The sequence below is a fragment of the Corynebacterium sp. HMSC062E11 genome, assembly GCF_001811845.1.
GTDB classification, from domain to species: domain Bacteria; phylum Actinomycetota; class Actinomycetes; order Mycobacteriales; family Mycobacteriaceae; genus Corynebacterium; species Corynebacterium hesseae.
The window spans coordinates 328,952-385,834 of sequence record NZ_KV806774.1 but is presented as its reverse complement, the minus strand read 5'-3'; the positions used below and the strand labels follow the sequence as shown (position 1 = coordinate 385,834).

Genomic DNA, 56,883 nt, shown 5'->3' with positions numbered 1-56,883 from the left:
TTTCAGTTCGGCCAATACAACCCGACAATGGGTGATGGCCGTGCCCTCCTCTTGGGTGAAGTCACCGGCCCCACCGCTGCGCACAACCCCACGGGCCTCTGGGATCTGCATGCCAAAGGGACAGGACTAACCCCCTATTCGCGCTATGGCTCTGATGGGCGCGGCACGCTGCGCTCGATGCTGCGTGAATATCTCTTCTCCGAGTCGATGCACGCCCTCGGTGTACCCACCACAAGGTCGCTGGCGGTCATCGGGACCGGCCGTCCCATTCAGCGCCAGATGGTGGAGGAAGCAGGCGTTCTCGTGCGCGTTGCCGCGAGCCACATCCGTGTTGGTTCCTTCCACTTCGCCGCGCACTCGCAGGTACCCGGGTTGCTCCAGCGGCTCGCCGATTACACCATTGAACGCCACTACCCTGGCGCCGACTACCGGGAGCTGTTTACCCGCGTCATGGACGCACAGGCAGCGACGGTTGCCGGGTGGATGCAGGTGGGTTTCATCCACGGCGTGATGAACACCGATAACACCACGCTATCGGGTGAGACGATTGACTACGGGCCGTGCGCGTTCATGGAAAACTATGACCTCAATACCTGGTTTAGCTCCATCGATACGCAGGGCCGCTACCGCTTTGGGCGCCAGCCCGACATGCTGGGCTGGAACCTTGCGCGGTTGGCGGAATCACTGCTGCCGCTTTTCGACGTCTCCCCCGACGCTTCCCTTACCTGGGCCCAGGAGGCCATCAATTCCTTTGGCGAGCGCTATGAAAAGGCGCGCCGCCGCGAAGCCGCGAGCCGTTTGCAGATTCCCGACGAGCTCTTCCAGGACTATAGTGCGGCCCTTGCACAGTCCGCTCCGGATCTCACGCAGGCCCACCGCAGTCTCGTCAGCGCAGCGGCGGGTGAACCGGCAGACGCCTATGAGATGTTTGGTGACGCTCGATTTGTTGATGCCTACTGTGCTAGTGGCCCCAACGTCGAGTCTCTCAAGCAAACCGTGCCCCGCGTGATTCCCCGCCCGCGTCTGGTCGAGGCCGCACTGAGTGATGCTGAAGAATTCCCCCGCTTGCTTCACGCCACCACGCGTCCCTTTACTGCCGCGCCAGAATACGAGCAACCGGGTGGCACGGAAGGCTACCTCACCTACTGCGGAACGTAAGAGAAGAAAAGGAAAACACACCGCCGCCCCGAGGTCTCCGTAGGAAAGGAAACGGAGTCTCGGGGCGGCGGTGCGTCTCTATCTTTCACTGCCACGCTCCCGGTCGGTTTCTCAGGCCGACCGCCCCGCGTGGCTGGGGTTCTCTCTATCTCTCTCGCATGCGCTCTCTCAAACGCACACCATCATTATGGGGCGCTGTCCTTGGTGAAGCGTTCCGGTGCACTGAACGCTCCCTGCCAATTACTGAGAATTACCTGCGAGGCAAGCACCTACGAGCCGAAAGGAGAAATTACTTGGACTCAAGCTGCAGGGTCTTCTGCGTGTACTCCCACATCTCGTTGTAGAGCTTCTTGTCCTTGGAGAGCTTGGTGCCGTAGGAAGGAATCATTTCCTGAATCTTATCGCCCCACTGGATCATGTGCTCACCGAAGCAGCGCTCCAGCAGCTCCACCATGATGGCCGGGGTGATGGACGCTCCCGGGGAAGCGCCGAGCAGGCCGGCAATGTTGCCCTCAGGGTTATTGATGAGGGTGGTACCGAACTCCAAGGAGCCGAACTGCGGTGCACCCGCCGGCTTAATCACCTGGACGCGCTGGCCGGCGATGACGGTCTCCCAATCAGCCGGATCCGCGCTCGGGACGTATTCCTTCAGGGTTTCAACGCGCTTATCGAAGTCCTTGAGAACCTCAGTGACCAGGTACTTGGTCAGACCAAACTCCTGTGCTGCCACGCCCAGGTAAGAGGTGATGTTGTCCGGACGGATGGACTTGAACAGGTCCAGGTAGGAGCCCTTCTTCAGGAACTTCGGGGACCAGCCGCCGTAGGGGCCAAACAGCAGGCCTTCTTCACCGTCGATGACACGGGTGTCCAGGTGCGGCACGGACATCGGCGGAGCACCCACAGCAGCCTTGCCATAAACCTTGGCGTGGTGCTGCTTGACCAGCTCCGGGTTCTTGGAGCGCAGCCACAGGCCCGAGACCGGGAAACCGGCGAAACCGGAAACCTCACGGACACCAGCCTTGCGCAACAGGTCGAGTGCGTAACCGCCGGCACCAACGAAAACAAACTTGGCGTGGACAGCCTGGTAGTCACCGGTGTGGAGGTTCTTTGCCACCACGCGCCACTTGGAACCATCACGCTTAATATCAACGACCTCGTGGCCATAACGGATCTCGGTGCCGGCAGCCTTAGCGGCAGTGAAGAACTGCTTAGCCAGGGCGCCAAAGTTGACGTCGGTGCCCGCATCGGTCCACGAGATGGCAACCTTCTGGGAGTTGAAGTCACGGCCCTGGGACATCAGGGGCAGCTTCTCCTGGAAGGTGGCGTCATCGTCGCTGAACTGCATGTTCGGGAACATGTGGTTATCCTTCAGCGCGTCGAAACGGCGCTTCAGGTAATCCACCTGGATGGAGCCCTGTGCAAAGGACACATGCGGAACCGGGTTGATGAAGGCCTTCGGGTCCGTCAGGATGCCGTTGTTGAGTTGGTGGGACCAGAACTGGCGAGAAACCTGGAACTTCTCATTGATGTTCATAGCCTTGGAAACATCAATGCGGCCGTTCTTTTCTGGGGTGTAGTTCAGCTCGCACAGCGCGGAGTGGCCGGTACCGGCATTGTTCCACGGGGAAGAGGACTCAAGCGCAGGGCCGTCCAAACGCTCGAAGACCATCTGCGTCCAGCTGGGCTCGAGCTCACGCAGCATGGCGCCGAGGGTGGCGCTCATAATACCTGCACCAATGAGTGCGACCTCAACCTCGTCTACTACTTGTGCTGTCTTCTTATCGGAGGACACTGTACTTATTACCTCTTTGAGTCGATGTATTCGTTGTGGTCAAGTGCCCTGCGCATGTGGGTACACAGGGCGCGGTGAGAAAGCGCTCGACGATGCTAGGAAGCAAACCGGCATACAGACCTCCCCTACGAGAGGTCCGTCAAGCATTAATTCCACTTTACGCCCCTAAATGAGAAATAGGCATTCCTGGGAAAATAAATGCCCGAATATGAAACCACTACCCCTTTTGTGGTGCAGGACAACTGTGGCTAGCGCTCCGCCCCGACGGACGCACCTGGCTGTACGGCCTATCATGAGCTCCATGACATATGACGAACTCGAATGGTCAACAGATCTCCTCGGGCCCGATTTCCAAGCCGCCACCCTTGAACTCGGCGCCGACCCTGATGGCGAGGGCGATGTGTGCGCGACGCTCGTGCGCTACTGTCCCGACACGGATGCCCACGATGACCGCCCCGCCTTGGTGTGGGTCCATGGCATGACGGATTACTTCTTCCACGATCACGTAGCGCGCTATTTCTATGAGCTCGGCTATGCCTTTTATGCTCTCGACTTGCGCAAGTGCGGGCGCTCCCGGAGGGACGGCCAAACCTGGCATTACATCAGCGATATGAAGTATTACGATGCCGACCTCAACGCGGCTCTCGATGCACTTCCGAACGAGCGTGTCGTCATCATGGGCCACTCCACCGCCGGCACCATCATCGCACTCTGGCTTGATCGCCTTCGCCGCCAGGACCGCGAACGCTTCACCCGCATCTCCGGTGTCGTCTTCAACAGCCCCTGGTTGGCCATGATGGGAATGGCGGATAAGACTTATGAGGTGCTCAAGCACGTCATCTATGCCGGCGCTGCCATCGCCCCAAAATTCCCGATTCCCGGAGGCGATCTCACTGCCTACGGGGAATCTATCCATTCCGAAGAGCAGGGCGACTGGGAATTCGACCGTCGCCTCAAGCCACTGGGCGGGCACCCGAAATACCTGGGCTGGGTAGCAGCGGTCTTCCATGGCTTCGACGCGATCCATTCCGGCCGCATCAACATGGGACTCCCGCTGCTGACCATGACTTCAGGACGCTCCGAACTCAATCAGCCTTATAGCGAATCCTCTAACACCGCCGATGTTGTGGTCGACGTACGCCAAAGCCAGCGCTGGGCCAAGGAGCTCAGCGCTCGCTACACGCTCCACGTTGTAAATAATGGGCGCCACGATCTCTTTCTTTCCCGCCCCGAGCCGCTGCAGGAAGCATTCTCCACCGCCGCGGAATGGTTGCGCGCCGTGGCCCCTCTTGAGACGGATTAGACTCGCCCACCTCGCGCTTTTCGGCCTGCACGGGTTGCGGCTAGGCAGCCTCTAGAATGGTCGGCATGACTTCCGCACAGCACTTTGACCTCGTCATCATCGGCACTGGGTCGGGAAATTCAATCCCCTCCCCTGAGTTCGACGATAAATCCATCGCCATCATCGAAAAGGGAACCTTCGGCGGAACCTGTCTCAACGTGGGCTGCATCCCAACGAAGATGTACGTCTACGCTGCCGACTTGGCACTCGCCGCACGCGAGGCAACCCGTCTTGGGCTCAGCGCCCACGTGGATGCTGTGGATTGGGACGGCATTGTCGAGCGCGTATTCCACAACCGCATCGATCAGATCGCCCGCGGCGGCGAAGAGTACCGCCGTGGCGAGGAAACGCCCAATATTACAGTCTTTGATCAACATGCTCGGTTCATCGGGCCTAAAACCCTGCAAGCGGGCGATGACATCATCACCGGTGACAATATTGTTATTGCTACCGGCTCACGCCCTGTACTGCCCGAACCCTATGCCAGCTCTTCCGTGCCGGTCCACACCAACGAGGACATCATGCGGCTTGAGAAGCAGCCGCGCAGCCTCATCGTTGTCGGCGGCGGCTATATCGCCATGGAGTTTGCCCACGTCTTCGACGGCCTGGGTACGGAAGTGACCGTGGTCAACCGTTCGGAAAAGTTCCTCCGTTTCCTTGACGAAGACTTAAGCTCCCGGTTCAACGACATCGCACGCGAACGTTTCGACGTACGCATTGGCGCCGCCACAGCACTAGAGGAAACCGCAGACGGTGTACGCCTCACCTTGGATAACGGTGATGTCGTGGAGGCGGAAGCCATCCTCGTGGCCACCGGCCGCCAGCCCAACGGCGATCAGATGGATCTTTCTACCAGCGGTATTGAAATGCACGAGGACGGGCGCATCAAGGTCGACGAGTTTGGTCGCACGACCTGCGAGGGCGTGTGGGCGCTCGGCGATGTCTCCTCTCCTTACATGCTCAAGCACGTAGCCAATGCGGAGCAACGAGCGGTACAGCACAATCTGTTGCATCCTGAAGACCTCCGTCCCATGCCGCACGAGCACATCCCCGCTGCCATTTTCACCCACCCGCAAATTGCGACGGTGGGACTTACTGAGGCACAAGCCCGCGAAGAGGGCTATGACGTCACGGTGAAGGTGCAGAACTTTGGCGACGTTGCCTATGGATGGGCTATGGAAGACTCAACAGGCATCTGCAAGCTCGTGGCCGATCGTGCCACCGGCAAGCTCCTCGGCGCCCACATCATGGGCCCACAAGCGTCCACTCTTATACAGCAGTTGATCACTGCCATGGTCTACGACCTTGATATACGCGAGTTCGCTCGCTCGCAATACTGGATCCACCCGGCACTGCCAGAAGTAGTGGAAAACGCAGTTTTGGGACTAGAGTGGCAGGAGTGAAAGTTACATCGAATTGAGTGATCTTTTTCACATTGCGATTAAACTAATTTCACCAAAAGCCCTGAACCGCACTACAAGCAATTTTTTACACCAACAACATCTGTCAGCACCCTTTCAGAATTTCACCCATTTTGGGGGTGATAGCCGTGAGGGCTTAAAAGAAGACTCAAACTGACGTGCATTTTGCCTGACCGTTGGCTAGGTTAATTACAGACACCGGAACGAGCCGATACTATCTACCGGCTCAGTGTGTTTTGGGGATACCAAAATAATCCCTATCCCTGTAAATCAAAGCCTCCTACTCTGGAGGCTTTGCACGTACGACTCTAAGGACTTTTGATATGCGTATCCGCAATGCAGCCATCGCCGGCGCTACTGCTCTCGCTGTTGCTTTCGGCGGCTCCACCGTCGCTTTCGCTGAGGACGCCAACGGCTCCGCTCAGGAGAACACCAACTCCTCCGCTTCCACCGACAACGGCTCCTCCGCCGCTGGCGAGGACACCAACTCCGAGGCTTCCCTGTCCTCCAAGATTGGTGACTGGTTCTACGTTGATGAGAACGACAACAAGGGCACTGCGGCTGACGGCCGCGCCATCTTCGGCTCCTCCAAGCACGAGAACTGCGATGCTGACGAGACCGAAGACTGCACCACCCTCGGAGGTCAGCCGACCTGGGCCAAAGCTTTCTACGGTCTGGGCATCGCTAGCGCCATCGCTTCCGTAGCTGGCTTCATCGGCGTTGTGTACAACTTCTTCGTCCACGGCCCGTCCTTCTAAGACGTCTCCCTTACACACTTTTCCGAAAGGTTTAAATTTCATGCGTAACTTCCGCACCGCTGCCGTTGCTGCTGCAACCGCCGCTTCCGTTGCTTTCGCTGGCACCTCCGTTGCCTTCGCTGCAGAGGCCGACACCGAGACCGAGAACACCTCCTCTTCCAACCTGTCCTCCGCATACGACAAGGTCAAGGAAGATGACTCCGACGAGACCCTGTCCTCCAAGTGGGGCACCGCTACCGAGAAGAAGAGGAAGGTCACCGGCGAGGACCTCTTCGGCAAGAAGCGCGCCGAGGATAACCCGCAGTGGGCTGAGATCTGGCGTGGCGGCACCTACGCTGCCCTCGGCACCGCAATTGCAGGCGCCCTGTTCGCTGCCTACAACTTCGCTGTGTACAACAACATCGTTCCGGCACACCTGCTGGATCCGATCTTCCGCCGCTAATTAAGTTGCGGGTACGCTGACTAGCTCAGCGCACTTCCTTAGCGCCCATCCTCGTGTCGTGAGGATGGGCGCTTTTGCATGCCTTGGCTATTTATTGGTGAGCTGCCGGAATCTTTTCATTCTCTTAAGCCTTGCTGAGCAACTTGCTGCAGATGTGTGCCCCGCAGCGGGAGTTGGTGTGCTCAAGTAGAAATCTCTTAAGAGAAATCCTGTTCCAATGAATCCTGTCAATGTTTACGCTAGAATCGCTCAGGTGACTTGGGGCACCCTATAGTTACTCCAGTTCCTACGAGGTTTAAAAGGATTCACACTATGCGCATTCGCAAGGCCACCATTGCCGGTGTTACCGCTCTCGCTGTTGCATTCGGCGGCACCACCGTTGCTTCCGCTGCAGAGGGTAGCAGCAACGATTCCGCTACCAACTCTTCCGCAACCGCTGGTGAGCAGCAGGGCACCCAGAAGGCTGGCGGCTCCTCCGCACTGGGCAAGGCGCTCGAGGCTGACAAGGAAGCCAACGGTCAGAACATCTTCGGCCAGAACTCTTCTATCTCCACCGAGCCGAAGTGGGCACAGGCTCTTGCTGGCATCGGCATCGTCGCCACCATCATCACCATCGCTGGTGGTCTGGTTGGCCCGGCACTGAACTACCTCAAGTTCGGCATGTAGTTCTCCCCTTCCCCTTCTAACCCACTTTTTGAAAGGCTTTTCTCAAGATGCGTAAATTCCGCACCGCCGCCGTTGCTGCTGTAACCGCCGTCACCGTCGCCTTCGCTGGCACCACCGTTGCTTCCGCCGCTGAGGCCGTTGAGGGCTCCGGCGTGACTGACGCGCAGGTTCAGGAGGAGCTGCAGAAGGATGCTACTTCCTCCGAGATGTCTTCCGCACTCTCTTCTGAGGGCGGCGGCTCCCTTTCCTCCAAGCTGGGCGGCGTGACCGACGGCAACATCACCGGTAATGGTGCTGACGCCTTCGGCTCCACCAAGAACCCGTCCCAGGTTCCGCAGTGGCTGGACCTCTGGCGTGGTGGCACCATCGCTATGGTTGCCGCTGCTGCTGTTTCCACCGCTGTTGCTGCCTACAACTACGCTGTGCACTCCGGCGTTATCCCGGACTACGTTGGCCAGGCCATCAAGAACGTCTCTTTCTAGTTCACGCTTTTACTGGCAGTACAAAGCCCTCCGCCCCACCGTGTACCGCACGGGAGGTGGAGGGCTTTGTTTCTTTTTGGCAATGTTTAGGCGCCTAGCGCTTAAACGCCTGCGCTTAAACGCTAGGCCTCATCCGGCAGGGTGAGGATCTCGTTGCCGTCATCGGTGATCACGATGGTGTGCTCGAACTGAGCGGTGAACTTTCCATCCGTGTTCTGGACGGTCCAGCCGTTATCCCAAATCTCATAATCCAGCGAGCCCAGGTTAATCATCGGCTCGATGGTCAAGGTCATTCCAGGCTCGAGGATGTCTCGGTAGGTCATGGAATCGTAGTGCAGCACAACCAACCCGTTATGGAAGGTAGGGCCTACGCCGTGCCCGGTAAAGTCAGTGACCACGTTGTAGCCAAAGCGGTGAGCATAAGACTCGATGACGCGTCCGATGACATTAATCTCACGGCCCGGCTTAGCGGCCTTAATGCCGCGCATCATCGCTTCCTTGGTGCGCTCTACCAGCAGCTTGTGTTCCTCGGTGACGTTGCCAGCGAGGAAAGTAGCGTTGGTATCGCCGTGGACACCATTCTTGAACGCAGTGACATCGATATTGACAATGTCACCGTCCTCAATCACCGTGGTATCCGGGATGCCGTGGCAGACAATCTCATTGAGGGAAACACAGCAGGATTTCGGGAAACCCAGGTATCCCAGCGTCGACGGATATGCGCCGTGGTCACACATGTACTCGTGCGCAACGCGGTCAATCTCATCCGTGGTCACACCGGGAACCACAGCCTTTCCCGCCTCCTGAAGGGCGTTGGCGGCAATCCGGGAGGCTTCACGCATGGCCTCAATAACCTCCGGGGTCTGCACGAATGGCTCGCCCTGAGCTTCCTGGACCGTGTCCTTCCACACGTACTCGGGGCGCTCAATATCCTTCGGTACCTTGCGGATTGGGGTATCTTTTTCTTGTTTCAGCATCGCGCGCTTAGTCATAACTACTCATGGTAGCCCTCTTCCCCAGCACCCGACAAAGAGCACCATTGGCGCGCTTATGAGCGCGCGCTACTGCTCTTGTGCGGGAGCAACCTCGCCGTGGCCTTCCGCGCGGAGGGTGTCCAGACGCTGCAAGAAATTATCAGTGATGTTGACCGAAATCGTCGAGCCACCACCCAAAACGACGAGTGTTGCGAACGCAATGTCATCATCCCGGAATCCGGTGAACCAGGCGTGCGAGCCGCCGTTGATTTCCGCCTCACCGGTCTTGCCGTAGACGGTCCCCTGGGCCTGCATTCCTGCGGCGGTACCGCTCGCCACTACTTGGCGCATCATGTCACGCACGTGAGCCAGGGTTTCCTCGCTGGGCGCGGAGACCTCCTCGGAAACCTTGGTTTCGCGTGACTCGATGAGCGTTGGCGTCGGGGTCTTGCCTGCCGCAACTGTCGAAGAGACAAGGGCCATGCCAAAGGGAGACACAAGGTCCAGGCCCTGACCATAGCCAGCTTCCGTGCGCTCCAGAGGAGTCTCGCCCTCGGGGACGGAGCCGGTGAGCGTCGACAGCCCCGGCACCTCATAGTCGATGCCCAAGCCATATTGCTTGCCCACATCGCGCAGCTCTCCCTTCGGCAGGTCCGTCGAGATCTGCGCGAAGGTGGTGTTACAAGATTGCGCGAAAGCTTGGCGCAGCGGCACAGAGCCGAGCGAGAAGCCATTGTAGTTGGTCACGGTGCGCCCGTACAGGTCCATGGTTCCGGGGCACGGCACGATGGAGTCTGGGGACAGGCCTTGCTTGTCGACGCCCGCCGAAGCCGTAATGATCTTAAACACCGATCCGGGAGGGAACTGTCCTTGGAGGGCAATATCGCCCTTCTTATCCGCTTCTGGAGTTTGGGCCACAGCAAGTATCTCGCCCGTCGAGGGGCGCATGGCCACGATCATGGCCTCGTACTCGGGGCGCAGATTGACCGCTTCCTGAGCGGCACGCTGGACGTCATAGTCCAGCGAAACTTTGACGGAAGGGGCTGCCTCGGGTTCGTGATACTCGACGTCGGAAAGCGCGGCGCCGTGCTCGTTGACTACCGAGACGGACCAACCATTAGTCCCGTCGACTTCCTCAGAAACCATCGCCCGCACGCGGGCGAGGATATCCGGGGCCAATCCAGAATCGCGCGTGATAAGCGCGGGCTCCTCGTTGAAGCGAATCCCCTTCTGGTTCTCCAGGACTGGGCGCAGCCGCGCTGCCTGAGCCTCATTGAGCATGGTGACCGAATAAGCGCCATCGACTTCTTCGAGATTCTTGGCGAGCTCTCCGGAATCAATGTCGGGGAAGGAATCATCCTCCCGGTGCGCCTGGCTCAGCGCGCCGGATACTTTCGCGGCGACGGGGCGGGGATCGTCGACGGCGTCGGTGTCGACGACGAGCCGGTATTGCAAGCCCGGAGACATGAGTTCCACCCCATCGGAGGAGACAACGCCTGCGCGCTTCGGCGCGATCGAACGCAGCTCAAGATGCTGGTGCGCGCCGAGATCGGGATGAATGATGCTGGGCTGCCAGCGCACGGTCCAATCCTTATCCTTGCGCGTCAAGGCCATGGACGTGTCATAGCGCAAGGAACGATTGCGCGGCAGGGCCCACGTCACTGAATAGTGCGCAGTCGCCTTGGCTTCCTCCTGTTCAACGTCGGTCAATTCAACGTCGAGGCCCTCTGCTTGCAGGCCCGCGAAGGTTGCGTCGAGAGTGTTCGTGGCGGTGGTGCTGTCATCAACGAGCTGCGCCAAGTCCTCATTGTTGCGGGTTTCCATGTCTTCTAGGAATTGCTCAGCAACTGGGCGTGCGGACACCGGCTTGGGGGTACATCCCACCAAGGACGACGCCGCGATGCTTGCCGCACCGAGCAGCGCCACGAACTTCTTCATGATTGGGCAGCGTAGCAGCCAAGGGCGGCCTGACGGCCGCCCCACACCGCAGGTGGACTACTTGGTAACGCGAACCTCAGCCTTGGCGCCTTCCACGGCTTCCAAGCCCTGCTCTTCTGCCAGACGCATTGCCTCTTCGATGAGCGTTTCCACAATCTTGGATTCAGGAACGGTCTTGATGACCTCACCCTTAACGAAGATCTGGCCTTTGCCGTTACCGGAAGCTACACCGAGGTCAGCGTCGCGGGCCTCGCCCGGACCGTTCACCACGCAGCCCATGACGGCCACGCGCAGCGGGAACTCCATACCGTCGAGGCCCTCGGTGACCTCGTTAGCCAGCTTGTAGACGTCCACCTGTGCGCGACCACAGGACGGGCAGGAGACAATCTCCAGCTTACGCGGGCGCAAGTTGAGGGACTGCAGAATCTGGTCGCCAACCTTGATCTCCTCGACCGGATCCGCCGACAAGGACACGCGGATGGTGTCACCGATGCCTTCGGCAAGAAGAGCGCCGAAAGCGACCGAAGACTTGATGGTGCCCTGGAATGCGGGGCCGGCCTCAGTAACACCGAGGTGCAGTGGGTAGTCACACTGAGCGGCGAGCTGGCGGTAGGCCTCCACCATGACGACCGGGTCATTGTGCTTCACAGAAATGGCGATATCGCCATAGCCGTGCTCCTCGAAGAGACCAGCCTCCCACAGTGCAGACTCAACGAGAGCCTCCGGGGTAGCCTTGCCGTACTTTTCCATGATGCGCTTGTCCAAAGAACCGGCGTTGACACCAATGCGAATCGGAATGCCAGCATCGCCGGCGGCCTTCGCAACCTCCTTGACGCGGCCATCGAATTCCTTGATGTTGCCCGGGTTGACGCGTACCGCAGCACAGCCGGCATCGATGGCGGCAAAGATGTACTTGGGCTGGAAGTGGATATCTGCAATCACCGGGATCGGGGACTTCTGCGCAATCGCTGGCAAAGCCTCCGCATCAACCGTCTTTGGGCAGGCAACGCGAACGATATCGCAGCCGCTGGCGGTCAGCTGTGCAATCTGCTGAAGGGTAGCGTTGACGTCGTGCGTCTTCGTTGTGGTCATCGACTGCACGGAGATGGGGTGGTCAGAGCCCACGCCAACCTGGCCAACCATGAGCTGACGCGTCTTGCGGCGCGGCGCCAAGGTGGGAGGTGGGCCGTCGGGAATACCAAGACCAATAGGGGTCGACATGTGTGCTCCTTGCTAATTGGGTTTTAACGCCCCTACTCTAGCACCGCGCACGACAGCGGGAGCAGGCAGCTAGATCACTAGCCAAACAGCCGAATTGGGTTGACCACGTCCGCAATCATGATGAGCGCACCCACCGCCATCAGAACAAAAGCCAGCGCATAGGTCACCGGCATGAGCTTGGTGTAATCCGCCGGCCCCTTCGGTTCCTTGCCCATAAGACGGCGCAGGGCATCACGAATCTTCTCGTAGAAAATGACGGCGATGTGACCGCCGTCAAAAGGCGGAAGCGGAATGAGGTTGAACAGCGCGAGGAAGAAATTGAGGGTGGCCAGCATCATAAAGAAGGAGGACCACAGACTGCGCTCCACCAGCTCGCCGCCCACGCGGGAGGCACCCACCACAGACATGGGCCCGTTGACATCACGCTCCTGCCCGAAGATAGAAGCCACCACACCCGGAATCTTTGCCGGGAATTGGGCGATGCCCTGGACGGTGGCGTTCAAGGCATCTCCCGAATAACGAGCGGTGGCCGGGATAGCGTCGACAAAGGAGTAGGTCTCCCTGATATCGATAATCTGGTTGGTCATGCCGATGGCGCCGACCTTCACCAGCTGCCCCTCCGCGTTGAGCCGGGTCACTGTTGCAAGCGTGATATCGAAATCACGCGGTGCACCATCCCGCTCGACCGTAAGGGTGACGGTGTCACCGGGGTAGTTCATGACGGTATCGCGAAGCTGCGCGAAGGAGTCCATCGTTTCGTCGTTGAGCGCGACAACGATATCCCCTGGTTCCACACCCGCTTCGCCGGCTGGGCCCAGCCCCTGGCAGGGTTCTAATTCGCCCTCGGCATTCTGATTCGCGGCACAGGACACCTCCCCTACGCGCGGGCGAACATCCGCGTCTGGGCTGGGTAAGCCCGTGGTCATTGCGATCATCAACAGGATAATGAATCCCAACAGCAGGTTGACTGTGATACCACCGGCCAGCACGATGATGCGCTGCCACGCCGGCTTCTTGTACATGGCATAGGGCGCTTCTTCCTCCGTGAGGAATTCATCCTGCGCCGTCATGCCCGCGATATCGCAAAAGCCACCTACCGGAAAAGCTGCAAGGCCATACTCGGTGTGGCCACGCCTAAAAGATGCGACGCGCGGCCCAAAGCCAATAAAGTAGCGTCGCACCCGCATACCGAAAGCGCGGGCAGTAAGCATGTGGCCTGCCTCGTGCAAGGCAACGGTGATGCCGATCCCCAAGGCGAAGAGGACTATACCGAGGACATGTGCCATAAACTAGGGGGCTTTCTAACGAGCGAGCGAATCCACCATCGCATTAGCGCGACGGCGGGCCTCACCTTCCACGGCGAGGACATCATCGACGCTAGAGGGTACACCAGCAAACTCTGAGGCCTGCCCCACGACGTGGCTAACCACGTCCACAATTTCCGGGAAGTGAATACGGCCCGCCAGGAAAGCAGCTGCTGCCTCCTCGTTCGCGGCGTTATATACGGCAGCGTGGGTGCCTCCGGCAGCGGCCACCTCACGGGCAAGGCGGACGGCCGGGAAGGCTTCGTCATCGAGCGGCTCGAAGCGCCACTCATGCGCGGTGGAAAAGTCCAGCGCCGGCTGCGCGCCTGGCACGCGGTGCGGCCAGTCCAGTGCCAAGGAGATCGGGAGCTTCATCGACGGCGGGGAGCATTGTGCAATCGTGCAGCCATCGGTGAAGGTGGCCATGGAATGCACGATGGATTGGGGGTGAACGGTGACGTCGATAAGGTCCGGGTGGACGTCGAAAAGCAGCGTCGCCTCAATGAGCTCTAGACCCTTGTTGATTAGCGTGGCGGAGTTCAGAGTGTTCATTTGTCCCATCGACCACGTCGGGTGCTGTGCTGCCTGCTGCGGCGTGACATCCCACATCTCCTCGCGGGTCCACCCGCGGAAAGGACCACCGGAGGCGGTGAGTACGAGGCGCTCAAGCTCCACGCCGCTGCCTGCGCGCAGGCACTGCGCCATGGCGGAATGCTCGGAATCCACCGGGATGAGCTGGCCCTCCCCCGCCAAGCGGGTCACGATGGAACCACCGGCAACGAGGGATTCTTTGTTCGCCAACGCCAATAGTTCGCCCTTCTCCAAAGTGGAGATGGTGGCGGCCAAGCCCATGGAGCCCACAAGCGCGTTGAGGACCTTATCGGCGTCCACCGCCTTAACCAGCTCCTCGGCAGAGTCTGGGCCCGAGAGCACGGTGCCTCCGAGGGCCTCGGAAACGGTGCGTGCCGCATCGGGCTTGGCGACGGCCACGTGGTCAAACGAAAGGTTGAGGGCACGAGCCTGCTCAATGACGAGCTGCGGGTTGGAACCGCCGGCGGCGATACCCACGACTGTGAACTTATCCGGGTTATCCGCGATAACGTCCAGAGCCTGGGTGCCAATCGAGCCTGTAGAGCCGAGAATAAGAATGCGTTGGGTATTCACCCTGTCAACCCTAGCCGGTCAACCCAAGCAAGAGTCGTGAGCGCTGCACTAGCGATAGTCGGGGGTGTTTAATCGCGGTTATCGGCAGAATCATTTAAACTACTACACAGAATAACTGGCATTTTTCGTGCGCTCGCTCGAATCAATGAGTTCTAAGCAGGGTGAGCTGCATGTACACGCAAAGGAGAGCAAGTGTCTTCCCACAAGCCGGCATCGCAGGTTTTCGACGGCGTATCCACCGATGACGTCCCGTCCGCAGGTTTCGGTTGGTCCCGCATCAGCCGCTCGGGCGTACAGATCGCTGGTTGGACGTCCGTCGTGTTCCTGCTTGCTTATAACTTTGGTAACCACAAGGGCCACGTGGAGACGATCTGGCTCTTCGCCCTGGCAATCCTGATTGCCCTTGGTTTGGTCATTTACGCTCTGCAGCCAAAGCTCTCCCAGGTACGCACCCTGACCGCCCGTAACAAGCCGGTAGGCCACGAGGAGCCGGACTGGGCATATGAGCAGAAGACTGTTCACAACGTCTACGCTTCCCTGACCGATGATGAGCTGCGCGCCCTCAACATTGAGCCTTCCCGCGTTGCTCACCTCCGCGGTGTTTCCGAAGGCCGCCACGCTGCCAAGCCGGTGACCAACTAAAGCTTCTTCGCTTTAAACGAAGCTCCCTCTCTACTGCGGTAGAGAGGGAGCTTTGCTTTTGCATGGCTAGGTCACGTAACGGTTGACCACGGCGTAGATTTCCGGCGTCCGCTCTTGTGCCCTGTTTCCGGCGAACCGCCAGACACCGGCGTAGACAAGAGCCGGAACCAGCAGCGAAACTATCATTGCGACAAACAACAGCGACCCACCTCGCTCGTAAGCGAGGACAGAGATCACAATGCCGGGAAGCGCGGGCACCCACACCAACAGCATGCCGACAAACGCAGTGAGAAAAGCACCAGCAGAATAGCCAGACTTATCGTTCCACCGGTTCTGCCCAGGAGCGGACAAGGGATAAGGGTTCAGCACGGTCAGGCCCAAGCCCACCGCCGCCGTAGAGATAAACACGCCTACGGCCACAGCTGTGCACAACAAGCCCAAGGTGAAGTTCTCACTAAAGACAAGAACCACTACGGCAAGCAGAACGAACCCAAGAAAAGGAATAGTCACGTGTGCGAGGTGGCGCGCATGAAGGATGGTGCGTGGGGCAACCGGCGCCACCATGTGGACCCAATTCGATGGCCCATCGAAACCATAATCATTAGCCAAGAGCGAAGAGAGCACGATTGCGCTAAAGCACAGCATGAAATAGGCGGTGAAATCATCGCCTCTCCACAACTGATAAAGCGTCAGCACACCAAACAGAGGCATCATGTACAGCATGCCTGTTTGCCGTTTATCACGGGTGAGATAACGCAACGCGCGGGTATATTCCATCGCCGCAGGGCTGGAATAAGACCACGCGCCCAACTCCAACTTGGATACCCCCTTTTCTGTCACCTCGCTGGCTACGTCACCACCCGCTCCCGGATTGCGCATGAGGCTGGATATCTGGCGCGACCACACCCAGCCCAGCAGGCCAAGACTGGCCGCCGCGATCAGTAGTTGGGCTAGGGCGGTGAGGAAGTGGCCGTCGGCAAGCGCGAGCGCCCACCCCACCCCAGCACCAAACGGTGTCCAGGCGCTGATCGCGCCCACGGTGTGAAGCGGCGGCAAGGACTCCAGAACGCTCTGCGCCTGCAGCATGCCAAAGACCAGGAGGCCCATAACCACCATTGCCGCAATTTGGGTGCGGGATTTCTGGGAATCTGCGATGGCGGAGGCCACTTGACCAAGGCATTCGCCGAAGATGATGGTCGTCGCGCACGATAAAACCATGCCGACGACGAAGGGCACTGCAGCCCACCCTGGCCCCGTCAGAATTAGAAAAACACTTCCGATGATCGCATACACCAGGGAAAAGACGACCGACATGATGGCGCGGGTGGTCAGCAGACTAGAGAAGAGGAGGCCTGGAAGGACCTCGCGGGGCGACAGCGGGAGCGTTCCCAGAGTTGTCGGGCTCAGCTGGTTCTCCCCCGCCGGCATAAAGAGAGCGAGGAGTACGTAGATGAGCATGCCGCCAGCCACCCCAACAGTCAGCGCTTGGTAACCGTTGCCCGGGGCGGTGATATCGGAATACACCATGAATGCGAGCGAAAAGAGGCCGATTGCACCGTAAACCAGCATCATAAGCCCCATGATGAGCGTCGACGGGTTGGAGGCAACACTGCGCCACCACAGGGTGCGGTGAAGCCTGAACAGAGTGGATGTCATTCGCTATCACCCGCCGCTTGCGAGCGCAGCCACCCAAACTTCGAGGCATCCAGGTCCCGTCCCCCAACGGCTGCGATGAATAGATCGCTGAGAGTTTGGCCCTGTCGAACATCATTCACGTGGCCTGCGGTGATAACTTGGCCGCCGTTGATGATGGCCACGTGGTCACACAGCCCCTCGACGAGCTCCATGACGTGTGAAGACAAAATGACTGTTCCGCCACGCGAGGCATAGGCGCGCAGCATCTGCTGGATGAGGCGCCCGGAAACCGGATCCACTGCTTCCAGCGGCTCATCCAAGATGAGCACCTCTGGGTTGTGCAGGACGGCTCCTGCTAAGAGGATCTTCTTGGTCATGCCGGCGGAATAATCCGCGATGCGCTTATCGGCGGCATCGGAGAGGGAGAGGGCGTCGAGAAGCTCCTGCGCACGGCGCAGCGACTCGGTGCGCTCCAGTTTGTGCAAAGCACCGAGGTAGTGCAAATACTCCGCGCCCGTGAGGCGATCAAAGACCGGTGCCCCATCCATGAGCAATCCCATGGCCTGCTTGGCGGGAATTGGCTCCTCCCACACATTGTGACCGGCAATGAAGCTCTGGCCCGAATCAGGGCGCTGGAGACCACAGGCCATGGTCAACATCGTGGTTTTACCCGCGCCATTCGGCCCCACTATCCCGTAAATGGAACCGCGCGGGACGTCCAGGTTGAGGTGGTTAACGGCGATCTGAGAACCAAAGGACTTACGCAAATCGCGCACAGCCAGAGCCTGGGTGCGCGGATCAGCGGCTAAGTCCTCACGATAAGGATGAGTCATAAGCATTAACGGTATCAAGAACCATTAATGCTTTGTTCTCCGGCAAAACGATTGTTAGGAAACTGTAAGCAGGGCCCTTACGCGGTCTCGCGCTCATCAGCGGCGAGCTGGCCACAAGCAGCAGCGATTTCATCACCCTTGGTATCACGCACGGTGCAGGGCACGCCCTGCGCGATGACGCGGCGAACGAACTCGTCCTGGCGCGCCTTCGGGGCAGCGTCCCACTCCGAGCCCGGCGTGGGGTTGAGCGGAATAACGTTGACGTGGACCTTAGAGCCCAGTGCCGCATGGAGCTTCCTGCCCAACATGTCGGCGCGGAAATCCTGATCATTCTTATCGCGGATCAGCGCGTACTCGATGGACACGCGGCGGCCCGACTTATCGGCGTAGTACTTAGCGGCATCGAGCACTTCTTCAACCGGCCAGCGGTTGTTAACCGGCACGAGGGTATCGCGCAGTTCATCGTCCGGGGTGTGCAGGGAGACTGCGAGGGTGCAAGACAAATCTTCATCTGCGAGTTTGCGGATGGCCGGTGCCAAGCCGACCGTGGACACCGTGACATTGCGCTGGGACAGGCCGAAACCGCTAAGGTCGGAACCGGTGATCTGCCGCACTGCATGGACCACGCGCTTGTAGTTGGCCAGCGGCTCGCCCATACCCATGAAGACAACGTTGCTTAGGCGCCCGCCTTCCTCTTCCATGAGGCGAGCAGCATGCCTAAATTGCTCCACGATTTCTGCGGTAGACAGGTTGCGGTCCAGCCCGCCCTGGCCGGTGGCGCAGAATGGGCAGGCCATGCCGCAGCCAGCCTGGGAGGAGATACACAGGGTGGCGCGACCTGGGTAGCGCATGAGCACGGACTCCAACAGGGTGCCATCGTGCAAACGCCACAGGGACTTGGTGGTTTCCCCATCGTCGGTGGAGGTCTGCCGAATGGGCTCCATGAGCGTGGGGAACAAACGCTCTTGGACTGCTTCGCGGGCGGCGGCCGGGATATCCGTCATCTCGGAAACATCGGCGGTGTGGTGGACGTAGTAGTGCTTGGCCAGCTGCTTTGCCCGGAACTTGGGCAGGCCAAGTTCCGCGAGCGCCTCAATGCGCTCGGCCTCGGTCAGGTCCGCGAAGTGCTTCGGGGGTAGCCCGCGGCGCGGAGCGGAGAAATTCAGTTTCAGTGGTTCAGCCATGGTAGAGCCCATTTTCCACGTTTTCGGCCACATTAGCCAATCTAAGCTCTGCTGGAGTGGCGAAAGTGACATCTCACCCTATTTAATAGATGCATGACGAATCCAGAAAACGCCCCTGAGGAATTCCGTACCACCACCCCGACTGAGGAGTCGCTGACTGATTACACCGCGGAAGCCCCCGCCACCGAGGGCTCCGTAGAGCCGGTTCCGACCACGACGGCTTATGAGAATAAGAGTGATGGCAAGGTGAAGGGCTCCTTCGCTGCCAGCACGTGGATTGCCCTGATCGTGGGCTTCCTGCTGCTCATCGTCCTCATCATCTTCATCCTGCAGAACCAACACCAGGTACCGCTGAACTTCCTTAACTGGTCCGTCCAGTTCCCGGCGGGCGTCACCTACCTCATCTGCGCCATCGCCGGTGCGCTTATCATGGCCCTCGTTGGCGGCTGGCGCATGTTCGAGCTGCGCCGCCAGGTGCGTAAGCAGGCTCGCCGCTAAACCTAAGGTGCAAGGGTGGTGAGGAAGCTCATCGCCACCCACGTCACCATCGCGGAGGGCAGCATACCGTCCAAACGGTCCATGATACCGCCGTGCCCCGGCAGCAAGGCGGACATATCTTTGATTCCCAGTTCGCGCTTGAACTGGGATTCCACTAAGTCACCGAGAGTGGCACAGAACACCAGCCCCAAGCCCATCAGCGCGCCTACCCACGGCTTGTGGTGAAGAAGGAATGCGAAAGAAAGCGCACCGGTCAGGGTGCCGAAGACTACGGAGCCGGCAAAGCCTTCCCACGATTTTTTAGGGCTCACCGCAGGAGCCATGGGGTGCGAGCCAAACATCACGCCGGCGATGAAACCACCGGTGTCTGAGGCGACCACGCAGAGCATAAACACGACAATCGACGCCGTCCCCGAGGCAAACGGCGTTTCCACCCGTGAGAGCATCGCGGCAAACGTGCCGAACAAGGGGATCCACGTCAGCACGAAGATGCCCATCGACATATCGCGAAGATAGTTAATTGGCGGGCGGTGCCTGCCGTTATGGAAGAGGCGCCCAAACATGAGGGCTAGGACCGCGACCACATACACCGCAACAAGGCCCGGGGCATTAAGAAACCACGAGACCCAGAGCATTGCCTGGCCCAGAACAATCAGCAGGGTGCGAGGGACATAATAGGAGTGCTCCCGCAGCCGAGTCAGCACTTCCCACATTCCCAATCCCACCGCGGCGGCGACGACAAGGTACCACACAAGAGGCCCAGCCCACACCGCGAAGACGACGAGCGCACCTAGGCCGACGCCGACGGCAATTGCCGCGGGCATGTCTCGCCCCGCAGAATTCTTGGGTTTGGGCATCCGACTCGAGTGTTCAGTGCTCACGCATGCTCCTCATCTCATCGTGGGTGGTCTGGCTCTACACAGAAAAGACCGCCGTGCTGGCCGGTGCCTGGCGCGGCGGCAAATCAAAGCTCTAAAAGTGCGGAGGCTAGACCTCCATGAGCTCCTCTTCCTTATTGGCGACGAGCTTGTCCACCTGCTCGATGTAGCCGGAGGTAATCTTTTCCATCTCCTTCTCGGCAGCGATAACCTCGTCCTCGCCGGCGTCACCATCCTTCTGCAGCTTCTTGAGCTGCTCCATCGCACGGCGACGGATATTACGGATAGCAATCTTGCCGTCCTCGCCCTTGCTCTTGGCCATCTTGACCATGTCGCGGCGGCGTTCCTCAGTGAGCTGCGGGATGGTCACGCGCAGCACCTGTCCGTCATTGGTCGGGTTCACGCCCAGATCCGAGTTACGGATTGCGTTCTCAATCTCGTTCATCACGGACTGCTCATAAGGCTTGATAAGCAGCATGCGCGGCTCTGGTACCGAGATGGTGGCCATCTGGGTAATCGGGGTCGGCACACCGTAGTACTCAGCAACCAGGCCGTTAAACATAGCCGGGTTGGCACGGCCAGTGCGGATGGTGAGCAGCTGCTCGCGGGTGTGCTCAACCGAAGCGGTCATGTGCTCTTCAGCTTCGAGCTGGATCTCGTCGATCATGAGGGTTACAACTCCCTTGAAATAGTCAAAAGTACTGGGAAAGAATTTAGCAGGTCGCGGCCTATTTGTACTAGGACTGGACCAGCGTGCCGATCTGCTCGCCGTTGACAGCGCGCTTGATATTGCCTTCCGTAAGCAGGTTGAAGACCAAAATCGGCATATTGTTGTCCATGCACAGGCTAAATGCCGTGGCATCAGCCACCTTGAGGTTCTTCTCAATGACTTCGCGCGGGGTGATTTCGGAGTACAGCTCCGCGTCCGGGTTGGTGCGCGGGTCGGCGGAGTAGACGCCGTCGACAGCCTTGGCCAGGAAGAGGACCTCCGCACCGATCTCCAGGGCGCGCTGCGCGGCGGTGGTGTCGGTGGAGAAATACGGCATGCCCATACCGGCACCGAAGATAACTACGCGGCCCTTCTCCAGGTGGCGGTCGGCGCGCAGCGGCAGGTAAGGCTCCGCAATCTGGGCCATGTTGATGGAAGTCTGCACGCGGCAGTCAATGCCTTGCTGCTTGAGGAAGTCCTGCAGCGCCAGGGAGTTCATGACGGTGCCCAGCATGCCCATGTAGTCAGAGCGGGCGCGGTCCATGCCACGCTGCGAAAGCTCGGCACCGCGGAAGAAGTTACCGCCACCGATAACGACGGCGATTTCAGTCCCCTGCTTCGCCACCTCGGCGATTTGGCGGGCAACATTTTCTACAACATCAGGATCGATGCCGACCTTTCCACCGCCGAACATCTCACCGCCCAGTTTGAGCATGACTCGCTTGTATCCGGTTCGCTTCGGTTCAGGGGTAGTCACGGTCTTCATCGTCTCCTTCACGCATGGCGACGCTTCAGTTAAGCGCTTGAATAATTCTGTTCCATCTTAACCATAGGAAGGCGCTGTCATATATTCAGCTGCGTGCGGCCCCCACCCTCAGGGGCGGGGACAAAACGGCGAACTCCCTCCCCCAAGTTTCTTCCACCGAGCACGCAGCCCTGGGGAGAAAGAGGAGGAGGGAGCACTCGCAGTCACGGGGCTCTAAACCCGGACTGCACGAGTCTCAGGAAGGCTTAGGCGCCAACCTCGTAGCGGACGAAACCGGTGATGGTGGTGCCGGCCTCGTCTGCGACCTGCTTAACGGTCTTCTTGGAGTCAGACAGAGAAGCCTGCTCAAGCAGAACCACGGACTTGTAGAAGCCGTTGAGGCGGCCTTCCACGATCTTCGGCAGGGCTGCCTCTGGCTTGCCCTCCTCGCGGGTGGTGGCCTCAGCGATCTCGCGCTCCTTCTCCACGATCTCAGCCGGAACGTCCTCGCGGGTGAGGTACTCAGCGTTCATTGCTGCAATCTGCAGTGCGACTGCGTGAGCGCCCTCTGCGTTGCCCTCGTAGGACACCAGGACACCCACTGCCGGCGGCAGGTCAGCGGAACGCTGGTGCAGGTACACAGCTACGTTGTCACCCTCGATGGTGACAGCGCGACGAGCCTGCAGCTTCTCGCCGGTCTTTGCGGACTCTTCGTCAACGACCTCGGAAACCTTCTTGCCGTCGATCTCCAGGTTGTTGAGCTCCTCACCGGAGTTGACCTTGGCCTCACCGGCAGCCTCAGCGATCTTGGTAGCGAAGGACTTGAAAGCCTCGTTCTTGGCCACGAAGTCGGTCTCGCAGTTGATTTCCACCATCGTGTTGCCGGACACGGCGATCAGGCCCTCGGTAGCCTCACGCTCAGCGCGCTTGGACACGTTCTTTGCGCCCTTGATGCGCAGGTACTCAACGGCCTTGTCGTAGTCACCCTGGGACTCGTCGAGAGCCTTCTTGCAATCGAGCATGCCGGCGCCGGTGGCCTCACGCAATGCCTTTACGTCTGCAGCAGTGTAGTTCGCCATAGTTGGAGCGATCCTCCTTGGAATTAAACGGTATTCGTTGAAACAGCGTAGCCGAATCACTACCACCACGTCGCGTTGAGGGGGTGGTAGTTTTTCGCCCACTCCCCCAGCGGAGGGAAACCTCTGCGTGGTGTTTCAACCCTCTAGTGTGTCACGTGCCTTAACGAGCTAAGAAAAACACGTGAGAAAAAGCCCCCATCGCCGCGGACACTGTGGGCCGTGCGGTACGGGGGCTTAAGGTATGCAGATTACTCTGCGGACTTCTCGGCGTCCTCAGACTTCTCTGCGGAAGCCGGGTCAGACGCAGCGGCAGCCTCAGCAGCGTCGCGGGCGTCCTTCTCAGCGGTGTCGCCGGCAGCTTCCTTGGCCTGAGCAAGCTGGCGCTCCTCGCGGGCCTTCTTGCCCTCGTCCACAGCGGTGGCGATGATGCCGGAGAGCAGCTTGGTGGCGCGGATAGCGTCATCGTTGCCCGGAATCGGGAAGTCAACCTCATCCGGATCACAGTTGGTGTCCAGGATGGCAACGACCGGGATGTTAAGCTTCTGAGCTTCCTTGACCGCGATGTGCTCCTTGTTGGTGTCAACAATCCACAGTGCGGACGGAGCCTTGGTCATATCGGAGATACCGCCCAGGACGCGCTCCAGCTTGGTGCGCTCACGGGTCAGCATCAGAACTTCCTTCTTGGTGCGGCCCTTGTAGCCGTCCTCAGCTGCATCCATAGCCTGCAGCTCCTTCATGCGCTTCAGGCGCTTGGAGACAGTCTGGAAGTTGGTGAGCATACCGCCGAGCCAGCGGTGGTTCACGTACGGCATACCAACGCGGGAAGCCTCTTCAGCAACGGCTTCCTGAGCCTGCTTCTTAGTACCAACGAAGAGGATGGTGCCGCCGCGTGCGACGGTTTCCTTGACGAACTCGAAGGCCTCATCGATGTAGGTCAGCGTCTGCTGCAGGTCGATGATGTAGATGCCGTTACGGTCGGTGAAGATGAAGCGCTTCATCTTCGGGTTCCAGCGACGGGTCTGGTGACCGAAGTGGACGCCAGCGTCGAGGAGCTCGCGCATGGTTACGACTGCCATGTTTCGCTCGCTTTCTATATATTGTTTCGGTTTTGCAAGATTGTGCGGTGTTTTATTCCGCACCCTAGCAACGAAGGCCCTGGCTAACACCCCATTATCCTGGGGACCACGTCAACCACGGACTGTCCCTTCCTTAACCCAGGAAGCGACTACTTCGCCGCGCGTAGTCAATCCATGCGGAACCCTTCCGGGCATTAAACACAGACTGCTGTGGGCTAGCTTAGTACTGCACACGCGCTGATTCCAAACGGCGCGACTGTTTAATCGCCGCCGATTTGTTGACAGCCACACGAAACTTTCCCCTGGCGCACCATGGGTTACTTCTTTAACGCATTATCCACAGGTCGACCGCACGCTCTTCCCTCGGGCCGCGCTCACGCGCAGGCTTGAGGTCATGCGTCACCGTCTACTTTGTTTATCTGCCCTGCTATGCCTCTGGGCTGCGCTTGGCGACGTCCCCCTTGCCGCCGCCTTCGTCGACCCCACCACTGGGGAACCGGTTGCTTCGCGTGTCTTGCGCGGCTTCGAACCTCCTGAGAAGCGGTGGATGGCCGGGCATCGCGGTGTGGATCTGGACCTACCCGTCGGCGGTAAGGTGCGTGCCGCTGGCGACGGCGTTGTGTATTTCGCCGGCGCCATAGCGGGCAAACCGGCCCTTTCGATTGCTCATGGCAACGGTCTGCGCACCACCTATCAACCGGTGTTTGCGCGGGTTAAGAAAGGTGACCAGGTGCAGGAAGGAGACATCATCGGAACGCTCGCGCCGTCCGTGGATGGCTATCCGGGGCTGCACTGGGGAGCGATTGAGGGCCGCGAGGACTACATCGACCCACTGGATCTCCTCGGCGAACCTGTCATTCGCCTCAAGCCCGCGGGTGGGAGCGAGCGTAGACGTCCTTAAGGCGCTGGGCGGAGACGTGAGTGTAGACCTGCGTGGTCTGCAGCGACGAGTGACCAAGCAGCTCTTGCACGATGCGCAGATCCGCTCCACCCTCGAGCAAATGCGTAGCCGCCGAGTGGCGCAAACCGTGCGGGGTTAGCCCCGGTGTCCCCGTCACTTGGGCGGCGCGTTCGACGACGCGGCGGACCTGACGCGCGTCGATGCGCCCGCCGCGCGTGCCCACAAACACCGCTTCCGTATCGCCAGCAAGCTCGGGGCGCCCTGTCTTCAGCCAAGCGCAGAGCGCATCATGAGCTGCATCCCCGAAAGGGACAACGCGCTGTTTATTGCCCTTACCGGTCACGCGGGCAGTGCGGCGGGACAGGTCGATATCGCCGACGTCGAGGCCGACGAGCTCAGCCACACGCACACCGGTGGCGTAGAGAAATTCAAGCATGGCGCTATCGCGTAAGAAGTGGACCTCATCGGTGGAGACGGCATTGCCCATCAACTCCCCCGCTGCGGTGGGTGACATCACGGTGGGCAGGTGCTTGCCCACCTTGGGCGTGGCGAGGCGCTGCGCCACATCCGATTGTAAATAGCCTTCGCGCGCGGCCCACGTGGAAAAAGCGCGCACCGCGGCGGTGCGGCGCGCCAGGGTGGAGCGGGACTTGCCTTCAGCAACGGCGTGGGCCAACCATTCGCGCAGTGAGTTCAGAGTAAATGCTGCGAATTCCGGGACGTCCGTTGCCAACAGGCGCAAGTCAGAGCAATAGCCGCGGACGGTCGCTTCGGAGCGGCCGCGAACGATGCGCTGGTATTCTGCGAAATCCTCGATCGCTTCCTCCAGCTGTCCCCCCACGTGCCGCTCGCTACTGCCACTTTCACCACTCATGTCTCATGAGTGTACTCAGGTGCGCTGCCACATCGCGCCCGAGCGGGTGATCACCCCCATCTTTTGCATAGCTACGAGCAGGTGAATAGTCAACGCCACTCGCATTCCTGCGGCCGCCGCGATATCTTCTGCGCTCGCGCCTTCCTCCGCGCTTTCCGGCGGAGTGGAGTCATATACCCGAAGCTCATTGCGGGACAGACGCTGCACCGCAGTCGGCTGAAACTCCAGTTCATATTGGCCGGCCACGTCCACCTCGCCCGCCTTGCCAACCAAACCCCGTACTTCATCCGCAGAGGCCACCAACTGAGCCCGCCCATCCTGGATACGTTGATGGCAACCCAAGGACCCAGATGTGGTGATGGGTCCTGGCACTGCCATGGCAACCCTGCCCAGTGCTTCCGCCCAGTTCAACGTGTTGAGCGCACCAGAGCGGAATCCAGCTTCGACCACCACGGTACCGCTCGTCATCCCCGCCACAAGGCGGTTGCGGGATAGAAAGCGAAAACGCTGCGGCCGCGTGCCCGGCGCGAACTCTGACACGATGCATCCCTTCTCAGCGATTCTGTCAAAGAGCCTTGCATTGCGCGCTGGGTAAGAAATGTCGATGCCGCAGGCCGCTACTGCTACCGTTAGGCCTCCTGCATCCAGCGCGGCTTCGTGGACTGCTGTATCGACGCCCACCGCCCCGCCGGAAACCACAGTCCATTGGTGGGAGGCAAGGCCGCTAGCCAGAAGTGAGCCGGCTTCCCAGCCATATCGGCTCACCGCACGCGTCCCCACCAGCGCCACCGATTGGGATACCGTTTCGCGCAGGTTCCCTCCACGGACCCACAGGCTGTGAGGAGGAAACGCTTGGTCATCAAATGTTGCTGGGGCTTCCACCATTCCTTGGTGGTAGAAGCCAAAGGCTCGCGATAACTCTTCTCCCGGCCACTCCGCATCCGCGGGTGTGATCAGTCGAGCCCCCACCGCTTCCGCGGCGGCGAGGTCTTCTTCTTGCCGCAGCCAATCGCGCCGCGAAGCCGTCGCCTGCCGCAAGGGGCCGATCCATTCCTCGCCCTTGTAGATTCCCCGGGCGATCTCCTCAGCCGGGTACTGGCTCAGCAGCCCGTGGAGGGTTGGTGAGGGGCCCTCCACAACGCGGTTAAGGTAGGCCCACGTGTGCCGGGTACTCGATAGATTGAGCTCGCTCATGCTGCCAGCCTTTCGATGGTTCCGGCGCCGCGGAGATCCAACGCCCGACTGACATGGTCCAGCTCGGGGCGTGCGGAGCCGTCGAGGTCTGCCAAGGTCCATGCCAGACGCAGTACCCGATCTACTCCGCGTTGGCTCAGCTCACCTTCCGCTAGATAGGCAGCAAGCATAATCATCGCAGACTCCGCCGCCGGGCGGTGGCGCCTCAAATAGGAAGCGGACACGGCACCATTGACCACGCTCCCCAACCCGTCAGCCTCCCAGCGCGCTTTCATCCGTTCCCGGGCGGCAGCCACGCGCTGCGCTATATCCGCTGAGCTTTCCTCCCCTTCGGCATGAAGCACTGCGGATTGCCCCGATAGCGACACGATGATGTCGAGGCGGTCCCGCAGCGGCCCTGAAAGGTTCGACAGATAATTCATTCTGTCTGCCGCACGGCACTCGCAGCGCGCTGGTTCTTCGGCACCACACCGGCAGGGGTTCGCGGCTAGTACCAGTTGGAATTGTGCGGGGAAGATGACTTCTCTGCTCGCTCGCGTCAGGCGCACCTGCCCTTCTTCTAAAGGGGCGCGCAGGCTATCGAGAACCTGCGCTGGCACCTCACTGACTTCATCGAGGAAGAGCACGCCATGGTGCGCTAGGCTCACCGCGCCTGGCCGTGGGCGCCCTGAGCCGCCACCGATCAGCGCGGCCCTTGTTACCGAAGCATGCGGTGCGATGAAGGGAGCGCGAGAAACTGCGGTACCAACGGCCCCGGCCACCGAGTGGATGGCTGTGGCTTCGACCGCCTGCTCCGTGCTCAAGCGCGGCAGAATGCCCGGCAAGCGCGAGGCAATCATCGACTTTCCAGAGCCGGGCGGTCCCACCATCATCACGTGGTGACCGCCGGCGGCAGCGACTTCCGCCGCCCACTTGGCTTCTTTCTGGCCAGCGACTTCACTGAAGTCTGCGACCTGTTCGCGGGCAGGCGCTGCCGCGTGTGCGATGAGATGTGCATCCGGCAGACAATCCCTCCCGCACGCCCAGGCAAAAGCATCCCACAGGGTTTCGGCCACGAGGACTGTCATTCCGGGCACCAATGCCGCCTCGGCCGCATTTCCCACAGGAATGATGAGGGTGTCATAGCCTTGCGAGCGCGCGGCCAGGATCGCCGGGATGATGCCAGAAACTGGGCGCACGTGCCCGTCCAATCCCAGCTCGCCGAGGACGAGCGCCCCGCTGAGCCGACTCTTCTCACTCTGCCCGGCCGCTAAGATTGCCAAGGCCATCGGGAGGTCAAAGTGAGCCCCGGCTTTAGGCAGCGACGCCGGTGACATGGACACCACGACCTTCGTCTTAGGCCATGACAAATGCGAATTGCTCACCGCGGTGCGGATGCGGTCTCGCGACTCGGAGATCGCTGCATCCCCCAGGCCCACAACGTGAACTCCGGGAAGTCCGGGGCCAACGTTGGCCTCCACTGTGACCACCCGGGCCAGGACTCCATCTAGCGCTATCGTGTCGCATCTACCGAGAGCCATGATCAACTCCCTGGAAATATTCCACTTCGAAGGCTTCCCCAGAGTGTGCCCCGGTGGCCACGAGTCCAAGCACGTCAAAACGAACCTTGCTTAATGTCTGGTTTTCACTCCGCGCAGTACTCAGCCACTGCGCGGCTGCTTTGCGCAGGCGCTTTAGCTTGCGTGGGGTTACCGCCTCCGCGACTCCAAAGTTGCGGGTAGCCCGAGTCTTAACTTCGCAAAAGACAATGGTCCCATCGCTCTCGCGCACAACGAGATCGAGCTCGCCCACGCGGTAGTGAACGTTTGCGGCGATAACCTGCGCCCCGCGTGCGCGGTAAAAGTCAGCAGCGAATTTCTCCCCTGCTTTTCCTAGTGCATCCGCGGGGCGAATGGTCTGCCCCACGGTCGGCGAATGCAGAGAGGCTGCTAGATTTCTTGTCACTATGGTGCTCCTTGGAATTGAACGTGTACACAACACGCCGTAAGCACGACACAAGAAAATCCCCGTGCCGCACACCCCTTACGGCACTTCCAGAACACCCCACACAACAGTCCGGTGGCGAGGGCTTCTTCCCTCGCCACCGCAAATCTGTGGATAACTAGTCCGGGGTCACCTCGATAGCGTCTCCCCGCACTCCTTTACCTAGAACTCTATTCAGGGAGAACAAAGTCCGGCTTGTCCAGCTCCTCAATATTGACGTCCTTGTAAGTGATCACACGGACATAGCGCACAAAGCGCGCCGAGCGGTACATGTCCCACACCCAGGCATCCGACATGCGGACCTCGTAGTAGACATCCGGGCCGGAGGTATGCGGGATGAGCTCCACCGCATTGGCCAGGTAAAACCTGCGTTCGGTTTCTACCACATAGGAGAATTGGCTGACCACATCGCGATATTCGCGGTACAGCGACAGCTCGACTTCAGCCTCGTAGTTATCGAGTTCCTCAGCGCTCACGGTGTGCTTCTCCTTCGCTCACAATTACCCGGGATCACGGTGTCACAGATTGAGCACAAGCTTAGTTCGCACTTGCTGCCTAAGCCTTCAGGCGCGCGCGAGGAATCGTGCATGAGCTTCAGCAACATTGCGATAGCTCATACGGTGCTCAAGCGTCGCCCCCAGCTGGGCGATGGCATCCTGATGCACAGCTGTGCCATAGCCCTTATGGGTTTCCAGAGCATAGCCTGGGTAGTGCTTCGCCACATCCACCATGAGACGGTCCCGGGAAACTTTGGCCAAAACACTAGCCGCAGCGATGCAACGTGCGGCGGTATCGCCGGCGATGATCGGCAGCTGCGGGGTGGGCAGGCCGGGGACGAAGAGGGCGTCGCTCAGCACATAGCCCGGGCGGATCCCCAGCTGCGCCACCGCACGGCGCATTCCTGACAGGTTGGCATGCTGAATGCCAAAGGCATCGATATCCTTCGCGCCTATGTGCACCACTGACCAGGCCAGCGCACGGCGTTTGATCACCGGCTCCAACTTTTCCCGGGCCGCCGGCGTGAGCTTCTTCGAATCATCAAGCCGCTCCAAGCCGGGCAGGATACGATCCGGCAAAATACACGCGGCGATAGTTATTGGCCCGCAGCAAGCTCCGCGCCCAGCTTCATCCACCCCGGCAACAGGCCCCAACCCTGCTTTGGAGAGCGCGACCTCATAGGTTCTCTTCTGTTTTAGACGGCGCATAGCGGTTAGAGGGGCATGTCCTCGATAGTGTGCGCACGGCTAATCGGAACCACCACGGCAGCGACCTTCCCGCGCACGTTCTCCACTGGAACGGTGCCCTGGAGCTTATCGCCTAGGTGCGCGCGCGAATCCAAAGAGTTTGTGCGGTTGTCCCCCATCACCCACAGGTGCCCCTCGGGAACGGTGACGGGCCCAAAGTACGCGCCGCCACAGGCCTGCGATCCCACCCGCTCATCGACGGGTATCTCCGGCGGATCGAGGACAAAGTCCTGGTTGGTGGGTTGGCCGTCCACCATGACGGCCGGATCGCCCTCCTGGCACGACACGGTCTGACCCCCGGTGGCAATGACCCGTTTGACCAGAATGTTATCGCCGTTGGGAGCCAGCCCCACAACAGCCGCCATATTTTGGATGCCGCGGAGAAACACATTGTGGGAACGCTTGACCTCAAAAGACGTGTTCCACGATTCCGGACCGGCAAAGACCACAACCTCTCCCGGGCGCGGATCGCTGAAGTAATAGCTCACCTTCTGCACCGCAATGCGGTCATTCGTACACCCCGGGCAGCCATGCAGGGTGGGCTCCATGGAAGAAGACGGGATGAGATACAGCCTTCCCACGAAGGCCTGAATCAACGCCAGCGCCACGAAGGTGACAGCCAGCGCCGAAAGAACATCGCGAACTCTAGGACTGGATGTCCGGGTCATCGACTCCACCAATACGGTTGAAGGGGAAGAAGATGAACATGACCTTGCCGCGAACATTCTCCAGGGGGATTGTTCCTTGGTACTCATCCTGCATGTGATAGCGCGAGTCCGCGGAGGCCGTGCGATTATCTCCCATCACCCAGATATTGCCCTCCGGCACGGTCACGGGGCCAAAGTACGCGCCGCCGCAGGCATAGGAACCGGTGGTTTCATCAACGCGATAGGTCGGTGGATCCTGCACATAATCCTGTTCAATGGGCTTGCCGTCCACCATGACTGCCGGATCCCCTTCTTGGCAGGACACCGTCTGGCCACCGGTGGCAACAACGCGCTTGACCAGAGTGTTCTCATCGGGCGGGGTGAGCGACACATAGCTCAGGGCATCCTGAATGCGGTGGATCACTGGGTTATCGGAACGCGGAGAAACCCAGTTGCTATCCCAGTCCGGGGTGCCCTTGAATACCACGACATCACCGGGTTCCGGGCTCTTATCGCCGTAGTAGGAAACCTTTTCGGTAAAGATCCGGTCGTTATTGCAGCCTTCGCAACCATGCAATGTCGGCTCCATGGAGCCGGAGGGGATCACGTACTGCCGGCCTACAAAGTTCTGGAAAACTCCGACGACGGCGAGCACGGAGACCACTACAAGGGCAGTCTCCAGCAACCAGGGCATCTGCTTCTTTTCTTCAGCTGGGGGCGCCGCGCTTTCCGACGCCTCTCTCCCAACCCCCTGGGAACTTTCAGTAATGTCGTTTTCTTTTTCCACGGGCTAAATCCTAGCAATGTGTCTTGCCCTCACGGGCCTTGTGGCCCCGCGCGGCGCACGCTAAAAGGAGAAGGCAAAAGGAAAGCCCTCCGCCTTTCCTCGCGGTGAGGATAAAGGCGAAGGGCTGTGATGCGCTGTAAATTAGCGGCGCTCCTTGATGCGGGCCTTCTTGCCGCGCAGGTCGCGCAGGTAGTACAGCTTGGCGCGGCGGACACGGCCGCGGCGGACTACCTCGATGGAGGCAATGTTCGGGGAGTGAACCGGGAAGGTACGCTCAACGCCGATGCCGAAGGAGACCTTACGCACGGTGAAGGTCTCGCGGATGCCGTCGCCCTGACGGCGGATGCAGACACCCTTGAAGAGCTGGGTACGCTCGGTGGTGCCCTCGATGACCTTGACGTTGACGTCGAGGGTATCGCCCGGGCGGAAGGACGGGATATCGTCGCGCAGCGAAGCTGCATCAACCTTGTCAATGAGGTTTGCCATTGGTGTTTTCCTTTTCAGTTTAAGACAGAGGACCCTAGCGCCACCTCGCGGCAGCTGACCGGTTCGTGCCTATTACACAGAACATCGTCATCTTTCCACACCCCACCCCGGAAGAACAAATTCCGTCAAACGCCTGACATCTCCTCATTGCGGGCTCTAAGGTGGGTGGCGCACTGACACCCCACGGGTGCCCACGGGAAGTGGGCTGAGAGTGGCGCTGATACCGCGCCTGCACCGTTCGAACCTGTCTGGTTAGCACCAGCGAAGGAAGAGAGGAGCAGCCATGACGGCTACCCATAACCCCATCCAGTCCACCAACTCCGGCGAGATCCACCCCAAGCACTCCTACTCCCCCATCCGGGAGAATGGCCTGGAGGTACCGGAGACCGAGATCCAGCTGGATGATTCCCCTACCGGCCCCAATGAGCCCTTCCGTATCTACCGCACACGTGGCCCGGAGTGTGAGCCCGAAGTCGGTCTGCCGGCACTGCGCGCCGAATGGATTGCGGAGCGCGGGGACGTTGAGGAATATGAGGGCCGCGCACGCAACCTCGCTGACGATGGCCGCTCGGCCGAGCGCCGCGGTGCGGCTTCCCAGGAGTGGAAGGGGGAGCGTCGCCAACCGCTGCGTTCTAAGGAAGGCAAGCGCGTTACCCAGATGCACTATGCGCGCCAGGGCATCATCACCAAGGAGATGGAGTTCGTGGCCCTACGCGAGCACTGCGACCCAGAGTTCGTGCGCTCCGAAATCGCCCGTGGCCGCGCCATCCTGCCTAATAACGTCAACCACCCCGAGTCGGAGCCGATGATCATCGGTCGGAAGTTCCTCACCAAAATCAACGCCAATATTGGCAACTCCGCGGTGACCTCCTCCATCGCCGAGGAGGTATCCAAGCTACGCTGGGCCACCCGCTGGGGCGCGGATACCGTCATGGACCTCTCCACCGGTGACGACATCCACACCACCCGCGAGTGGATCCTGCGCAACTCTCCGGTTCCTATCGGCACCGTGCCCATCTACCAGGCGCTGGAGAAGGTCAATGGTGTCGCGGAAGACCTGACATGGGAGATTTTCCGCGATACCGTCATCGAACAGTGCGAGCAGGGCGTGGACTACATGACCGTGCACGCCGGCGTGCTTTTGCCCTACGTGCCGCTGACCACGAACCGCGTCACCGGCATTGTTTCCCGCGGCGGCTCCATCATGGCAGGCTGGTGCCTGGCGCACCACAAGGAGTCCTTCCTCTACGAGAACTTCGACGAACTCTGTGAGATTTTCGCGCGCTACGACGTCGCTTTCTCCCTCGGCGATGGTCTGCGCCCCGGCTCCTTGGCGGATGCTAACGACACCGCCCAATTCGCTGAACTCAAAACCATCGGTGAGCTCACCCGGCGCGCCTGGGAGTATGACGTCCAGGTCATGGTGGAAGGCCCAGGCCACGTCCCGCTCAACATGATTCAGGAAAACAACGAGCTCGAGCAGGACTGGGCCTCGGATGCTCCCTTCTACACGCTGGGCCCGCTGGTTACGGATATCGCACCGGGCTATGACCACATCACCTCCGCCATTGGTGCGGCACACATCGCCATGGGTGGTACGGCCATGCTGTGCTACGTCACACCGAAGGAACACTTGGGGCTTCCCAACCGCGATGATGTGAAGACCGGCGTGATTACCTACAAGCTTGCGGCCCATGCAGCCGACGTGGCCAAGGGCCACCCAGGTGCGCGCGCTTGGGATGATGCGATGAGTAAGGCCCGCTTCGAATTCCGCTGGCACGACCAGTTCGCGCTCTCCCTCGACCCAGACACCGCGCAGGCCTACCACGATGAGACCCTGCCTGCGGAGCCGGCGAAGACCGCCCACTTCTGTTCCATGTGCGGCCCGAAGTTCTGCTCTATGCGCATCAGCCAGGACATCCGGGATACCTTCTCCGACTCCCTTGGTATGCCAAGTTTTCCGGGTAAGGACGCCGTTGATCCGGAGGTCGTGGCAGCTGCCCGTGCCGGTGAGAAACAGATGTCGGAAGAGTTCAAGGCCCAAGGTTCGCAGCTCTATCAGGAGGAAGAAACCGCGCATGCCTGATCTTCGCTGCTACTTCGTCACGGGCGCGGGCACGCCTGCGGAGATCGTGCGCATCGCTGCGGCAGCAGCGCGAGGCGGTGCCGGGGTCGTGCAGGTGCGCTCCAAGCCAATTTCTGCCCGCGACCTTTTCTATTTAGGCCGCGACGTGGCCCGCGCGGTGGCGAAGGCTAACCCAGAAACACGCGTGCTTATCGACGACCGCGTAGACGTCGCCGCCGCCCTACGCCACGCCGGCGAGCCGGTGCATGGCGTGCATGTCGGCCAAGATGATCTACCCGTCGCCGCTGCCCGCGCGTTGTTGGGTCCGGGCGCGATTATCGGTCTGACCACCGGCACCCGCGAATTGGTCGAGGCCGCCAATGACGTCGCAGATGTCATTGACTACATCGGTTGCGGCCCGTTCCGCGCGACTCCGACGAAGGACTCCGGCCGCACGCCTTTAGGACTTCACGCCTACCCGGAATTGGTGAAGCTCTCCCGCGTGCCACTCGTAGCCATCGGGGATGTCACCGCTGAGGATGCAGCCGATCTTGCGGCAACTGGTGTGGCCGGACTAGCCGTCGTGCGCGGCATCATGAATGCCGAGGACCCAGAAGCTTATTGCCGCGCGCTGCTGTCCGGTTTTGACGAAGGTGCGCGATGAGTACTAGCTCTGATTCTTCAGTCATCGTCGTCGGCGCGGGCGTCATCGGTCTGGCCACCGCCGTGGAGTTGGCCGCGCGGGGCTTTAAGGTCACTATCTTGGACCCGGCACCGGCCTCTGGGGCTTCGCACTATGCCGGGGGCATGCTCGCCCCCGCCGCGGAGGTGGTCTACCAACAGGATCCACTCTTCCCGCTGATGCGTGCCTCCGGCGCGTGGTACCCGAAGCTTATCGATCTCGTGGCTCAGCACACCGAGGTCCCAACTGGCTACCGCGCCGAAGGTACCCTCGTCGTCGCCGCTGACCGTGCGGATGCTCAGCACCTCACCGAGCTGGCTGACTATCAATCCCTCCACGGCATGGAGGTCGAGCGCATCACCGTGCGCGAAGCCCGGCGCGCCGAACCTTTGCTCTCGCCACGTCTGGCTGCTGCGGTGAGTATTCCGGGTGACACGCAGGTTTTCCCCCGCCAGTGGACAGCTGCACTGCTCAGCGCAGCCCAAGCACTCGGTGTGCGTTTCTTCCGCACGGCAGCACAGTCGATCAATGCTGACACGGGCATGGTCACCACGGCCGTCGGCGAGTTCGAAGCTGAACAGGTGGTACTCGCTGCAGGCCTGGGAGCACGCGACATCGAGTGGGCTGCATCAGCCGGGCTCGAAGAATCTCCGCTACACCTGCGCCCGGTATACGGCGATATCCTGCGCCTGCGCGTACCGGACGAGCTCCAGCCTCTGCTCACCCGCGTGGTGCGCGGCTTCGTGGAGGACCGCCCCATTTACCTCATCCCCCGCGGCGACGGCACCTTGGCGGTTGGCGCTACAACCCGCGAGGATCCTCTTGCTACGGCCCAGGCCGGCGGTGTCTACGCGCTGCTTCGCGACGCCATCCGTGTGCTGCCCGCCGTCGAAGAATGCGAATTCCTCGAGGCCAGCGCGGGTGCCCGCCCCGGAACCCCGGATGACCTGCCGTACCTCGGCCGCGTCAGCGACAAGCTCGTCATCTCCACCGGCTATTTCCGCCACGGCATTCTGCTCACGGCCCTGGCCGCGCGCTGTACACGCGAGCTCATCGAAGGCACCGAATCCAGCATCGATCTCACCGCTTGTGATCCTCTACGTCACCTCAAGGAGCAGCCATGATCCTCATCCTTAACGGCCAGCCCACTGACACCTCAGCGACGACCATCACCGAATTGTTGGACGAGCAGAACATCGCAGCCGACGGCACCGCCGTGGCCGTGTCCGAACAAGTCGTTCCTCGCTCGCAGTGGGAGTCCACCTCACTCACCGAAGGCGCGGCCGTGGAAGTCCTCACCGCAGTCCAAGGAGGTTAAATGCTCACCATCGCCGAGACCACCTTTTCTTCCCACCTCATCATGGGCACCGGTGGGGCCACGAGCCACGACGCCCTTGAGCGCGCGCTCGTCGCCTCCGGAACCGAGCTGACTACCGTGGCCATGCGCCGCCACGCTGGTACCCGTGATGGTGAGAGTGTCTTCGATCTGCTGCGCCGGTTGGACATCGCCCCACTCCCCAACACCGCCGGGTGTCGCACCGCGCGCGAGGCCGTGCTCACCGCCCGCATGGCCCGCGAGGCGCTGGGGACCTCCTGGGTCAAGGTCGAGGTCATCGCCGACGAACATACGCTGCTGCCCGATGTCGTGGAAACCCTCGACGCCACCGAGCTGCTGAGCGCCGAGGGCTTCACCGTGCTGGCCTACACCAGCGACGATCCCGTAGCCGCCCAGCGCCTCGAAGACGCCGGAGCGGCAGCCGTCATGCCTCTCGGAGCCCCCATCGGCACTGGTCTAGGAATCCTCAATCCCCACAACCTCGAGCTCATCTGCTCACGTGCCTCGGTGCCCGTGCTTGTCGACGCCGGCATCGGCACCGCCTCCGATGCCACCCTCGCCATGGAGCTCGGCTGTTCCGGAGTGCTTCTGGCCAGCGCGGTCAACCGCTGCCAAGATCCCGAGGCCATGGCCACCGCCATGCGCTACGCCGTCGAAGCCGGCCGCCTAGCCCGACGTGCAGGGCGCATTCCGCAGCGCGAACACGCCCAGGCATCCTCCACCTTCGAGGGCCTAGCCTCCTGGGCCGACCACGTTCTCTAGACCTGTGACATTGATCGCCGCCGCACAAGGGACCTATGCTCAGCAAAGATGAACTCGCCCGCACCGCGCGCCAACGCCTTCTCCCCGGCTTCGGTGACGCGGCCCAAGAGCGTCTCAATGCCGCGCACGTGCTCGTCGTGGGCGCCGGTGGGCTGGGCTGCCCGGCCCTCCAGCAGCTGGCGGCGGCTGGCATCGGGCGAATCACGATTATTGATTCCGATACCGTCGATATCAGCAACCTGCACAGGCAGGTGCTGTTTGGTGTAGGGGACCTCGGCAAGCCCAAGGCCGAGGTAGCCGCCGCGCGCGCCCGCGAGCTTGCCCCCGAGCTCACCATCACCGCGCTTAAAGAACGCCTCGGCTCCTCCACCGTCCTCGACCTGTGTTCCGAGGCCGACCTCGTCCTCGACGGCTCAGATACCTTCGATACGAAGTATCTCGTCGCTGATGCCTGCGAGCTCACCTCTACCCCACTGACTTGGGGAACCGTGCTGCGCTACGGCGGGCAAGCCGCGCTGTGGCACTCCGGGAATGCATGTGCTGACGGGCGCGGGGTGGGCTTTCGCGATCTCTTCCCCGCCCCGCCTAGTGGCGAGGCTCTCGAGTGCTCCACAGCGGGAGTCCTGGGGGCTACGACATCGGTCATCGCGGGGCTCATGGCCACCGCGGCACTGGGCTGGTTGGGGAAGCTTCCGCACTACGAGGAGCTGCGTGGCCGCCTCACCTCCTATGAGGCGCTGCCCGGTAGCTTCCGCACATTGCGGGTGGTCGCCGATCCCGACCGCTCCCTCGTTACTGCCCTACCTGGCCGGCACACCCTGCCGCCGGAGCTTGTCACCGGCCACGCTGCCCTCCTCGATATCTCCGAGGAGCCCAACTTTCCTCATGCCACAGTGACACTGCCCTGGCAAACTGTCACCGATGATGATGCCGTGCGCCGAGCACTATCCGCCTGCGCATCCGAACTGGTCTACGTGGCCTGCCCCTCCGGTGGGCGCAGCGCTGGCTTTGTCCTGCGCTACGCCGATCTCGCCGCGGACATGGGCATCGAGTTGCGCAACCTGCCCGGTGGGCTCGCAGCACACGATTTCTAGGCGCCAGCCACCGCCGGCGTGCGGAAGAGATGCTCGTCGAGGATGCGCGCCGTGCCATGGTGACGGGCCCGGAAAATCACGCAAGAGGCCACCAGTGCCAGAGCGGTCACGATGAACAGCACCGCAATACCCGCCCAGAACGTCCCATCGTGGATGCCGTCGGTAGCGCGGGTAAAGGCGTTTTTCGCATAAGACATCGGGTGGAAAGGATGCAGCATGCTCAGCGGCCGCGGAATAGCCGCTACCGGCCACACGCCGCCGAAGACCATGACGCCTAGGGCAAAAGCACCGACTGCGAAGACGGCACCAATCTTGCGGCCGAAGGTTACGAGGAAGAACTGGTAGGTCGCCGCACCCACGGCCGCGATGGCGGCGATGACTAACAACATCATCGGCCAGCTGGCAGGACTCCAGCCCATCGTGGAGGACATCAAGCCCATGAAGGCCAAGACCAAGAAGTTCAGCCCCGCCACCACGCCGAAGGCCGCGAGGATGCCACGTACCGGGCTCGTAACTGCCTCGCCGCGACGGCCCAGGTAGTACGGCAGCGTCATCGCCAGGAGCAGCATCACAAGGAAGCCGAAGACCAGCACGAAGAGTAGCGAGGCGCCACCCGTGATGTTCTTCTCGGTCGGGTCAACCGGGCCGACCACCGTCTGTACGGGGTGAAGGTTGGAGGAGGTGAAGTTGATGGGCACGGCCATGTTCTGTGCGGACGTATCCGGCTGGCTAATGGAGGGGGCTTTGGCGGCACCGTCGGCAAGCTTGGTAGCCAACTCATTGGAGCCCGCCTTGAGCTGGTCCATGCCATCCTTCAACTCCGTACCACCGGCTGCCAGCTGGCTCGTGCCGTCCTTCAACGTGCCGGTGCCCTCATGCAAGCGGGAAGCACCGTCCTGCAGCTGGGCGGCACCGTCGCCCAGCTCGCCAACACCCGCGCGCAACTGCTGCGAGCCATCGGACAAGCGGTGCGCACCATCATTGAGAGCCATCATGCCGCCGAGGTACTCCGAGTTGGGATCGGACAGGTTGTAGTAGAGCTGACCGGTGCCGTCAGAGAGCTTTTCCAGTTGCGCCACCATGTTTCCACTGACGGCCGGGTCCAGCTTCGAGACCAGGGAATAGAGTTGGTCGGCTTGCTGGTGCATGCCGAGGCCACGGAGGACGTCGACAAGTTGCAGCAGCGCTGGAGCTACGGCCTGCGCCTGCTTGAGCACCGGGATGAGCATGCCCGTCAGTTGGTTGACGCCGCCATCGATCTGGCCCGCGCCATCCGCTAGGCGGCCGGTTCCGGCGAGCAGTTTGTCGGAGCCGTCGGCAAGCTGCGCGGCGCCATCATCGAGCTGCGCGGCACCATCGCTGAGGCGCCCTACTCCGTCATTCAGGCGGTTCGTGCCGTCCAGCAGCTGGCCCGTACCGTTGTTGAGATCGCCCGCGCCGGCGTCCAACTTGGCGATTCCCTCGACCGCGCGCCCGCCGCCTTCCTGCAATTTGCCCGCACCCTCATCGAGACGGCCGGCGCCCTCGGCCGCGGTTCCCAGACCATCGCTGAGTTTATTCAGCCCCTCAATAACCTGGTCGGCGTATTTCTTGGAAATCGCATTCTCCACGCTGGTCTGCACCTGCGGGATGAGGCTGGAAGAAATCACCGAGCCATTCGTGCCGTAGTAGTCATTAGTGGCGAAGTGAATCTCCGGCTTGACCGGTTTATCGCTGATGATGGTGACGGCCTGCTCGGAGAAGTTCTTCGGGATGGTCACCACCATGAGGTATGTGCCCTTGAGCAGCCCCTCATCCCCGTCGCCCTTGCTGACTTCGGCAAAGTTCAGGTACTGCGTCTCCATTAGGCCTTCCACGACCTGGTCACCGTAGTTAGTGTAGGTGCCCTGCTTCTCGACGCCCGCGTCCTCATTCACCACCGCCAAATCAATGTTGCGCATGTACTTAGAGGGGTCCCACATGGCCCACATCATGGTGCCTGCGATGACGATGGGTGCTACGAGAAGGAAAACGATGAGCACGCGCGACAAGGTACTCGTGGGGCGCCAATCGAGGACGCGGTGCCACCCCATCGCCTCACTGTCGTGGCCTGCTGCGCTCCCCTTAGCTGCCTTGCCAGGCGAAGAAGTATTCTTCCGGCTTTCTTCCGTCTCACGGCGCATTCCCGCCTCCTCATGGTTTTAGCTCTGGCCCGCTTATAGCCTTCTGCCCAGGACTTTCAGAGGAAGTACAACGATAAGCGGGACCACTAGTTCATTTGTTTCACCAAACATACCACCTAATATGTTGGCTCTGTGAACTTATAGCCATTCGTGTCATTGCACCCCATGCCGTTACTCCCGCGTGAGCTCCGAATTACGACCTGGTGACTGCGTTTGGCCGTGTGGGTGCTGGTTACTCCCGCGTGAGCTCCGAGTTACAAGGCACATGAACAGGGCGTTTCCCCCTCCGGTTGCGAGGCCTTAAGGCCTGTTTTAGGCTCTGTGCCCATGGGGGATATTGAGACCTACATCCGCCTTCGCAATTCGGGGATTGCGCTGGTGGAAGCAGCAACCAGCACACCCGAAAGCTTGCGCGCGCTGGGCGCCTCACGCGGCGATGCGGCAGAGCTGGCGTCACTTCATGCCATCTATTTCGGCGATACCCGCTTCACCGGCAAGCAGCGCACCGCCCGCCAAGCAGCCCGACGCCAAGGCCACGACCTGGCCACACTAAGCCTCATTGAGTCCTACGCCGCCAAACTGAAGAAGCAACTCGACGTCTGGAATGTGCGCGTAACACTTGCATCCACGCCTTCAGAACGGATTCCTTCAGTGGCGGCGGAACGTTTGAAAGAACTCAAACCGAAACGCGTGCCGTCGCCTGGGGTGCGCCTTACCTACCGCAAGAACGGCCCGCACTCACTCACGGTTACCGACTCCGCGCTGAACATCTCCACCATGCGCAGCACGCTGGAGTCCATTAACCCCACTGACCTCCTGGACGCCACCCGTCAAGTCTTCTTTAAAGAAGGTGTGGGCTCTCGGCCGGCGGTGGGAACGAACGTCGTGATAACACTCGATGAGCTCGACAAAATCGTCCGTCATGACGGCGATGACATCGAACTCGAGCTCACCAACGGCGGGCGCATGAGCGGCGCGGAGTTTCTCACCTACAAGTTCGCCGAAACTGGCTACGCCACACTGGTCCACCCCACTATCGGCCCGGTGTGGCTGCACCGTCTTTCGCGCTTTGCCAGCGTCGAGCAACGCATCATGGCCAGCGCGGAGCACCCCACCTGCGCGATCGAAGACTGCAATAAACCGGCGGACTACTGCCAGGTCCACCACATCATCCCTTGGCAGGCGGGCGGAGAAACCAACCCGCCCAACCTGACCATGTTGTGCGCTTATCACAACGGTATTAACGACGATGACCCCACCAGCCCAACCGGCCGAGGCTATGTCTTTCGGCTGAGAGGACCCGTTGACTATATCCCGCCCTGGGGAACACCGATTACCGGGCAGCCGGCCTACCAAGAAGCCATAAACCGGCAGGCCACGAGCCCGACGCGCACTCCTCCAGGCCAACCACCCGATCCGCCGGACCCACACCCATCACCACCCAGCACTGTGTCACCGCCCGGATAGTCTTCGCGGCAGCTTAGCCGCACACGTCCACACCCCGAACCGGCTCCCCACCAGCACGGAATGTCCTCTTAACACGGCGGACTCAGCCCTGCGCCACGCGGAAACCTCAGCTTTCTTGAGGCCTTCCGAGTCTTTGGCGATCGCTCCATCCCACGGGCGTGTCCAATGCACCGTCCGTGCAGAACAGCCCGCCGAAAAACTCACAAACTCCCAACCGTTTGAACGGTCAGGGGTTTGTGGCGCGTGACTAGATGAGCTTTAAAAGCCGGCTTTCTTGAGGGCATCGGCCATCGAGCCACCGCCGCCGCGGTCCGCGCGGCCACGCCCTCCGTTGCGCCGGTCGGAACGGCCGCCTCGCCCCTCGGAACGCCCGCCGCCGTTGCGGCGCTTGGGGGCGGGCTGGCCGGGTTCGTCGTCAAGCCGCAGCGACAAACCAATGCGCTGGCGCTCCACGTCGACCTCCATGACCTTGACCTTCACCACTTGGCCCGAACGGACCACATCATGCGGGTCAGAGACGAACTTGTGGCTCATCGCGGACACATGCACAAGCCCGTCCTGGTGCACGCCAACGTCGATGAAGGCACCAAAGGCCGCAACGTTGGTCACGGTGCCCTCCAGAATCATGCCCGGTTTCAAGTCCGAGACCTTGTCTACGCCTTCCTTGAAGGTAGCCGTCTTGAATTCTGGGCGCGGGTCGCGGCCAGGTTTGTCCAGCTCCGCAATGATATCCGTCACCGTCGGCACACCGAAGGTATCGTCAGCAAAGTCCGCCGGCGACAGCTTCGTCAACACGCGCGAATTGCCGATGAGCTCCGAAACCCCCAGCCCGGTCTTCTCCGCGATGCGCGCCACCACCGGGTAAGCCTCCGGGTGCACGGCCGAGGCATCGAGCGGGTCCTTACCTCCATTGATGCGCAAGAAGCCAGCCGCCTGTTCGAAGGCCTTCGGCCCCAAGCGCGGCACCTTCTTCAGCTCCTTGCGTGAAGCAAACGTGCCATTCTCATCGCGATAGGCCACGATGTTGGCCGCAATCGTGGAGTTCACTCCGGCCACGCGCTCCAGCAACGGAGCCGAGGCGGTATTAAGGTCCACGCCGACGCCATTCACGGCATCCTCCACCACACCATCGAGGGTGCGGGCGAGCGCGACCTGGTTGACATCGTGCTGATACTGCCCCACGCCGATGGCCTTCGGGTCGATTTTCACCAACTCCGCCAGCGGGTCCTGCAGGCGGCGCGCGATGGACACCGCGCCGCGCAGGGAGACGTCCATGTCGGGGAACTCATCGGCCGCCAGCTGCGAAGCCGAATACACCGATGCACCGGCTTCCGAGACCACGACCGGGTTCGGCCGCTTCCCACCCGCCTGCGCGATGAGGTCCGCGACTTCACCGGCGAGCTTCTCCGTCTCACGCGAAGCGGTGCCATTACCAATCGCCATGAGGTCCACCGAATGAGCCGCGCTTAACGACGCCAACTCCCTCACCGCCTCAGCCCACTTCTGCTGCGGCTGGTGCGGATAGACAATCGTGGTGGCCAGGACCTTGCCCGTCGGGTCAACGACCGCGCACTTGACGCCATTGCGGTATCCCGGGTCTAGGCCCAGCGTCGCGCGCTGGCCGGCCGGGGCGGCCAGAAGAACGTCGCGCAGGTTTGTCGCGAAGACCTTGAGCGCGCCTTCCTCCGCCTTCTCTTTCAGGCGCATGCGCACGTCCAGACCGGAAGAGATGGAAAGCTTGGTGCGCCAGCCCCAGTGGACGGCGTCGGCAAGCCAGCGGGAGGTAGACACGTCCAGGTCGAAGCGGTCTGCGATCATGCCCTCGTACATGGCGTCATCGCCGGCGTCGAGGTTGAGATGCAGAACGCCCTCGCTTTCGCCGCGCAGCAGCGCCAAAATGCGGTGCGAGGGGAGCTTCTCGAAAGGCTCAGAGAACTCGAAGTAGTCCTTGAACTTCGCGCCCTCGGTTTCCTTACCCTCGACCACGCCGGCGTTCATGGAACCGCTGGTGTACATGCGCTCGCGCACCTCGCCCACCAGATCCGCATCCAGTGCGAAGCGGTCCACCAGAATGGCGCGGGCGCCGTCGAGGGCCTTCTTCGTTTCCTCGAAACCTTCGGTGAGATACTCCCCCGCCAGCTCGGTCGGGTCCGCCGAGGGGTCCTCGATGAGCTTGTCCGTCAGCGGCTCCAGTCCTGCCTCGCGCGCGATATCCGCCTTGGTCTTGCGGCGCTTCTTATACGGCAGGTACAGATCCTCCAGGCGCGCCTTGGTCTCGCAGCCCTGGATCAGTGCGCGCAGCTCATCGGTGAGTTTGCCCTGTTCCTCAATCGCGGCGAGCACCGTTTCCTTGCGCTCTTCCAGCTCGCGCAGGTACGTCGAGCGTTCCTCGATGATACGCAGCTGGGAGTCATCCAGCCCGCCGGTGGCTTCCTTGCGGTAACGGGCAATAAACGGGACGGTATTGCCCTCCGCCATGAGTTTCAGGGCGGCGTCAACGTGTGCTTCTTTGACGCCCAGCTCTCCGGCGATGGTGGCTGCGATATTCACAAAACCTCTTTTTGGTCGGGGACTAAAAGACCTTCCTACCCTATACCCCGCCCTGCCACGCGCAGGAAGTACCCAGCCCAAACTCGGTGTGGCCGATTTCGGAGGTGCCGTACCACAGCGTGTGCGGCGGCAAGCAGTCCGCGACGGCCGCGGTGACTTTGGTCAACGGCAGCTCAGAGGAGCCGTTGACGATGACCCTCCACACGTGCTCACCCACCGGCGGCTGGCCATGTTTATCCATGTACTCGTTGACCAGGATATTGTCGGGCTCGCAGGTAAAGGAGATGATCTCTGCGTTGATATCGAGCGGCTCGACGCCGCCTTCGCGCAAACGCTGCGGCATATCTTTGAGAATCTTGCCCCATTCGGCTTCGGTCATAAGTATTGACAAGTCAGTACTGATGTCCATCTCATTCCTCCTTCAAGGATTCCACGTACGCGCGGTCGGCATCGCTCAGGTCCGCCGCGTCCAGCAACTCCGGGCGGCGCTTCCACGTCCGGGCCAGCGACTGCTCGCGGCGCCACCGGTCCACCTTGGCATGATCACCGGAAGTCAGTACATCCGGAACCGCCAAACCGCGCCACTCCCGCGGTTTGGTGTAACTCGGTCCTTCCAGCAAGCCATCGGAGAAAGAGTCCTCCTCGTGCGAGCGCCGGTTTCCCAACACCCCGGGTATAAGGCGTACCACAGCTTCAGCAATGACCAGCACGGCTACCTCGCCGCCGATGAGCACGTAATCGCCGATGGACACCTCGCGCACGCGGTAGCGCTGCGCGGCATCCTCGACGACGCGCTGATCAATGCCCTCGTAGCGCCCACACGCGAACACGATGTGCTCCTCGGTAGACCACGCCCGGGCATCGGCCTGAGTAAAGGGCGTTCCGGCAGGTGTCGGCACGATGAGCAGCGGCTTATCCGAACCCTCGCTTTCACCATAGGAGCGCGCCTCGACGCCATGGATATCGTCGTGGCGCGGCTTGCTCAGGTGCGGCAGCGCGCTTTGGAGGTCCTGGGTGGAGGCGGTGCCGGAGGAGACGTCGTCAAGCGCCGGCCCCCACACCTCAGGCTTCATGACCATTCCTGGGCCGCCCCCGTAGGGTGAGTCATCGACGGATTTGTGCACGTCGGTGGCCCACTGGCGCAGATCATGCACCCCCACCGCGAGCTTTCCCTGCTCGATGGCCTTGCCCAGCAGCGCGTGGCGCAGCGGGTCGAGGTACTCCGGAAAAATGGTGAGAACGTCTATCCTCATAGGTCAAGCAACCCCTCCGGCGGGGTGATGGTGCAGGTCCCGGCCTCCAGATCGACTTCGGGCACGATCTGCTCAACGAAGGGGACCAACGCCTCTTTGCCATCGGTGAGCGTGACTTCCAGAAGGGACTGCGTGGGACCGTGCGTCACGCCGGTCACCTCGCCCACGTCTGAGCCGTCGAGAATGACGCGCAGGCCTTCCAGCTCGTGGTCGTAGAAGCCGTCATCCTCGGGATCATCCAAGGGTTCGGCGAAGAACTGGGTGCCGCGCAGGGAATCCGCGGCCGTGCGGTCTGGGATTTCCTCGAAGGTGATGAGCAGGCGCCCTTTATGAGCGCGCACCGCCGCGATGGTGAGCTCGTGTTCTTTCTTGCCTTGTTTGCCGTGGAGAACCTCGCCGACGGCGAAACGGGTCTCGGGGGAATCGGTGGTCACCTCGACGGAGACCTCGCCTTTAATGCCGTGGGATTTCACCACGCGACCAATGAGTAGTTCCATGACTGCTAGCTTAACGGGCTACGCTGGAGTGGCATGACTGAGCTTCCGATCAATGATGCAGCCACCTTTGGTGCCGCCACCCATGACAGCGCCGCGCTCACAACGCTAAATTTGCTCGATGAGGCCCCTAAGCCGGGCCCATCGCGCCCGAGACCAGCCGTTAAGCGAGTCCTCAGTGCCGACGGAGCGAACCTCATCCTCTTTTCATTCTTGCCCGGGCAGGTCCTGCCCGATCACAAAGCCGCGCACCCCATCACCGTCCAGGTGCTACAGGGCGCGGTGACTTTTAGTTGCGGAGATGAAGATTACGTGCTCGTTCCCGGGCGCATCGTACACCTTCCAGCGTATGTCCCACATGCGGTGTCCTGCAGCGATCAACCTGCGCTAATGCTGCTCACAATGTTGACGCCAAACACTGGCGTGAATGTCTAGACTTTTAGTATTATTCTTGGATTGTGAGTAGTTCTAAGCCTTACCACCATGGAAATTTGCATGAAGAGATCCTCCAGGAGGCCATCAAGCTCGGCCGGGAGGGTGGACCAGAGGCAGTAACGATTCGCGCGGCAACGCGCGCGGTCGGCGTTTCCCCCACCGCCGCGTACCGCCACTTCAAGGATCAGGCCGCGCTTCTCGACGCCGTCGCAGACGTCGCCACCTTCGAACTCATTACCAAGCTGAGTGAGGCCTTCGAGAATACCGAGGGAAGCATTGTCGACAAGATGAAGGCGGCTGGCTTTGCCTACTACCACTATGCCTTGGAGGAGCAAAGCTTCTTTGAGTGCATGATGGCCACGAGCGGCTTTGACATCCCTGGTGCGCTGGCCGCCGCCGCAGAGGGACCGGGAGAGGATCCGCGGGTCCAGGCCACGTTCAACTTCTATGACTACATGGAGCAGTACGCACGCTACATTGGGCAGGAGCCTAACCGGCAATTCATGATGCAAAATTGTCTTGCTGGGTGGTCCACGGTGCACGGCTTTACGGTGTTGTGTTTGAGCGGCCACTTGGCATCAGTATCGGAAGAAGCGATGGAAAGGATTGCGCAGTCGGTCATCGCCTCCGCCATCCGCGGTTTGGATTTCGAGAACCCCTTGGAAGCACGCCCCGCTGCCCCGCAAAACTAGAAAATCCCCGCTGGTGCGGGGATTTTCTGTTAGGCGAGTAGTTTACTCTGCGGACTCCTCAGCGGAGTCAGCCTCGGCAGCCTCTTCCTCTGCCTTTGCAGCCTCAGCGGCAGCGGCTTCCTCTGCAGCCTTCTCAGCGGCAGCCTTTGCCTCAGCCTCTTCCTTGGCCTTGCGCTTCTTCTCGGTGATGGCCTCGATGGTCGGGCCGTTGTTGGCCTCAGCCAGAGCGGCGTTGAAGAGATCCAGCTTGGACGGCTTCGGCTCAGCAACCTTCAGGGTGCCCTCTGCGCCCGGCAGGCCCTTGAACTTCTGCCAGTCACCGGTCACCTTGAGCAGTGCGAGAACCGGCTCGGTCGGCTGCGCGCCGACACCCAGCCAGTACTGAGCGCGCTCGGAATCGATCTGGATCAGGGACGGCTCCTGCTTCGGCTGGTAGATACCGATGTTCTCGATAGCCTTGCCGGAGCGGCGGGTGCGTGCATCAGCAACAATGATGCGGTACTCAGCGTTGCGGATCTTACCCATACGCTGCAGCTTGATCTTAACGGCCATGATTGGCTCCTTTTCTAGTCACCGGGCAGTTCAGACACGCGCCGCTTGGTGGCGCGCCGGTTCAACCCTTGGATTTATCCTGCGTGTGACATGCCGGCCGTCCGTGGGCGGTACCGGCGTTACGCAGAAATGAAGTTTTAGGTGTCCTCCATGCTGCACATGGACAACCCCAATGATTTTAGCGGTACGCACGCAAAATAGGAAATCCCCCCTACCGCTTGCATGGTTAGGCCTTACCCCGCGAAAGGGGTAGCCTGTAATGCGGTTATTTCGCTGCCACACAAACCTCTTTTTATGAATAAACAAGCCCCATCTACATTCCGCTACCGCTACGACCTCGATGGCCTCCGCGGCATCGCGATCGCTTTGGTTGTTTTATACCACGTCTTCGTCGGTCGTGTTTCCGGTGGCGTCGATGTCTTCCTCCTCCTGTCCGGGTACTTCTTCCTGGGCTCGCAGCTGCGCTATGCCGCGCGGCCGAACGCCTCCCTGAACCCGTGGTGGCCCATCTGGCGCACGCTGCGCAGGTTGGCACCTGCCCTCGTGCTCGTCATCGGTGTGAGCTATGTGCTTGTTCGGATATTTACCCCGAAGCTCATGAACACCGAGCTCACCAAGCAGATCACGGCGACAGTCTTTTACTACCAAAACTGGGAGCTAGCACGGCAAAACGCCGACTACGCTGCCGCCTCCGCAACCACGTCGCCGCTGCAGCACATGTGGTCCATGGCGGTCCAGGGGCAGTTCTATCTCATGGGCATCTTTTTTGCCCTGGGCCTGGCCGCTTTTATGCGGTTGCGCCCGAAGAAGTCGGGGCTTAAGGCGCAGCGCTTCCCCTCCGTAAATTCTATCGCCGGCCCGATCCTCCTCGTGATCACCGTCGCCTCTTTTGCCTACGCCTCGCGCGACGGTCTCTACGGGACCCCTGAGAATTACTACTCCACGTGGTCTCGCGCGTGGGAGCTAACCCTGGGCGCGGTTCTCGTCATCTACGGCTCGCGCCTAAAGATGCCGCAGCATTTGTCCAACGTCGCCACCGCCCTCGGCCTAGCCGCCCTGGCTGGCACCGGCATGCTCATCTCCGACAGCTTGGCTTTCCCGGGCCCGCTGTCACTTCTGCCCATCGGCGGCGCGGTGCTCATCATTATTGGTTCCGGTGGTTCCTTCTCGCGGGTACTGACGGTTCGCCCTTCCCGCTGGCTCGGTGATATCGCCTACCCGCTCTACCTGTGGCACTGGCCGCTCCTCATCATCTCCACCGCCGCGCTCGGCTTTGAAACCCCGCCATGGTGGCTCGGTGCCATCATCATCGCGGTGTCGCTGGGCTTGGCGGATGTGACGCACAGATTCGTCGAGAAGCCCCTGCGCCAGCACCGCAAGCGCCCGCTTGCCGACGACCTCCCCGTCCACCGCGGCCTCGCCGACCTCCGCACCCGCACTGGTGCCCTCCGCGGCGTCGGTGGAGTTGTCGTCGCGGCGTGCACCGTTGCGCTCGTGGCCGTTCAGCCGCTGTGGCAGCGCAGCCTCCAGGAGGCAAACCAAGAGATTCTTGATCCGCAGCTCTACCCTGGGGCAACGACCTTCGTGGAGAACATCACCCCGCCTGAGAACGTGGAGATTAAGCCAGATCCGATTCTCGCGCGCGGCATCCAGCCACCGGTTGCCGATAACTGGTGCTTCATTCCAGAGCAGGAGCCGTCGGACTATTTCATCGAGACGCAGAAGGACGGCGTAACGCCGTGTGTCTTCGGCGACGTCAACTCCGACGTTGAGGTCTACTTGGTGGGCGGTTCGCACGCGGAGCAGTATTCCTCAGCCCTGGATCACTTGGGCCGCGAGATGGGATTCAAGCTGGTGCCGCTCACCCGCGTAGGTTGCCCCATCGAGTTGGGCGATGAGCTCAGCGTCAAGCCATCTTGCGCCGAGTGGAGCAAGGAAGTGGTCAAGCGCATCATCGACGCGGACCCAGCCCTCGTGGTGTCGAATTCGACGCGCCCCGGGCAGGCCCTAGGCCACGGCCCGGACGCCGTCCCGCCGGGATATCAGGCCTTCTGGGACGAACTGGCCAAGCACGATATTCCTTTCCTCGGTTTCCGCGATAATCCGTGGGGATTCGACGAGCACGGCAATGGCCGCCAGTTTGATGAGTGCTACGTGGCCACCCAGGATTCCCTCGGGTGCGGTATGCGCTTCGAGGAGGTTTATGCGCCCTACGATCCGGGCGCAGAGGTCCTCTCCCAGTACAAGAACATGCTGGCCGTAGACACCTCGAAGTGGTTCTGCGATGCCAACGGCGATTGCCCGGTCATCATCGGCAATATCATGGTGTATCGCGATATGCACCACTTCACCACGGCATTCGCGGATTCGGCCATCCCGCTCATCCGTGAAGCGATCACCCCGTTCCTCAATGGCGAGACCGTCCAACAGCAGCCCCCGGAAACCGCCACGTCTACCTCCACGACGAAGGCGGGCCCAGCACCGTCCACCCCGGCGGCGCCGACTCCCGCCAACCCGGTCCCCTACCCTGCCTTCCCTGCGGGCGAGGCCATCTAGTAGCCGCCGCTAGCGCAGGGCTTCGGGCACGTAGGCGCAGGTGGGGTCCGACGCGAGCGGGTCGCCCGTCATGGCAAAAGCCGTGGACCGCGAGCCGCCACACACAGAAGCAAACTCACACACGGAGCACTTGCCGCTCCACGCGTTGGGATCCCTAAGCTTCTTAAACACTGGCGAGTTGGCGTAGATGTCCGGCAGTAGGTGACTCTTGACGTTGCCGCAGTGCAGCGGCAGGAAGCCGTTTGGATAGACGTCCCCCACGTGGTCGATGAAGACAAAGCCGGAACCCGCGTTGATGGCCATCGGCGGCCGCGGGCGGCGCGTGTGAGGATCGGGGCCCAAAATCCGCTCGGTCTCCGCGGTAAGGAAGCGGTACAGTTCGCCGCCCTCGTACTTCTCTCCCCGCTGGGCTTGCAGGACGATGCGCCGATATTGCGGCCCCTCCGTGGTCTTAATGGCAATCCGCGTGGACACGCTGTGCAGCCACTGCATCGCGTCCTCGCGCTCCTGCGGGGTCAGCGCCTCCAAGCCCGTACCGCGGCCGGTGGGTACGAGGAAGAACACACTCCAGAGCTTGGCACCCATCTCGATAACCCGCTCCAACAGCTGCGGGGCCTCATGGACGTTGTTCTTCGTGATGGTGGAGTTGATTTGGAGGCGGAAGCCCACGTCGGTGACCACGCTGGCCATCTCAATCGTGCGGTCGAAGATGCCGGAGAAGCCGCGGAAGTAGTCGTGGGTTGCAGCGCTCGCGCCGTCGAGAGACAGCGACAGCGCGGCCCCTCCCGCCGCGCGCAGGCCCTCGAGGCGCTCGCGCGTCAAACGGGGCGTGACCGACGGCGAAAGCGACACGTTGAGTCCCAGGGACGTGCCGTAGGCGGTGAGCTCTTCCAGGTCGCCGCGCTCAAACGGATCCCCTCCCGTGAGCACCACGAGCGGGCGTGGCTTGTCGTAGCTGGCCAGGGAATCCAGCAGCGCCTTGCCTTCGGCGGTAGTGAGCTGGCCCGGTGCGGGGTCGTGCTGGGCGTCGGCCCGGCAGTGCTGGCACACCAGCTGGCAGGCACGGGTGACCTCCCAGATGGCGATGAACGGTTTGGTAGTGATGTCGTGGCGCATCTGGCGCACCACAGGGCTGGCCTTCACAGTGAGGACCTTTCCACGCGAGAACAGTTTTATCCAACTTTAGTCGGACATATTGTCGCGTGGGTAATCGCCTACTTCTTCTTGCCTTGGCCAAAGTCCAGGTTGTTGAGGTCGATATTCTCCATGCCCTTCGGCATCTTGATATCGCCTAGCCCGGGCATGCCGCCGCCGAGCTGCTCCTGCATCTTCTGCAGCTCCTGCATCGACGGCATACCGCCGCCCATGCCTGGCATTCCGCCGCCACCACGACGCTTCGGCGGCTTGCGCTTGCCGTTCTTGCCCTTGCGGCCCTTCGGCTTCTTCTTAGTAGCCGAGCGCCCGCCGCCCATGCCCGGCATGCCGAAGCGGCCGGCCATCTGGGACATCATCTTCTTGGCTTCGATAAAACGCTCAATGAGCTGGTTGACGTCAGAGACAGCTACACCAGAGCCCAGCGCAATACGCTTGCGGCGCGAAGCGTTGAGAATCTTCGGGTTCTCGCGCTCCTCCGGGGTCATACCGCGGATGATGGCCTGGATGCGGTCGAGCTGCTTCTCGTCGACCATGTCGGCGATCTGGTTCATCTTGTTGCCGCCCGGCATCATCTTGAGCAGGTTGCCCATCGGCCCCAGGTTGCGGACCATGAGCATCATGTCCAAGAAGTCATTGAGCGTCATCTCGCCGGAGCCCATCTTCTTGGCGGCTTCCTCCGCCTTGGACTGATCCAGCTTGGACTCCGCCTGCTCAATGAGCGTCAGCAGGTCACCCATGCCCAGGATGCGCGAGGACATACGCTCCGGGTGGAAGACATCGAAATCCTCGAGCTTCTCGCCGGTGGAGGCGAACATGATGGGCTTGCCCGTCACCTCACGGATGGACAGGGCCGCGCCACCGCGGGCGTCGCCGTCCAGCTTGGTCAGAACGACGCCGGTAAAGTCCACGCCGTCGCGGAAGGCCTCGGCGGTCTGCACGGCGTCCTGGCCGATCATTGAGTCGATGACGAAGAGGACTTCGTCCGGGTTGACGGCGTCGCGGATGTTGCGGGCCTGCGTCATCAGGGTTTCATCGATGCCGAGGCGGCCGGCGGTATCGATGATGACGATATCGTGCTGCGTGCGCTTGGCTTCCTCAATTCCGCGCTTGGCGACGTCCACCGGATCCCCGTGCGAGGTACCCATCTCATGCTCGTGGGAGTTCAGGGAGGTGCCAGGATCCGGCGCGTAGACGTCGACCCCGGCGCGCTCGCCGACGATCTGCAGCTGCTGCACCGCACCCGGGCGCTGGAGGTCACAGGCCACCAGCATCGGGGTGTGCCCCTTGGAAGCCAGGTGCTTGGACAGCTTGCCCGCCAAGGTGGTCTTACCAGCACCTTGGAGGCCGGCGAGCATGATGACCGTCGGCGGATTCTTGGCTAGGTTCAGGCGGCGGGTCTCGCCGCCGAGGATCTCGATGAGCTCCTCGTTGACGATCTTGACCACTTGCTGCGCAGGGTTGAGCGCCTCGGAGACCTCGGCGCCTGCCGCGCGCTCCTTGATGCGCTTGATGAAGCCGCGCACGACGTTGAGCGAGACGTCCGCCTCCAGCAACGCAAGGCGGATTTCGCGCGCTGTGGCGTTGATGTCCGCCTCGGTCAGCTTGCCCTTGCCGCGCAGGCCGGACAGGGCTGATTGCAAGCGGTCAGACAAAGACTCAAACACGTTAGAGTGCTCCCTCAACTATCGTGGATAAATTTATAACTTCCCCAGCTTAGCCGTTGACCAGTGCTTGGGTCACATTCCGGACGAGGGTGGCACGGGGGACGTCGCCAAGCGGCACGGCGTGAAGCACCATCGTGGCGCCCGGTGTGGTGGTGGATAGCCACTCGCACTCCGGAAGCAGCGCGAGCACGTGTCCGAGGGTACCCGGGTAGTCATCGATTCTGAGCTCGAAAACGCCTCTGGTCCACATGGCGGTTGCAGGCCCCGATACGAAATCGGGCAGCACGGTATAGGTTCCGGACTTATAAGACTGCACCAAGCGCTCCTCCACCGTCGCGAGATCGATGGCGCCGTGGAGCGCGCGGATGTCGAACTCGCCGGCGTAGCCCTCCTCCGTGCGCACCAAGCGCGAGGACAGAATGTTCCATCCCAAGGCAGCGATAAGCGCTAGTGGACGCACGGCCTCCCGCTGGTAGCTGCCGCGCCACAGGACGGTGAAGCTATCATCCTCCGGGTTGTGGCGCAGGCCGATGTCGCGGTCAACGGCCACCAGCGGCCGCACCGGACTCAGGGCCTCCAGCTGCGCAAAAGCGCGGGCGCTGACCGCCTCGATTCCATTCTCGAGCCTGCGGTTCCACACGCCTGGGCCGGTGGATTCGGCATCGGTGCGGGCGAGCACGACGAGGAGCGCCAGGGTCAGGTAGTCATAACGCACGGCTTCGAGAAGCTCATCGCGGGCTTCGTCGGAGAAAGGATCGGTGCGGGAGACGATGCGCGCCAAAGTCGTGTGCTCTGCCACCACGGTTTGCACGCGGGAGCGATCCGCCAGGTCGAGGCCGAGCTTGGCGGCAGCGCGCGCCACCATCTCCGCTCCCACGAGTTCGTGCGGGCGGCCGTAGCCTTTGCCGATGTCGTGGTAGAGCCCCACCAAGAGCAGCAGATCGGGCCTCGCTACGGACGTGCGGGCTTCAGCGCACCGAGCGACGGTAAGGATGGAGTGATAGTCCACGGTATGAGAGTGCGTGCGCTCCCGAGGCAGCATTCCGCGGATGTGCTCCCACTCCGGAACGACTCGCTCCCACAAGCCATGGGCGTCCATTTCCTGGATAAGGCGCGGGGTATTGAGCGGCGAGGACAACAGGCTGAAGAAGGCATCCGTTGCTCCCGCGGGCCAGCGCTGCGGCAGGTCTGGCAGCTCGCGTAGTTGTTCCCAAACGTGAGCGGGCACGCTCCTGCCCGAACGCGCCGCAGCGGCGGCGACGCGCAGGAGTAGCCACGGCTCGTCTAGGTCTGCGGTGCGGGCGAGCCTGATTTCGCCGCCCACATCCACGACACCGATGTCGAGTGGCTTGCGGGTGCGGTTGTGGCTGCGCTTAGACACCACTCCCCTAGCCGTCGCGAGCGCCCTCTCGACGGCCCTATCCACCGCCGCGGCGGCGGTGACGACGGCCGCTGATAATTCATAGCGGTCGGCAAAGCCCAGTTCGTGTGCGATCTCCGCAGCGAATTCTGGGTCGAGGATGTCGCGGTGGCGGCGGGCGGTGACGTGGAGGAGCGTGCGGACGTCGAGAAGCAGGGCCTGCTCCTCCTCGAGCGCTGGGGCGTCCGCGAGGTTTCCTAGGGCGAGGGCCCGGAGGAATTGGATATCGCGCAGACCACCGCGCCCATTCTTGATATCCGGGTGGGTCATCGTGGCCAAGGTGCCGGAACGGCGCCAGCGCGCAATGGCGAGATCAACGAAGGCATCGAAATTGCTCTGCAACAGGCGGCGCCACGAGGCATAGACCTGGGCGCGGGTGGAATCCACCAGCTGCTTGTCTCCGGCAACGAAGGCCAGATCCAGTTGCGCGAAGCCGGCGGCGGGATCGGAACCGGCGATGGCGCCGAATTCGCGCGGGGTGCGCACTGCATAATCGAGCCGATACTTAGCGTCCCAGATGGGATACCAGACCTCGGAAACGACTTCCTCGGGCAGCTCCGTGTCATCCGGGTGAAGGAGGATGAGGTCGAGATCGGAAAACGGGGTCATCGCGCGGCGCGCAAAGGAACCGGTGGCTGCAAGCGCGCAGCCGGGCGGAAGCTGCAGGGACTGCGTGAGGCGCATCGCCGCAGCATAAGCGTCCTCACGCAGTTGAGCGGCCGTAGACACGTGTTACAGGGCCGCCTCGCCGCGCTCGCCGGTGCGCACGCGGATGACGTCCTCAATAGGAGTGATCCAGATCTTGCCATCACCGATCTTTCCGGTGTAGGCGGCGTCCACGATGGTGGAGAGGATATCCTCAACCTGTTCGTCAGAGGTCACCACCTCGAGCTTGACCTTGGGAACGAAATCGGTGGCGTACTCGGCGCCGCGGTAGACCTCACTGTGGCCGCGCTGCTGGCCAAAGCCTTGGGTCTCGGTCACCGTCAGGCCATGCACGTCGTGCTGTTCGAGGGCCTCGCGAATGTCCGGCAGCGTGAACGGTTTGACGATGGCAGTGATGAGCTTCATCTGTTACTCCTTAGCTCCGGCGGTGTCGACCCGCGGCTGGACGGTTGGTGCAGGACTAATCCTAGCGTCGTGGGCGTGGCGGCGGTGCGACGCCACGGATTCGCGGAAATCATATGCGGTTTCGCGGTGCTCGCCCAGGTCGATACCCTGCGCTTCATCCTCGATTCGCCAGCCCATGGTGGCGCGGATGAGGAGCGCCGCAAGCAAGGTGACGAGCCCCGACACCAGCATCGCCACAACCGCAATCAGCGTTTGAACGACGAGCAGCTTGAGCCCTTCAGTGAAGTGACCGGTGAGGATGCCGTTATCCGTAGCGAAGAAGGCTAGGCCAATCGTGCCCCACAATCCTGCGCACAGTTGCACCCCGACGACGTCCAGGGAATCATCGAAGCCCCAGCGGTACTTCAGGCTGATGCACAAGCAGGCGATAATCCCGCCGAGGAAGCCGAGGGCGATGGAACCGAGCGGAGTCAGCGCTCCTGCCGCCGGGGTGATGGCGACGAGGCCTGCGATAGCTCCGGATGCAGCGCCGAGTGAAGTGGCGGCACGGTCACGAATTCGCTCCACCAACATCCAGCCGAGCATCGCGGCGGCCGCAGCAACGGTGGTATTCAACCACGCCACACCTGCAAGGCCATCCGCAGCGAAGGCAGAACCGCCATTGAAACCGAACCAGCCGAACCACAGCAACGCGGCGCCGAGCATCACCATCGGGAGGTTGTGCGGCCTATCGACGTGCTTCGGAAATCCCGCGCGCGGGCCCACGACAATCGCGAGGACTAGGGCTGCAGCTCCGGCAGAAATGTGCACGACGGTACCGCCGGCGAAGTCGATGGGAGCGATGAGCGCCTCACCTTCCGAGACACCGAAGAGCCACGCCGCGAGGGAGCGCGGGGCGTGGGAGAGAATTCCCCCTCCCCACACCATGTGGGCGAGCGGGAAGTAGGCAAAGGCTACCCAGATACCCGCGAAGGTTAACCAGGCCGAGAACTTCACGCGGCCGGCGATGGCACCGGAGATAATAGCCGTCGAAATAATAGCGAAGGTGGCTTGGAAGCCGATATCGATGACGGCGGGGTAGCCAGAACTACCAAGAAGATACTCGTTGGAAGGACCTGTGATCTGGCCACGCAAGCCCCACGCTTCAAACGGGTTGCCCACGATGCCGGCAAAAGAGCTTCCCGCATAGGACATGGACCAGCCCCACAAGACATAGAGCACAGGCACAAGCGCGAGCGCGCCGAAGGACATCATCATCATGTTAAGGACATGACGATTGCCCGCCATGCCGCCATAAAACAACGCCAATCCGGGGGTCATGAGCAAAACCAATGATGCGCTGACCAGCATCCACGCTGCATCACCGGAAGAGAATGCATCAGGAGTCATACTTCAACTAACCTCTTTTCTATAACT

The 56,883-nt window shown here is 61.3% G+C and carries 54 protein-coding genes and 1 riboswitch (1 of these 55 running past the window's edge); of the genes, 20 read left to right on the top strand and 34 right to left on the bottom strand.

From position 1 onward, the window contains the following. A protein-coding gene (locus HMPREF2822_RS01740) for a protein adenylyltransferase SelO family protein (protein WP_070520086.1) crosses the window boundary here: on the top strand, positions 1–1,158 show its 3' portion. The gene continues 231 nt to the left of window position 1, outside the view; the window shows 1,158 of its 1,389 coding nt (coding positions 232–1,389); its start codon lies beyond the left edge, outside the window; the stop codon is at positions 1,156–1,158. Between the two features lie 289 nt (positions 1,159–1,447). Here HMPREF2822_RS01740 and mqo read toward each other — a convergent pair whose 3' ends face one another. Further along, positions 1,448–2,950, bottom strand: a complete 1,503-nt coding sequence (gene mqo / locus HMPREF2822_RS01735; RefSeq protein ID WP_070520084.1) for a malate dehydrogenase (quinone) — start codon at positions 2,948–2,950, stop codon at positions 1,448–1,450. Positions 2,951–3,251: 301 nt separating this feature from the next. Here mqo and HMPREF2822_RS01730 point away from each other — a divergent pair, with 301 nt between their 5' ends. The 6 genes from HMPREF2822_RS01730 (at position 3,252) to HMPREF2822_RS13605 (ending at position 8,061) form a co-directional block, all read left to right on the top strand. Next, positions 3,252–4,253: an alpha/beta hydrolase gene (locus HMPREF2822_RS01730; protein ID WP_070520082.1), complete on the top strand. Its 1,002-nt coding sequence runs from the start codon at positions 3,252–3,254 to the stop codon at positions 4,251–4,253. A 56-nt stretch (positions 4,254–4,309) separates the two neighbouring features. Beyond that, positions 4,310–5,695 (top strand): mycothione reductase, encoded by a 1,386-nt coding sequence (gene mtr, locus HMPREF2822_RS01725; RefSeq protein ID WP_070520080.1) that lies wholly within the window; start codon positions 4,310–4,312, stop codon positions 5,693–5,695. 341 nt (positions 5,696–6,036) lie between these two features. Then, positions 6,037–6,471, top strand: a complete 435-nt coding sequence (locus HMPREF2822_RS01720) for a hypothetical protein (RefSeq protein WP_070520078.1) — start codon at positions 6,037–6,039, stop codon at positions 6,469–6,471. A 40-nt stretch (positions 6,472–6,511) separates the two neighbouring features. Then, positions 6,512–6,913 (top strand): hypothetical protein, encoded by a 402-nt coding sequence (locus HMPREF2822_RS01715; protein WP_070520076.1) that lies wholly within the window; start codon positions 6,512–6,514, stop codon positions 6,911–6,913. A gap of 312 nt (positions 6,914–7,225) precedes the next feature. After that, positions 7,226–7,579: a hypothetical protein gene (locus HMPREF2822_RS01710; protein ID WP_070520074.1), complete on the top strand. Its 354-nt coding sequence runs from the start codon at positions 7,226–7,228 to the stop codon at positions 7,577–7,579. A 47-nt stretch (positions 7,580–7,626) separates the two neighbouring features. Continuing rightward, entirely contained in the window at positions 7,627–8,061 is a 435-nt protein-coding gene (locus HMPREF2822_RS13605) for a hypothetical protein (protein ID WP_232755533.1), read from the top strand. A gap of 122 nt (positions 8,062–8,183) precedes the next feature. Here the strand turns inward: HMPREF2822_RS13605 and map are convergent, their stop codons facing one another. From map to dxr, 5 genes are all read right to left on the bottom strand, one after another. Then, positions 8,184–9,053, bottom strand: coding sequence for a type I methionyl aminopeptidase (map, locus tag HMPREF2822_RS01700; RefSeq protein ID WP_070520072.1), 870 nt, complete (start codon positions 9,051–9,053; stop codon positions 8,184–8,186). 69 nt (positions 9,054–9,122) lie between these two features. Beyond that, complete coding sequence (locus tag HMPREF2822_RS01695; protein WP_070520069.1) at positions 9,123–10,973, bottom strand: penicillin-binding transpeptidase domain-containing protein; 1,851 nt, start codon at positions 10,971–10,973, stop codon at positions 9,123–9,125. Between the two features lie 57 nt (positions 10,974–11,030). Next, on the bottom strand, positions 11,031–12,194 hold the full coding sequence (gene ispG / locus HMPREF2822_RS01690; protein WP_070445607.1) for a flavodoxin-dependent (E)-4-hydroxy-3-methylbut-2-enyl-diphosphate synthase: 1,164 nt from the start codon (positions 12,192–12,194) through the stop codon (positions 11,031–11,033). A 77-nt stretch (positions 12,195–12,271) separates the two neighbouring features. Then, a complete protein-coding gene (locus HMPREF2822_RS01685) occupies positions 12,272–13,480 on the bottom strand; it encodes a M50 family metallopeptidase (RefSeq protein WP_070520067.1) in 1,209 nt (402 codons plus the stop codon). A 15-nt stretch (positions 13,481–13,495) separates the two neighbouring features. Further along, the gene (gene dxr / locus HMPREF2822_RS01680; protein WP_070520065.1) at positions 13,496–14,662 is read right to left on the bottom strand and encodes a 1-deoxy-D-xylulose-5-phosphate reductoisomerase; all 1,167 of its coding nucleotides are present in this window, start codon (positions 14,660–14,662) and stop codon (positions 13,496–13,498) included. 192 nt (positions 14,663–14,854) lie between these two features. Between dxr and HMPREF2822_RS01675 the strand changes: the two genes are divergently transcribed. Further along, positions 14,855–15,304: a DUF2631 domain-containing protein gene (locus tag HMPREF2822_RS01675; RefSeq protein ID WP_070520063.1), complete on the top strand. Its 450-nt coding sequence runs from the start codon at positions 14,855–14,857 to the stop codon at positions 15,302–15,304. Positions 15,305–15,370: 66 nt separating this feature from the next. On the opposite strand, the gene HMPREF2822_RS01670 is transcribed toward HMPREF2822_RS01675, so the two are convergent. From HMPREF2822_RS01670 to rlmN, 3 genes are all read right to left on the bottom strand, one after another. Beyond that, entirely contained in the window at positions 15,371–16,960 is a 1,590-nt protein-coding gene (locus HMPREF2822_RS01670) for an ABC transporter permease (protein ID WP_070520061.1), read from the bottom strand. Further along, positions 16,957–17,778, bottom strand: a complete 822-nt coding sequence (locus tag HMPREF2822_RS01665; protein ID WP_070520059.1) for an ABC transporter ATP-binding protein — start codon at positions 17,776–17,778, stop codon at positions 16,957–16,959. The genes HMPREF2822_RS01670 and HMPREF2822_RS01665 overlap by 4 nt, the downstream gene beginning before the upstream one ends. 71 nt (positions 17,779–17,849) lie before the next feature. Further along, on the bottom strand, positions 17,850–18,956 hold the full coding sequence (gene rlmN / locus HMPREF2822_RS01660) for a dual-specificity RNA methyltransferase RlmN (protein ID WP_070520173.1): 1,107 nt from the start codon (positions 18,954–18,956) through the stop codon (positions 17,850–17,852). A 93-nt stretch (positions 18,957–19,049) separates the two neighbouring features. On the opposite strand from rlmN, the gene HMPREF2822_RS01655 reads away from it, so the two are divergent. Continuing rightward, on the top strand, positions 19,050–19,454 hold the full coding sequence (locus HMPREF2822_RS01655; protein WP_070520057.1) for a LapA family protein: 405 nt from the start codon (positions 19,050–19,052) through the stop codon (positions 19,452–19,454). Between the two features lie 2 nt (positions 19,455–19,456). Here the strand turns inward: HMPREF2822_RS01655 and HMPREF2822_RS01650 are convergent, their stop codons facing one another. The 5 genes from HMPREF2822_RS01650 to rpsB all read right to left on the bottom strand — a co-directional run bounded on the left by HMPREF2822_RS01650 (position 19,457) and on the right by rpsB (position 23,941). Then, on the bottom strand, positions 19,457–20,311 hold the full coding sequence (locus HMPREF2822_RS01650) for a phosphatidate cytidylyltransferase (RefSeq protein ID WP_198530945.1): 855 nt from the start codon (positions 20,309–20,311) through the stop codon (positions 19,457–19,459). A 130-nt stretch (positions 20,312–20,441) separates the two neighbouring features. Further along, positions 20,442–20,999 carry a ribosome recycling factor gene (frr, locus tag HMPREF2822_RS01645; RefSeq protein ID WP_010190379.1) on the bottom strand — a complete coding sequence of 186 codons (558 nt, stop codon included), beginning with the start codon at positions 20,997–20,999 and terminating at the stop codon, positions 20,442–20,444. Positions 21,000–21,069: 70 nt separating this feature from the next. Further along, positions 21,070–21,807, bottom strand: a complete 738-nt coding sequence (gene pyrH, locus HMPREF2822_RS01640) for a UMP kinase (RefSeq protein WP_010190380.1) — start codon at positions 21,805–21,807, stop codon at positions 21,070–21,072. A gap of 245 nt (positions 21,808–22,052) precedes the next feature. Then, entirely contained in the window at positions 22,053–22,865 is an 813-nt protein-coding gene (gene tsf / locus HMPREF2822_RS01635; protein ID WP_070445567.1) for a translation elongation factor Ts, read from the bottom strand. Between the two features lie 248 nt (positions 22,866–23,113). After that, the gene (gene rpsB / locus HMPREF2822_RS01630; protein ID WP_070520056.1) at positions 23,114–23,941 is read right to left on the bottom strand and encodes a 30S ribosomal protein S2; all 828 of its coding nucleotides are present in this window, start codon (positions 23,939–23,941) and stop codon (positions 23,114–23,116) included. Between the two features lie 394 nt (positions 23,942–24,335). On the opposite strand from rpsB, the gene HMPREF2822_RS01625 reads away from it, so the two are divergent. Next, the gene (locus HMPREF2822_RS01625; protein WP_070520053.1) at positions 24,336–24,842 is read left to right on the top strand and encodes a M23 family metallopeptidase; all 507 of its coding nucleotides are present in this window, start codon (positions 24,336–24,338) and stop codon (positions 24,840–24,842) included. On the opposite strand, the gene HMPREF2822_RS01620 is transcribed toward HMPREF2822_RS01625, so the two are convergent. From HMPREF2822_RS01620 to rplS, 9 genes are all read right to left on the bottom strand, one after another. Beyond that, positions 24,805–25,716 carry a tyrosine recombinase XerC gene (locus HMPREF2822_RS01620; RefSeq protein ID WP_070445561.1) on the bottom strand — a complete coding sequence of 304 codons (912 nt, stop codon included), beginning with the start codon at positions 25,714–25,716 and terminating at the stop codon, positions 24,805–24,807. The genes HMPREF2822_RS01625 and HMPREF2822_RS01620 overlap by 38 nt on opposite strands. Before the next feature lie 15 nt (positions 25,717–25,731). Further along, positions 25,732–26,910 (bottom strand): DNA-processing protein DprA, encoded by a 1,179-nt coding sequence (gene dprA / locus HMPREF2822_RS01615; protein ID WP_070520051.1) that lies wholly within the window; start codon positions 26,908–26,910, stop codon positions 25,732–25,734. Then, positions 26,907–28,430: a YifB family Mg chelatase-like AAA ATPase gene (locus HMPREF2822_RS01610; protein WP_070520049.1), complete on the bottom strand. Its 1,524-nt coding sequence runs from the start codon at positions 28,428–28,430 to the stop codon at positions 26,907–26,909. Before HMPREF2822_RS01610 ends, dprA begins: the two co-directional genes overlap by 4 nt. Then, positions 28,417–28,854, bottom strand: coding sequence for a YraN family protein (locus tag HMPREF2822_RS01605; RefSeq protein ID WP_070520047.1), 438 nt, complete (start codon positions 28,852–28,854; stop codon positions 28,417–28,419). Before HMPREF2822_RS01605 ends, HMPREF2822_RS01610 begins: the two co-directional genes overlap by 14 nt. Positions 28,855–29,063: 209 nt before the next feature. After that, positions 29,064–29,369 (bottom strand): DUF2469 domain-containing protein, encoded by a 306-nt coding sequence (locus HMPREF2822_RS01600; protein ID WP_005528899.1) that lies wholly within the window; start codon positions 29,367–29,369, stop codon positions 29,064–29,066. 87 nt (positions 29,370–29,456) lie between these two features. Next, positions 29,457–30,098, bottom strand: a complete 642-nt coding sequence (locus HMPREF2822_RS01595; RefSeq protein WP_070520045.1) for a ribonuclease HII — start codon at positions 30,096–30,098, stop codon at positions 29,457–29,459. A gap of 5 nt (positions 30,099–30,103) precedes the next feature. Continuing rightward, entirely contained in the window at positions 30,104–30,805 is a 702-nt protein-coding gene (gene lepB, locus HMPREF2822_RS01590) for a signal peptidase I (protein WP_070520044.1), read from the bottom strand. Further along, on the bottom strand, positions 30,783–31,478 hold the full coding sequence (gene lepB, locus HMPREF2822_RS01585) for a signal peptidase I (RefSeq protein WP_369815734.1): 696 nt from the start codon (positions 31,476–31,478) through the stop codon (positions 30,783–30,785). Before lepB (HMPREF2822_RS01585) ends, lepB (HMPREF2822_RS01590) begins: the two co-directional genes overlap by 23 nt. A gap of 234 nt (positions 31,479–31,712) precedes the next feature. Then, positions 31,713–32,057 (bottom strand): 50S ribosomal protein L19, encoded by a 345-nt coding sequence (gene rplS / locus HMPREF2822_RS01580; protein ID WP_010190405.1) that lies wholly within the window; start codon positions 32,055–32,057, stop codon positions 31,713–31,715. 173 nt (positions 32,058–32,230) lie between these two features. Continuing rightward, positions 32,231–32,345: riboswitch (TPP riboswitch) on the top strand. Here rplS and thiC point away from each other — a divergent pair. From thiC to HMPREF2822_RS01550, 6 genes are all read left to right on the top strand, one after another. Continuing rightward, a complete protein-coding gene (thiC, locus tag HMPREF2822_RS01575; protein WP_070445541.1) occupies positions 32,341–34,143 on the top strand; it encodes a phosphomethylpyrimidine synthase ThiC in 1,803 nt (600 codons plus the stop codon). It overlaps the preceding riboswitch by 5 nt. Beyond that, positions 34,136–34,786, top strand: a complete 651-nt coding sequence (locus HMPREF2822_RS01570; protein WP_070520040.1) for a thiamine phosphate synthase — start codon at positions 34,136–34,138, stop codon at positions 34,784–34,786. The genes thiC and HMPREF2822_RS01570 overlap by 8 nt, the downstream gene beginning before the upstream one ends. After that, positions 34,783–35,928: a glycine oxidase ThiO gene (gene thiO / locus HMPREF2822_RS01565; RefSeq protein ID WP_070520038.1), complete on the top strand. Its 1,146-nt coding sequence runs from the start codon at positions 34,783–34,785 to the stop codon at positions 35,926–35,928. Before HMPREF2822_RS01570 ends, thiO begins: the two co-directional genes overlap by 4 nt. Then, positions 35,925–36,122, top strand: a complete 198-nt coding sequence (gene thiS / locus HMPREF2822_RS01560; protein WP_070520036.1) for a sulfur carrier protein ThiS — start codon at positions 35,925–35,927, stop codon at positions 36,120–36,122. Before thiO ends, thiS begins: the two co-directional genes overlap by 4 nt. Continuing rightward, positions 36,123–36,902: a thiazole synthase gene (locus HMPREF2822_RS01555; RefSeq protein ID WP_070520034.1), complete on the top strand. Its 780-nt coding sequence runs from the start codon at positions 36,123–36,125 to the stop codon at positions 36,900–36,902. A gap of 35 nt (positions 36,903–36,937) precedes the next feature. Next, complete coding sequence (locus HMPREF2822_RS01550) at positions 36,938–37,996, top strand: ThiF family adenylyltransferase (protein ID WP_070520032.1); 1,059 nt, start codon at positions 36,938–36,940, stop codon at positions 37,994–37,996. Here the strand turns inward: HMPREF2822_RS01550 and HMPREF2822_RS01545 are convergent. After that, on the bottom strand, positions 37,993–40,158 hold the full coding sequence (locus tag HMPREF2822_RS01545; RefSeq protein ID WP_070520030.1) for a YhgE/Pip domain-containing protein: 2,166 nt from the start codon (positions 40,156–40,158) through the stop codon (positions 37,993–37,995). The genes HMPREF2822_RS01550 and HMPREF2822_RS01545 overlap by 4 nt on opposite strands. Positions 40,159–40,485: 327 nt before the next feature. Here HMPREF2822_RS01545 and HMPREF2822_RS01540 point away from each other — a divergent pair, with 327 nt between their 5' ends. After that, positions 40,486–41,625 (top strand): HNH endonuclease signature motif containing protein, encoded by a 1,140-nt coding sequence (locus HMPREF2822_RS01540; protein ID WP_070520028.1) that lies wholly within the window; start codon positions 40,486–40,488, stop codon positions 41,623–41,625. Between the two features lie 258 nt (positions 41,626–41,883). On the opposite strand, the gene HMPREF2822_RS01535 is transcribed toward HMPREF2822_RS01540, so the two are convergent. Genes HMPREF2822_RS01535 through rimM form a run of 4 tightly spaced genes read right to left on the bottom strand, consistent with a single transcriptional unit; the run spans position 41,884 to position 45,925 of the window. After that, positions 41,884–44,175 carry a Tex family protein gene (locus HMPREF2822_RS01535; protein ID WP_070520025.1) on the bottom strand — a complete coding sequence of 764 codons (2,292 nt, stop codon included), beginning with the start codon at positions 44,173–44,175 and terminating at the stop codon, positions 41,884–41,886. Positions 44,176–44,215: 40 nt separating this feature from the next. Continuing rightward, the gene (locus tag HMPREF2822_RS01530) at positions 44,216–44,584 is read right to left on the bottom strand and encodes a hypothetical protein (protein ID WP_070520023.1); all 369 of its coding nucleotides are present in this window, start codon (positions 44,582–44,584) and stop codon (positions 44,216–44,218) included. 1 nt (position 44,585) lies between these two features. Further along, positions 44,586–45,428: a tRNA (guanosine(37)-N1)-methyltransferase TrmD gene (gene trmD, locus HMPREF2822_RS01525; protein ID WP_070520021.1), complete on the bottom strand. Its 843-nt coding sequence runs from the start codon at positions 45,426–45,428 to the stop codon at positions 44,586–44,588. Then, positions 45,425–45,925, bottom strand: a complete 501-nt coding sequence (rimM, locus tag HMPREF2822_RS01520) for a ribosome maturation factor RimM (RefSeq protein ID WP_070520019.1) — start codon at positions 45,923–45,925, stop codon at positions 45,425–45,427. Before rimM ends, trmD begins: the two co-directional genes overlap by 4 nt. A gap of 33 nt (positions 45,926–45,958) precedes the next feature. On the opposite strand from rimM, the gene HMPREF2822_RS01515 reads away from it, so the two are divergent. Both HMPREF2822_RS01515 and HMPREF2822_RS01510 read left to right on the top strand, forming a co-directional pair. Continuing rightward, positions 45,959–46,357, top strand: coding sequence for a cupin domain-containing protein (locus HMPREF2822_RS01515; protein WP_070520017.1), 399 nt, complete (start codon positions 45,959–45,961; stop codon positions 46,355–46,357). Between the two features lie 23 nt (positions 46,358–46,380). Next, positions 46,381–47,049, top strand: a complete 669-nt coding sequence (locus HMPREF2822_RS01510) for a TetR/AcrR family transcriptional regulator (protein ID WP_070520015.1) — start codon at positions 46,381–46,383, stop codon at positions 47,047–47,049. Between the two features lie 42 nt (positions 47,050–47,091). Here the strand turns inward: HMPREF2822_RS01510 and rpsP are convergent, their stop codons facing one another. Then, positions 47,092–47,601, bottom strand: a complete 510-nt coding sequence (rpsP, locus tag HMPREF2822_RS01505; RefSeq protein WP_070520013.1) for a 30S ribosomal protein S16 — start codon at positions 47,599–47,601, stop codon at positions 47,092–47,094. A gap of 294 nt (positions 47,602–47,895) precedes the next feature. On the opposite strand from rpsP, the gene HMPREF2822_RS01500 reads away from it, so the two are divergent. Then, a complete protein-coding gene (locus HMPREF2822_RS01500) occupies positions 47,896–50,157 on the top strand; it encodes an acyltransferase family protein (RefSeq protein WP_070520011.1) in 2,262 nt (753 codons plus the stop codon). Positions 50,158–50,166: 9 nt separating this feature from the next. Here HMPREF2822_RS01500 and HMPREF2822_RS01495 read toward each other — a convergent pair whose 3' ends face one another. The 5 genes from HMPREF2822_RS01495 to HMPREF2822_RS01475 all read right to left on the bottom strand — a co-directional run bounded on the left by HMPREF2822_RS01495 (position 50,167) and on the right by HMPREF2822_RS01475 (position 56,856). After that, entirely contained in the window at positions 50,167–51,273 is a 1,107-nt protein-coding gene (locus HMPREF2822_RS01495) for a TIGR04053 family radical SAM/SPASM domain-containing protein (protein ID WP_083299255.1), read from the bottom strand. 98 nt (positions 51,274–51,371) lie between these two features. After that, positions 51,372–52,976, bottom strand: coding sequence for a signal recognition particle protein (gene ffh / locus HMPREF2822_RS01490; protein ID WP_070520007.1), 1,605 nt, complete (start codon positions 52,974–52,976; stop codon positions 51,372–51,374). A 49-nt stretch (positions 52,977–53,025) separates the two neighbouring features. Continuing rightward, positions 53,026–55,125 carry a [protein-PII] uridylyltransferase gene (locus tag HMPREF2822_RS01485; RefSeq protein WP_070520005.1) on the bottom strand — a complete coding sequence of 700 codons (2,100 nt, stop codon included), beginning with the start codon at positions 55,123–55,125 and terminating at the stop codon, positions 53,026–53,028. A gap of 3 nt (positions 55,126–55,128) precedes the next feature. Continuing rightward, positions 55,129–55,467 carry a P-II family nitrogen regulator gene (locus HMPREF2822_RS01480; RefSeq protein WP_070520003.1) on the bottom strand — a complete coding sequence of 113 codons (339 nt, stop codon included), beginning with the start codon at positions 55,465–55,467 and terminating at the stop codon, positions 55,129–55,131. A 3-nt stretch (positions 55,468–55,470) separates the two neighbouring features. Then, positions 55,471–56,856, bottom strand: coding sequence for an ammonium transporter (locus HMPREF2822_RS01475; protein WP_070520001.1), 1,386 nt, complete (start codon positions 56,854–56,856; stop codon positions 55,471–55,473). Between the last annotated feature and the right edge of the window lie 27 nt (positions 56,857–56,883).

Bases quoted from the DNA above. Each gene is read 5' to 3' on its own strand.
- HMPREF2822_RS01665 (WP_070520059.1), bottom strand. From the start codon at position 17,778: ATGCTTATGACTCATCCTTATCGTGAGGACTTAGCCGCTGATCCGCGC.
- mtr (WP_070520080.1), top strand. From the start codon at position 4,310: ATGGTCGGCATGACTTCCGCACAGCACTTTGACCTCGTCATCATCGGC.
- HMPREF2822_RS01530 (WP_070520023.1), bottom strand. From the start codon at position 44,584: ATGGACATCAGTACTGACTTGTCAATACTTATGACCGAAGCCGAATGG.
- thiO (WP_070520038.1), top strand. From the start codon at position 34,783: ATGAGTACTAGCTCTGATTCTTCAGTCATCGTCGTCGGCGCGGGCGTC.
- HMPREF2822_RS01545 (WP_070520030.1), bottom strand. From the start codon at position 40,158: ATGCGCCGTGAGACGGAAGAAAGCCGGAAGAATACTTCTTCGCCTGGC.
- HMPREF2822_RS01515 (WP_070520017.1), top strand. From the start codon at position 45,959: ATGACTGAGCTTCCGATCAATGATGCAGCCACCTTTGGTGCCGCCACC.
- HMPREF2822_RS01540 (WP_070520028.1), top strand. From the start codon at position 40,486: ATGGGGGATATTGAGACCTACATCCGCCTTCGCAATTCGGGGATTGCG.
- rpsB (WP_070520056.1), bottom strand. From the start codon at position 23,941: ATGGCAGTCGTAACCATGCGCGAGCTCCTCGACGCTGGCGTCCACTTC.
- HMPREF2822_RS01550 (WP_070520032.1), top strand. From the start codon at position 36,938: ATGCTCAGCAAAGATGAACTCGCCCGCACCGCGCGCCAACGCCTTCTC.
- lepB (WP_369815734.1), bottom strand. From the start codon at position 31,478: ATGCCCTGGTTGCTGGAGACTGCCCTTGTAGTGGTCTCCGTGCTCGCC.
- HMPREF2822_RS01495 (WP_083299255.1), bottom strand. From the start codon at position 51,273: ATGCGCCACGACATCACTACCAAACCGTTCATCGCCATCTGGGAGGTC.
- HMPREF2822_RS01570 (WP_070520040.1), top strand. From the start codon at position 34,136: ATGCCTGATCTTCGCTGCTACTTCGTCACGGGCGCGGGCACGCCTGCG.
- HMPREF2822_RS01555 (WP_070520034.1), top strand. From the start codon at position 36,123: ATGCTCACCATCGCCGAGACCACCTTTTCTTCCCACCTCATCATGGGC.
- HMPREF2822_RS01695 (WP_070520069.1), bottom strand. From the start codon at position 10,973: ATGAAGAAGTTCGTGGCGCTGCTCGGTGCGGCAAGCATCGCGGCGTCG.
- HMPREF2822_RS01620 (WP_070445561.1), bottom strand. From the start codon at position 25,716: ATGAGTGGTGAAAGTGGCAGTAGCGAGCGGCACGTGGGGGGACAGCTG.
- ispG (WP_070445607.1), bottom strand. From the start codon at position 12,194: ATGTCGACCCCTATTGGTCTTGGTATTCCCGACGGCCCACCTCCCACC.
- trmD (WP_070520021.1), bottom strand. From the start codon at position 45,428: ATGAGGATAGACGTTCTCACCATTTTTCCGGAGTACCTCGACCCGCTG.
- frr (WP_010190379.1), bottom strand. From the start codon at position 20,999: ATGATCGACGAGATCCAGCTCGAAGCTGAAGAGCACATGACCGCTTCG.
- pyrH (WP_010190380.1), bottom strand. From the start codon at position 21,807: ATGAAGACCGTGACTACCCCTGAACCGAAGCGAACCGGATACAAGCGA.
- rlmN (WP_070520173.1), bottom strand. From the start codon at position 18,956: ATGGCTGAACCACTGAAACTGAATTTCTCCGCTCCGCGCCGCGGGCTA.
- HMPREF2822_RS01720 (WP_070520078.1), top strand. From the start codon at position 6,037: ATGCGTATCCGCAATGCAGCCATCGCCGGCGCTACTGCTCTCGCTGTT.
- HMPREF2822_RS01475 (WP_070520001.1), bottom strand. From the start codon at position 56,856: ATGACTCCTGATGCATTCTCTTCCGGTGATGCAGCGTGGATGCTGGTC.
- HMPREF2822_RS01670 (WP_070520061.1), bottom strand. From the start codon at position 16,960: ATGACATCCACTCTGTTCAGGCTTCACCGCACCCTGTGGTGGCGCAGT.
- HMPREF2822_RS01610 (WP_070520049.1), bottom strand. From the start codon at position 28,430: ATGGCTCTCGGTAGATGCGACACGATAGCGCTAGATGGAGTCCTGGCC.
- HMPREF2822_RS01500 (WP_070520011.1), top strand. From the start codon at position 47,896: ATGAATAAACAAGCCCCATCTACATTCCGCTACCGCTACGACCTCGAT.
- HMPREF2822_RS01655 (WP_070520057.1), top strand. From the start codon at position 19,050: ATGACGAATCCAGAAAACGCCCCTGAGGAATTCCGTACCACCACCCCG.
- lepB (WP_070520044.1), bottom strand. From the start codon at position 30,805: ATGACCCGGACATCCAGTCCTAGAGTTCGCGATGTTCTTTCGGCGCTG.
- HMPREF2822_RS01595 (WP_070520045.1), bottom strand. From the start codon at position 30,098: ATGCGCCGTCTAAAACAGAAGAGAACCTATGAGGTCGCGCTCTCCAAA.
- tsf (WP_070445567.1), bottom strand. From the start codon at position 22,865: ATGGCGAACTACACTGCTGCAGACGTAAAGGCATTGCGTGAGGCCACC.
- HMPREF2822_RS01685 (WP_070520067.1), bottom strand. From the start codon at position 13,480: ATGGCACATGTCCTCGGTATAGTCCTCTTCGCCTTGGGGATCGGCATC.
- rimM (WP_070520019.1), bottom strand. From the start codon at position 45,925: ATGGAACTACTCATTGGTCGCGTGGTGAAATCCCACGGCATTAAAGGC.
- HMPREF2822_RS13605 (WP_232755533.1), top strand. From the start codon at position 7,627: ATGCGTAAATTCCGCACCGCCGCCGTTGCTGCTGTAACCGCCGTCACC.
- HMPREF2822_RS01710 (WP_070520074.1), top strand. From the start codon at position 7,226: ATGCGCATTCGCAAGGCCACCATTGCCGGTGTTACCGCTCTCGCTGTT.
- rplS (WP_010190405.1), bottom strand. From the start codon at position 32,057: ATGGCAAACCTCATTGACAAGGTTGATGCAGCTTCGCTGCGCGACGAT.
- map (WP_070520072.1), bottom strand. From the start codon at position 9,053: ATGACTAAGCGCGCGATGCTGAAACAAGAAAAAGATACCCCAATCCGC.
- HMPREF2822_RS01715 (WP_070520076.1), top strand. From the start codon at position 6,512: ATGCGTAACTTCCGCACCGCTGCCGTTGCTGCTGCAACCGCCGCTTCC.
- HMPREF2822_RS01480 (WP_070520003.1), bottom strand. From the start codon at position 55,467: ATGAAGCTCATCACTGCCATCGTCAAACCGTTCACGCTGCCGGACATT.
- HMPREF2822_RS01625 (WP_070520053.1), top strand. From the start codon at position 24,336: ATGCGTCACCGTCTACTTTGTTTATCTGCCCTGCTATGCCTCTGGGCT.
- dprA (WP_070520051.1), bottom strand. From the start codon at position 26,910: ATGAGCGAGCTCAATCTATCGAGTACCCGGCACACGTGGGCCTACCTT.
- HMPREF2822_RS01730 (WP_070520082.1), top strand. From the start codon at position 3,252: ATGACATATGACGAACTCGAATGGTCAACAGATCTCCTCGGGCCCGAT.
- rpsP (WP_070520013.1), bottom strand. From the start codon at position 47,601: ATGGCCGTTAAGATCAAGCTGCAGCGTATGGGTAAGATCCGCAACGCT.
- thiC (WP_070445541.1), top strand. From the start codon at position 32,341: ATGACGGCTACCCATAACCCCATCCAGTCCACCAACTCCGGCGAGATC.
- HMPREF2822_RS01650 (WP_198530945.1), bottom strand. From the start codon at position 20,311: ATGCCCAAACCCAAGAATTCTGCGGGGCGAGACATGCCCGCGGCAATT.
- thiS (WP_070520036.1), top strand. From the start codon at position 35,925: ATGATCCTCATCCTTAACGGCCAGCCCACTGACACCTCAGCGACGACC.